Consider the following 56133-nt stretch of genomic DNA (forward strand, 5'->3'; position numbering starts at 1 on the left):
ACGGATACGGCTTTAGCTTTGATATAACAACAAGACTTGACCATCCGGCGCTGATCATCACAGGAAGGCAGGATCATATTACCGGCTACCGTGATACCTGGGAGCTGATAGAGGACTATCCGCGGGCCACTTTTGCAGTTCTTGATATGGCGGGTCACAATCTGCAGATTGAGCAGGCAGATGTGTTTAATGCTCTGGTTGAGGAATGGCTGAATAGGCTTGAGGAGAAGAGCTGAGGATAGCACAGGAGCAGGTTTCTTGAGCCCAAACGGACCGAGGGAACTGCCCCGTGGCTCGTATGCTCGAACCAAACGGAAGGGACATACGGTGTGATAAAGGAAATTGAAAGGGCAATATTGCGTCTTTAAGTAATCAGGAAGAACACAGGGCAGCTGCCCTTTCAAAATTGAGCCAAGGGATCTGTCCCTGTGGCTCTTTTTTCGTGATTTCCATCAGCAAGAAGGAAACCCGTTACCCGGCAGCGAAACAAGTCATATGCATATTTTGGAAAAACAGCAAAGGAAGCTGATCTTAATGAAATTGATAAGACCCGCAAAGATACATAAAGAACAAATGTTGGCATACCGAAAAGCATTTCTGGACTCGGGAGAACTTCTTTATGGAGGCTCTTCCCTGCAAAACTATGAACATTATGAGAAATGGCTCGAAAAAGTCATCAGCCAGGAAGAAGGGCAGCTGCCGCCAAACCGGGTTCCTGCGACACAATTCCTGAGCATGGTTGATGATAAAGTAGTCGGCCTGGTTAATATACGCCACCGGCTGACACCAGAACTGCTGGTGGAGAGCGGGCATATCGGCTACAGCATCCATCCGGCTGAACGCCGCAAAGGATATGCCGCTGAACAGCTGAAGATGAGCCTGGTCGAAGCAAAGAAACTGGGTTTGGAAAAAGTGCTGGTCACATGTGATAAAGCAAATATAGCTTCAGCCAGGACCATTCAGAAAGTTGGCGGGGTATTGGAGAATGAGGTCATTTCGCCAGACAGCGGTGAGGCGGTTCAGAGGTATTGGATACAGCTTTGACTTTTGTACCCGTCATTTTCTGCACTTAGAATGCCGGACTTAAGTTTTCTTTTTTATCTATATTTAGCAGGGAAGGAGGTAAGAGATGGATTGGCTAGAGCGATTGAATAGAGCAATGGATTATATTGAGGAGAATTTAGCGGGTGAAATAGATGGAAAAGAAATAGCGAGAAGAGCATGCTGTTCGGGTTACCATTTTCCAAGGATGTTCTCTTCCATGACCGGATTATCTTTATCAGACTATATCAGGCGGAGGCGCTTATCACAGGCGGCATTCGAGCTTCAAAACAACGCTGAAGTCCGGGTGATTGATCTGGCGTTTCAATATGGCTATGATTCCCCGGATGCCTTCAGCCGTGCTTTTAAAAACCTTCATGGAATTACTCCATCAGCGGCCAGGAATAAGGGAATCAAGCTAAAAGCCATCCCGAGGATTTCTTTTCAAATTTCGATTAAAGGAGACGAGGAAATGGATTACCGGATCGAAGTACTGGAAACTGATGTTGAAATAGCGGGAGTCAGGCGGAAGGTGGTTACGGAGGACGCTTTTAAAACAATACCGGGGCTGTGGAAAGAAGCAACTGAAACGGGCCTGCTGCAGCATTTTATCAATCTATCCTGGGAAAATCCCCCATGCAAGCTGGAAGGGATACTGGGTCTAGTCGGAAAGCAGGCTGCCATTACCGATGAAGAGTTCGATTATTTCATGGGCTGCCGTTATACGGGTGAATCTGCAAGCGAAATGGAGAAAATCGTGATTCCCGCAAGTACCTGGGCGGTATTCCCTGATATTCCTGATGCGTGGAAGCGCCTGTACACCGAATGGCTGCCTGCCTCAGGTTACGAACTGGCAGATTTGCCGTGCGTTGAGAACTACCTGGCGCCTAACAGGGTTCCAAACAGCGAGTTGTGGGTGCCGGTCATAGCTAAATAGCGGGAAGGAGTGACAGGTTTTTTGTGACAAGCTGTATGAGAGACCTGTTCCTTTGTTTTTGAAAATCTACCAAGGGGATGTTTCCTATCAAGCCAACTCTGTTAATCTTTGGAACGGACCATTTTGCAGGCATAGATAATGGAGATATGTATATGACAGACAAAATGGATATTTTATCAGGCACAAGGCAAGCAGAAATCCAGGAGGTTATCACTTGTTTAAAGAATTTTAACCCGACAAAGGTAGCCTTGGAAGTTCTGCAGGAAAAGGAAGAAGCTTTGAATAATGAATATGCTTCTTATTTGAGTGGAGGCTATGAATTAACCGTTAATGAAATCGATCAAGTCGGATTCCGGCTGGCAAAGGAATGCGGTTTGGGACATGTACATGCAGTCGATTGGAATCAGGATGAGGAGGGTGTGCCGGACCTCGGGGCTCTAAGTGAATGGGAAGATACGGAAGAGTATAGGGCGTTTACAGAGATAGGGCAGAAAATCACTTCTGAAGCAAATACATTTTTGCAGAATCATTCTATAAAGGACTATCTGCTTTGGCATAATGAACCGCGGAATATTGCCAGGGGACAGGAACTTTACATGAAAATGTCCCTGACAGGCAGCAATAGCAACCCGGCGGGCGCCATTTGGACAGCGAAGTATTGGTATTATCGCAATCTGTTGATTTTTAGAAATCTGGTAAACTTATTGGATTCCAATGAAGAACGGATTTTTGTTTTATATGGTGCGGCCCATCTCCATCTGCTATTGCAGTTTGCGAGGGAGAGCGGGTTATTTGATGTTGAGGCAGCCGGGGATTATTTGGGGTAGGGATTAACTTTTGATCTAGTGTGGGGCCGGGGGGTCTGTCCCCATGGCTCATATCACCAAAAAATTGAAACTAAATCGGTGTCTCTTCCGTATACAAATATTAACAGGAGGGATACCATGGAAGTTAAAGTGGCAGAGAAGAATGGGAGCCTGGAGATAAACTGGCTATTAAATAAGACTGAAATACCGTTATCGGCTATTACAGAAGTATCGAATGATGATACCTATGGCGGGCAGGAAAAGGAAGCCATAAGGATTGGGTTTCCATCCGGCAATACAGACAGAGTGGTCATTAAAACAGAGAAAGAAACTTATATACTTTTTACGAGTATTGGCGGCATAAAAGAAAAGATCTTAACTTTGATGAATAAGTCTGTGCGTTGATCTTAAGGAGGATTAGCGCTTTTTTTGTTGAAGTTCTTTGGTAAGCGGGCAGGCACTCATATGTGCATTCACAGCTGAAATTGAAGGGGGCATGGGCCAGGGGGTCTGTCCCTATGGCTCACAATATGAAAAGGAGGCTGAAATGTGGATTTACTATTCTGGGTTCTTCTCGGCTTTTTCATAGGCGGATTTGCGGTTCTCGTTTCCATGAAAAAGAATATGGAACGCAGGGTCGCTGCGCTAAAAAGAGACGGGGAAAGCAGCGGTATTTCATCCCGTCCTGTAGTCTGGTGGATCTTCGCGACGACAGTCTGGGGAATTGTGAGCATGGGGCTGGTTGTGTGGTGGTTTTCGGTTAGCTGACATAAGTTTTACCGATAAAAGTGAGGAGATCAATGATGGATAACTGTATTTTTTGCAGGCTGGAGCTTGAGCCGGATCAGAATGTTGTCATGAGCAATGAACATTGTCTTTTTTTACAGCTGGGGCAGAGTCAAATAAGGGGAAGCCAGCTGGAAGGCGCAGGGTTAATTGTTCCAATTCAGCACAGGGAAACTGCGTTTGATTTAACACACGAGGAGTGGGCGGCCACCTACAGTCTCCTTCAGGATGTGAAAAAGTACTTGGATGAAAAGCATGAGCCTCGAGGTTATAATTTAGGCTGGAACTGCGGCGAGGCTGGCGGACAGCATATTTTCCATGCACACTTTCATGTGATCCCGAGATATGAGGACGAACCTCTTGCGGGTAAAGGAATCCGGTATATGTTTAAAGGGAAAGAAAATCAGAGGGGGCTTAAACCTTCCCCTTTGGCCACTTGAAAGAGAGAGCTGATGGAAAATAACGTGTTTTCATGAAGCAGGATACCTCTATGTTTATTTCAGTCAGCACCAAGTAAGGAATTGGGAAATGTTCTCCAGATAGGGTGATTCCAATAGAAAAATTAATATTGGATAAGCGGCATGATTATAGTTCAAATTTAAACTTTGCCGGCGGCCAGATAGCTCAGGATGGAACACTGCTGCTGATTGAAACCGGCCAACAGGAACTCGATTTTTTTGAGCGGCCTGTGCCGAAATGCAGCTGGACCATCACGTTGAATAGAGATAACAGTATAGAGACTGTGGAATTAAAGAACATTCCTCTAATGCCGACTCACGCTGATCTGTTTTCCGATGGGACATTGCTTATAGTACAAAGCCGCTGTTTAAAGGATGGCACATACGTTGAACGGAACGCCAGGAGATATAACCAAAATGGGCAGTTAATCGAGGCATTCACGCTCGGTGATGGAATCAATGATGTGCAGATTGATGACTCAGATACCATTTGGGTCAGTTACTTTGATGAAGGCATCTTTGGGAATTTTGGATGGGATGAGCCCATGGGAAGTGCCGGTGTTGTGGCTTGCACAATGAATGGCAAGCGGCTGTGGGGAGCCGGTGATTATGGCATCATTGACTGCTACGCTTTGAATGTGGCTGGATCTAAGGAAGTCTACTTTTACTATTATGATGATTTTGATCTCGTTCATCTGGATGAGATGAGAGAAGCCGGGCGCTATCGTGTGAACGGCCGTTACCCTCTGATGGGGCAATTTTTGTTGGATAAAGAGGGCATGATTGGTCAAATCGATATGTCAACGCTCATGCGCTACCGGAAAAATCAACACAGCTATACAGCAAAACATAAGCTGCAGTTAATTGATGAAGATGGCAAACGCATCATTGGGCCGGTGTTCATGCGGGGCTCACATCTGTATGCATACGGCAAGGATGGAATATATATAAAGTCATAGGACAGGTTCCATGCCAAACGGGCCAGCGGACCTGTCCCCTTGGCTCATTGGGAGGACTTTCAAATGTATAATAAAAACCACGATCCTAAAGGAAATATTAAGGCAGAGATCCTGCTATCGGGGCAATCTCTATCTTTTAAATTGGATGTAAACGAAACAAAGGTGCTGCTCGACAATATGGAAAAAGCATCGCATGATTTTAAAAAAATGGACTCTATTAAGCTGTATCATCCTGACGGCAGGTTGAAATCAGTGATCAACCCATTGCAGATATCGAGGATTTGGTTTACATGAAAGAAAAGGGACAGGTTTCTTGGCCCGAGCGGACGGAAAACCTGTCTCTCTGTATTAGTGTGGAAGCATAATAGTCTTGAGATACCTGCTGCTTATGGTTAAAGGCTGTATTCTCATTAGTGGTTAAGCCTGTCCTTAAATGTTTCCATACAGCATTCGATGTTTATGAGCAGCGTAATAATCTTGAGAGTGAACTCAAAGTTATCTCTCTGGAAGGATATTAGTGTCAGGCAGAACCGGATCTGCCATTAATATCTTCTATAGAAATGCCTTATTCAAGTCCTTTCTTAATGATTTGGGAACGGTTTTCCATTTGCGGGGGTTCCTCGAACCAGCCATTTTTAATCTTAATATTAATCCCTTCCTGCGCGTAGAAATAGACATCTTTTGCGAGCAAAAGTGTTTTCATCGCCAAATCGTTTCTTAAACTGAAAAATCCCCCTGTGCCTGACCCAATTAGTCCAAACCCATTAAGAATATATATACAGTGCATCATCAGCTTGTCAGAAAAGGGAGGAACTGTTGATGTAGTTACCGTTGCCCCGGAAGTCGCGGAGAGATGGACATCCCCATCCAGAAGTAATTCCTCCATAACTTTGACCTGTTTCTTGGCAAGATCCTTCCCTTTTAAAAAATATTGCCTGGCTTCCTTGTTTTGAGCGCACTGAGCAAAGCCTGTAATTAACTGCATTCCAATATTATTAACTTCAAGATTATGATGAAGGATCCCAACCTCCAGGGCTGTTAGAGGCCTTTTTTCACCAATTAGTTTAAACCCCTCCATGTACTTTTTACTTTTAATAAATTCCGTCTTCTTCTGCATAGTCACTTTAGGAGGGAGAGATAGAATTCCATTTTCAAGTAAATAGCGGGTTGAAAGTTTATAGATTTTTTGAGTGACAGTTGTGAGTCCCTCATAAATAGCCATTACCTTTTTGTTGTAGGTCATATTCATGCCAAGGGTGTACAGCCCCATGCTAACTTCCTTTAATACACGGACAAACATGATATCAAATCCGTTATCATATAACTTGGGGGCCTCCAGGTTTACATCCTCTGATGTGAAACCCACAGGTTTAACCATTCCCTGTTCAGAAAATAGATTTTCCATCTCAGCTACATAAAAATTAAGCTCCTGCCATAATCCGCCCAAAATATTTCTTGCTTGCGGGTCATCTGCCTTTTCGATAAAGTATTCCAGAAACCGCATAATCAAGGTTTTTTCCTGATATGTCTGCCAAAGCGAACCTATTTCGGACACATTTAAAGGATTTGTCAGAACCATGCAGATACCTCCTAATCAAATATCCCTAAGTGCTATGTATGTTGTTTCTAGCGTTTCCAATTAAGGAAAAACCATACTGTATTTTGGGCCGTGGTATCTGTCCCTTTTGCATACTCCTTTTTATAAGAATATTTATCTTTAAAAGCAGGATAATGGAATAAATTGGTGAATATTAGTAAGAATCAATTTAGGACAGATGAAATTAGATTGGATAGGAACAAAGGCTAAATGTTTAAAACTTACTGAATTAGGCTTTAAAGTAAATTTAAGAATTGAGTATCGAAGGGAAAATATAAGAGTGAATGACTACCTGTTCCATGCAGAAAATAGAGATATTTCGGTGCTGACTTTAATAAATGACAGTGAGTATTATGAAGGGTTAGAGAGAATGAGGAACGATGTGAAAATAAATCCGGATATAAACATTGTGAATGATTTTGCGGAGCTGTTTTGTACTGCTGAAAAATTTTAGAAGAACAGAGGGACAGATACATGAGAAACCTGTCCTTCTGTCCTATAGGCAAGCCCGGCGCAGCTGCCTGTCTTCATCACGTGGGGAAAAGATAGCCATGAGCCCCTTATTGCTTACGTTAAGGGCTGCATTCTTATTAAGCGGTTTAAGCGATATCTATACGTATCAATAAAAAACTCCAGCTTAATAATTAAATGAAGGATCCTTTTAATCAAGCTAGTAAGTGTACTCACAATGTATCCCTCCACATTCATGATCGTGCACGGAAAAAGCTGCACTAGCATTAATATCCTCCAGAGCAGATTCCTTTATTCACTTCCATTCTTGATATCACATGCAAATCTACAGGGGGCGTTCATTTGATAGTGGTGCTATGGCAAATATCCTTCCTTCTTTGTGTCGTCACTCTCCTGTTTGGTCTATTTAAGAAATCATGGCTTTCCATGTTCATCAGTTTTATCACATCACTTCCGATAGCTTATTACTTCCTGGGAGCTGAAAATAGCTGGAGGCTGGTTGCTTTAGCTCCTATATTTTCGCTGCTTCTGACCTTTGTTTTTTGGAGGAATAAAGCACCCTGATTTGACTGTGGGAAAGGATCTGCACATTTTTTGCGGAAAGTTATTTAGAGCCGGCTGGCAAGCAAACTCAGAGCTCCGGAAATTTAGGAAAAGGAAACAAAACTGGATGGGGGGAGTATCGTGCTGCGGGCAGTCTGGAAAAACATATTGTATATACTGGAACATAAACTTAATGTCCTGATCGAGTGCTGGAAAGAGGGGCTATTCCTGCAGGGGATTGTCCACGATTGGTCAAAATTTTCCCCGCAGGAGTTTATGCCATATGCAAAGAAGTTCTTCTATAAGGGCCAAAAGGACTCCATTGATGAGTTAAAGTGGAAGTACGCATGGCTCCACCATCAGCACAAGAACAAGCACCACTGGGAACATTGGGTAGTTGACCCGAAAAATAAACAAGCCCTGCCGATGCCCAGAAAATATCTTCTTGAAATGGTTTGTGACTGGCGTTCGTTTTCGAGGAAGTGGGGAAGAAGGGTGAAAGCTTCCACTATGGACTTGAGCGGCAATATAATTTTGCATCCCGATACGAAAAAGGAACTGGAAGATATATTGGAGAAGAAAAAGGCAGAGGATGCTAGATGGAAAAATAGGGACGCGATTTAACTTGGAATAGGCTGCCTGCAAGGCGGCTTTTTTGCTGTTTCGGAATAAATGCAGGAAAAAAATGAGCCAAGGAACCTGACCCCCTGGCCCAAAAAATGGTTGCGTGGTTTTGGAAGTGTGTATATAATGTGTATATAGTATATATACAATAGTTGAAAAAGAGGGAATTCCATGCAAATCATTATCTCCAACAGTTCCAAGGAGCCGATTTATGAACAAATTACTAAACAGATTCAATCCTTGATTTTAGCGGGCGATCTGCAGGAGGGGTCAGCGCTGCCTTCCATACGCCAGCTCGCGAAGGATCTCCAGATCAGTGTAATTACGACGAAACGGGCTTACGAGGAATTGGAGAAGGCGGGTTTTATTTATTCTATTGTTGGCAAAGGGTCTTTTGTTGCCGAACAAAATTTAGAAGTTATTAGGGAAAAGAAGCTGAAGGTCATTGAGGAACAGCTGGGGGCGGTTATAATTAACGGCCGGGAAATTGGTCTCTCATTGGAAGAACTTCAGCAGCTATTGAAGATTTTATATGAGGAGTGACTGTATGGAGAATGTGGTCGAATTGAAAAATGTTGCCAAGGAATTCAAGGGTTTTTCCATTAAAGATATAAATTTTCAAGTGAAGCAGGGCTTTATTACAGGGTTCATCGGAGGGAATGGCGCCGGAAAGTCGACGACCATTAAAATGATGATGAATCTGCTGAAGCCGGATCAGGGCGAGATCAGGATCTTCGGGCTGGACTATAAGACACATGAGAAGGAGATCAAAGAGCGCATCGGGTTCGTTTATGACGGAAATGTATTTTATGAAGGGATGAATTTAAAAGATATAAAACGCATTGTTGGACCAGCGTATAAGCGCTGGGACGATCGTTTGTTTTATCAATATGTAGAGCAGTTCGAGCTGCCTCTTAATAAAGCGATCAAAACCTTTTCAAAAGGGATGCAGATGAAGGCATCACTGGCGATTGCCTTATCGCACCATGCAGAGCTGATTATCATGGATGAACCTACATCAGGACTGGATCCTATTTTCAGGCGGGAAATGCTCGATCTGCTGCAGGAATTGATGCTGGATGACCGGCGCACGATTTTCTTCTCTACACATATCACCACAGATTTGGACCGCATCGCTGATTATATTGCCTTTTTGCAAAATGGGAGACTGGTATTTAATCAGTCTGTCCACGAGGTGGGGGAAAATTATGCGCTCGTAAAAGGCGGGCTGGAACTTTTGGACCGGGATACAGAGAAGGCTTTTGTCCATATTCACCGGGCTCCTACAGGGTTTGAGGCCCTGACTGACAATATTGAACTTGTAAATAATACTTTTGGCCATTCTGTTGTAGTGGAACAGGCGGACCTGGAGGATATTATGTATTACATGAAGGGAAGGAAAAGCTATGTTTAACCTTATCAGGCGCGATGTGATACTGCAGAAAAAACTGATCTTGACCTTTATTCCTTTTATCCTGTTCTTTATTTTGATGGATTCGCATCCTGTGCTGATTTTCAGCGTTGCCAGCATTTTCATTCCTTTTAATGCCTATGCCTATGATGAAAAAGCAGAGGCGAACATTCTGCTGAACAGCCTGCCCTATACGCGTAATGAAATCATTGCTTCACGTTATCTCGGAGCAGTTATCTATATGATTTTAGCCATAGGCGGCACTTGTCTGGCATTGCTTGCATTCAATAAGGCATTTACCATCGAAGATATGGCTATGGGAGGCGGCATCTTCTTAGCATTCGCTGCATTCACATTTCCGCTGTTTTATATATTTAAACCAGGGCATATCACAACAGTCCTGATGATTACATTCGTTCTATTAACAGGGATGGGTCCGTATCTCCTAAACCTGATTGCTGAAGATCTTTCTTTAATCACCGGTTTTATTGCAAGTTTGTCCAACCCGGCGTTGTACACGGGGGCAGCAGTCATTATTTTGGCTCTGTATGGCATTTCCTGGGGAGTCACCACATTCATTTACCAGAGAAAGGCGTTTTAATGCGCCTTTGAGGAGGGCCGGAAATGGATGAAGTATTCAAGAGTCTAAAAAAAGCAGGGATCCATTACATAAAAAATGATCAAGAATTCATCTTAGAAATGTTTGAAGATCAAATAAACAATCCCCATGAAGCAGACACAGCCATAAAGAAACTTATTACTAATCTAACTGCCTTTAAAGAGAGGCGTATCTTGTTCGAATGCCCTAGAACTCTCCTTGATCAATTGATGTTCACAAAAAGGAAAATGGTAATGACTGGAGAAAGAGTCATTTACACCAGGGAATTTACTGAACCTATCAATCAACCTGCAGCCGGTTATGAAGTATGGTCCATTCAGCACGAGGAATCAATCGCTTTCCTGTCAGAGGTAATGGGCAGGAGTTTTAACGATACTAGAAGATTTTTAACGGGCATGCAAACAGAGTTGCCCTCACAGGTAAACAATATGTACACAGTACTGATGATTGCAGATGAACCGGCTGGCGTTGTTTTTCCCCACCTGGAGCCTGATACGGATAGACAAGGGCGCCTCTTTTGGATTGGCATGCACCCGAAATTTTTGGGGAAAGGGCTGGGGCAGAGGCTCCATCTGCTGGGGTTATATAGACTGAGAAATGATTTTAAAGCAGGATCGTATCTTGGTGCGACGAAAATTGATAACACGCCGATGAGAAAAATTATGATAGCGAATGGTTGTACTCAGAACAAAAATACGGTCCTATCATTGGAATATAATTTATAAGTAACAGGAATCTGTCACTTTGTTTCACTAAGAAATACCTCTTCCTCATATAAAAAAGAAAATAAACAGTTTCCTCTCATCGTTAAGAAAGGGGCAGTGCTATGATTACAGTAAATCCTATCGGGATTGCATATAATGAAAGACACGAAATAGAGGACGATTACTGGGGCGAAGTGGTCAGCAGGATCGTGCTGGACGATTCTCTGCCAGAAGACGGGCTCGACGGAATTGAATCCTTCTCCCACTTAGAAATCATTTATCATTTTCATCGGGTGGATCAAAGTAAAATAGTGCCTGGTGCAAGGCATCCCAGAAATGACAGCAGCCTCCCAAAAGTGGGGATCTTTGCTCAGCGCGGCAAAAATAGACCGAATCAACTAGGCCTGACAACTGTGAGGATAGTCAAAAGAGAAGGCAGGGAACTGACCGTCACTGGGCTTGATTGCATCAATGGGACGCCGATTCTTGATATCAAGCCGGTGATGGAGGAATTCCTGCCTAAAGAGCCTATCAGCCAGCCAGATTGGTCCCATGAGATTATGAAGAATTATTGGGACTGAAGTTCAAAGGGAAAAAAGAGAGATCAGCAGTTCCTGCTGATCTCTCTTTCATTCAGTTGGCGCGATTTACTATTAGAACCGGAGAAAGATCTCCATTCCCGCCTCCATAAAAAAGGACGGAGTTCTGATTAAAGCTAGCTGCCGTTGCTGCTTTTAGCCTGAACTGAGTCTTGCCGCTCCGGTTGATTTGAGCCAGTGCGCTGGCCGGGATATCTATATCAATGTAATTAGAAACGGCGGCCGGCTGAAAACTGGCTATATCGGTAAGTGTGGCTGCGGCGGAATAATCGTTTTGTTCGATTGGGGCAGATCCAAAAGTTCCGTTCTTCATGTCGATTTTTACATCAGTGACTGCCCCTGTGATCAATTTTGTATACAGGCGCAATTTTGCTGACCCAATCGCTGTCTGTCCGAGCGTGCTTGTGTCAAAGGATAAGATCCCTCTGAAGGTATCAGTATTGTACATTCCTTTATCGCCAGCCTTGATGTCCCCGGAGCCTTTGCCATCTGCTGTGAAGCGGCCGGCAAACCCGCTTTCCCCTGAGATGGCGCTGAATGTCAGCGAGTCCCCGGGAGGAGCATCTTCTTCGATGATATATACTTCTTCTTTGACAGACTCTCTTTGCCCGGAGCTGTCCTGGCTGAAAAACTTAAGGGTCGTATCGTCGTAAATGTAAATCGGTCCCGTGTAGAGTGTGGATTGTGCTGTAGGATTCGAACCGTCCACTGTGTAGTAAGTGGATGCTTCTTTATTGGTCTGGAGCTCTACATAGACAGGCTGATTATAGGTTCCGCCTTTAGGGCTTGCTGATGTAGCAGGGGCATCGCCGGCATCTCCTCCATCATCACCGCCTGCAAATGAATGGAAAAATTCCCACATCATCCGGCTGGCATCAGGGCCCTGTGGATCCGTATAGCTGCCTTGCACATTTCCCCCTGACCAGGCATGCCCCATGCTTTGGACAGTGACTTTTTTCATCCAGACTCTGCCGTCCCCAGCTTTATAATGGCTGACAGTGTAGCTTTTTCCGCCAGGAACGTTTAAGTTCTCGGTTTGGTCCGGCTGGTCGTCGATCCAGCCATCCACTTTGCCGTTCTGTGCTAAGTCGTTTGTCACTGCCCATTGGGTGATGACCTGGTTTCCATTTACCGGTGCGACTGTATAGTCCGAAGTTCCGTGAAACACTATGACTGGCATGGTGTCTGCCTGGCTTCCCATTGCCTGATAGGCAGCCCTCCCCTGGCGCACAGGGTCAGGGCCGCCGCTCGACATAGCCGTAAAAGCTCCGGTCATGCTGGTTGCAGCCTTGTATTCAAGACCCGCTCCCACCCCAATTCCAGAGAAAAGGTCAGGATATGCGGCCCCCATGATCACGCTCATCGCTGCACCTGCTGAGAGACCCGCCGCATACACCTGATCTCCTTGGACTGAGTAATTATTTTTAATAAGATTTACCATCCCGGCGATAGCAGCTGGTTCCCCGCTGCCGCGCGACTGGTGGGCTGCCTCGAACCAGTTCCAGCACTTATTGGAATTGGCGCTGCTGGTCTGTTCAGGATACAGTACCAAGAACCCTTTTTCATCAGCCAATGCATTCATCTTTGTCCCTGTCGCAAACTGGCTGGCATCCTGTGTGCACCCATGCAGCATGACATATAACGGATAAGACTGACTTTCATTGTACTGATCAGGAACATACAATTTATAAGGCTTCCCTGCATAGGTGCCTGTAATAAATTGTCCTGCAGCCTTTGAATTACCAGGAAGCAATGTGACCGAGCATACAAAAATCAAAACGATTAAACCAATCCAGGATTTTCTGCGAGCCATCAAAACCATTCCTCCTTTTCATTCTTCGGGTCTAGTGTAGGAGGGGGGAGTTACAATGAAGTTACAGTATCCAGGAAGGGATTGAGCATTTTTTGTTGAATTTTATATTGATTAATATATAGAGGCGGGTTTGAATTGAAAATAAAGTTAGGGTGCTTACACGCCCATTTTTCGAATATCGAATACATTGAGAAAGCCTTTGCCCCATATGATATGGAACTAATACATTTTGTTGATCCTGCATTAATATATCGAGTTACATCAGATAGGAGCTTCAAAACTGCAGACGCACGAAATAAAGTAAAGGAACAGATAGAATGGATAGCCCAATGTAATGTTGATGCCATACTGGTTACTTGCACAAACTATATTACTATTCTATCGGAAGAACAACTTTCAATTTCTGTGCCTATCATAAAGATTGATGAACCCTTCTTTGAGTCTGTCTGTAAAGTAAAGCGGGCACAGACAATCGTATTTACAAATCCTGCAACAGTCAAAGGAACTTTAGAGCGTCTGAATCAATATGCACACAATCATCAGAAATCGATTGATATAGAGGCAAAGGTAATCAACAATACTTTTGAATTGATAATGCAAGGGAGAAAGCACGAATATAACCAAGAAATTTCCAAGTTTTTGCAAGGGATTATTCTGGAAGATAAAATAATTTCTGTTGCTCAACTATCTATGGTCCAAGCATCCAAAGAAATTAAGCATAAGTCTAAAACTATAATTAATCCCTTGGATACATTAGTCTCTTCCGTGGTCAAAAAGTTGAAATTAGAATGAACCAGGGGGACAGGTCCCTTGGCTCTTTTTTGGCTGGGCCAGGGGGACCTGTCCCTGCATGGTTACATATTTATATCATTTTCTGGTGTTCATTTTTCGTCTGATTACCTATTTGCAGACCTAATTGAATTTGCAAACGACAACAGTATTTCAATAACTAAAACAAAAGATTATCGGGTGATTGAAAAATAATGCTGTTAGAAAGAGGGGCCTGCCCTTGAAGCCTTTTAAAGATAAGATCTATTGGACGCTGATGCCTGTAGCATTAATTATTAGTTTTGTAATCATATTTTTTCTCCCAATAAAGAATATCTACGCATATATGACCCCATTAGTATTTTGGATTGTTTATTATATCTGGACTTATTTTGATGAAAAACGCAATAACAAACAATAAGGTTTCTTATCGGCCTATTTGATCCGGCACTTTTGCCCAGCAAAAAACAAAGGGATGGAATACTCCATCCCTCTATCCATTATTCTCAATAATATCCTCAACAATCTCAAACGCCTTCTCCTTAGTCATTCCCTCTCTCAATGAAAACTCAATATGATAAGAACCTTTCTCGAGATTGAAGAATGCTATTAGCATATCTGTGTCAGCCGCAATCTCTCTATAATGGACATCCACACCGTTCATCGTTTTAATCTTGCTGTCAATTTCACCATCAATGATCTCGAAATTGCTGTAGGTGATGATGAAAAGCCAGGGTTCTCCATCATAAAGTCCATATAGAACCTTCGAATCCATTGTATTCTCATATTTTTCGATATACTCTTTGTCTCTTAACTTACCCTTTTCTTTTGAATAGACCACAACCAGGTCCTTCTTGTCACCTGTTGGCGGATATTTAACCTCAGCCGATGTGATGGAATACTGTTCATATTCAGGAATAAATACATCAGTCTCAAATTCATCGCCAGCCTGCTCTTGAAAAGAATTGGCTCCTCCGTCCGTTTGAGAGGAACAGGCACTGGCAATTAACATTAATCCAAGCAGCAAAAGACTCATTCTCCGCTTCAATTTCTCAGCTCCCTGTTTTTTTGGATGCTGTTATATATTAACATATTATTCCAAATAATTTAAAGGAAGAACAGTTTATACCTCTTAAGAAGGTCAAACCTTTCATGATATAGAATAGGTAATATAAGGAAAAACATGAATACGGAGGATTAGAATGGAACAGATCTTCAGAGACATTGTTGAAATAATGCATCACGACTATGCGGGGTGCATCGATAAAAAAGGATATGATCATCCGGAGGCTTATCTTGAAAAACTACAGCTTTTAAAAGAAACCAATAAGCTGACCAGGGAGCAGTTTGCAGATATAGTAAGAGACTATTTATTGGACTTTCAAGACCACCATATTTACTTTGCTGACAGCTCGGCGGAAAAAAGAAAGCCGGTGGACAGAGGATTCCAGGTCAGGCGATATAAGGACTGCCTTTATGTTACCGGGGCGAAAAATGAACAAAAATTAAATGCCGGCATGGCGATTATTTCGCTTGGGGGCTTCACCATCCCGGAACTGAAAGAAAAGCACAGCCGGCTCTTGAAGGCTAACCATCCCGAACGGGAAGACTGGATGCCGATCCTTTCGCTGTATGAATATGGCGACATACAGGATGAGCAGGGGAATGTTCGTAAAATTACTTTCAGTACTTATGAAAAACCAGGATATACGCCAGCCTATACTGTGGAAAAGGTGAATCAGGATACATTGCTATTCACCATTACTGATTTTGCGGATCCAGATGCCATTGTAAAACTGGTCAAAGATAATAGGGATATTATTGAATCAGCAGACCAATGGATAATAGATGTTCGGGTCAATTATGGCGGAAGCGACTCCAGCTATTATCCTCTCATGCCGTATATCATGCCTGAAGAAGGTGTGGAGCTCGCTGACAGAAAGGACACGATGCTGTTTAACTGCACCCATTTGAACGCCGGCAGATTCTTGGCGGAAACGCTCCCGGTACTGGAAGGCATCCAGGGGGAAGAGGCACAGCAATTCCTTAAGGTCTTTATTCGGGAGTGGCAGAGGAATAAAGGAAAAGGGTTCGTTGAGTTTAATTTTAAAGACATTGTGCCTGACACCTTTGTGAAAGGCACCAAAAATCCTAAATTAGTTGCTGTATTGTCAGATTACATGTGCGGCAGTTCTGGTGACTCCTTTGTTGAGCTTTGCAAAAAGTCCAGCAAAGTCCGGGTCATCGGCAGGCCGACAAAAGGATTAAATGATTATGCCAACCTCATAAGCAAGCACTGGGATGAAGGGTTCCAATTCATGTATCCCACCTCAAGGCTGTCCCGGATTGATAGAGGCATGGGGATGACAGGCAAAGGGATAGCGCCGGATTTGTATGTCCCGTGGACACCTGAGCACTTGAAGCGGGATGTTGACCTGGAGAAGGCGATAGAATGGCTGTCATTGGAAAAAAGTACATTCAGGTAGGGCAGATTTTACAAGAGAAAAAGACAGACCTAAATCTGCCTTTAAAGATTACTTCGCCCAATCCACAGGCGGCTTAGTAAGCTGTGCCGGCACACCTAGTTCCTCTGCGGCCGCCAGAATGAATTCTTTACGGAAAAAATAGCTTACATGCCTGACAATTTTTCCGTTTTCGGTTTCCTGGTACTGAATGTCATGGATGAACGGGCCTTGTCCTTCGTCGGCAAAAACAATAATAACCGGCTTGCCCCAAAGTATGCGGGACTCGGCCCTGTATCCAGGCAACCCATAGCGCAGCGAGCCATTCCGCATTTCTTCTTTGCTAAATTCTGCGAAGCCTAAAGGTGCTTCATTTTGTGCCTGGTCACTGATCAGATCCAGGACTGCTTCGACATCGCCTTCGTTTAAGGCCTTTAAATAGGCTTTGATGACCGGCTCATTTTCATGGACGAAGCGGTGATCCTGAGTTTCCGGATTGTTATGCTGCTTCAATTTTTCCTTCATCCTTCTCGTTGTGGCATAAACGGCTCCCGGCGTGGTCCTGGCCATGCCAGCCACTTCCTCTGCCTTGAACTGAAAGACTTCAAACAGCAGGAATACGGCAATCTGCCTTGGTTTGAAAAGCTCAACAAGGCAGCCGAGTGCCTGCTGAAGCTCCAGCGTCTCCGTAAATTCAACCGCTGGGATATCTCCTTCGTCTAATGTGCCAAGATTTCTTTTCTCCCTGCGGCAGTGGTCGATCCATATGTTGGTGGCCATCCTGTACAAATAGGATTTTGTATTTGTCGGATGCCATCTCTGAAATAATCCGCCCAATGCCTTCAGCATCGTTTCCTGAAACAAATCCTCGCCATCCCACGGGGATCCGGTCAGATAACGGCAATAATTCCATAGCTGCCCTGAATGGGCCTGTGCCATTTCAGAAAACATTTCCTTCAGTTCGCGTGCTTTGCCTGCTAATTCTTGTTCTGTCACCATATAATCAGCTCCTTTATTGGTAGGACGAATAGGTAGGGCGAAATTGTACGGTAAAAATGAAATTTTATCAAAGCTCATTTTAAGTCTACATCGCCTGCTCATTGATGCCCAGTATTCTTTTGTATCGCCAAAAAAGTTGAAACCTTTCTCATGAAAATCCCTTCTAATATTTAAAGAAGCCAAAAGGAGAGGTTAAGTGAATAAATATTTGATCTTAGCTGTTTTTCTGCTGTTCACTATTCTAACGGCAGGCTGTCAATCGTCCCATTCTGTCGATAACAGAGACTTAGAAAAATATGAAGTTTCTCAGACCAGCGATGAAAACGTTCAAGGTGACTTTATCTTCCGGATTAAAAGTGAAAAGGGAGAGTACGAAGTAGGTGAGGACATAGAGTTATATGGGGAAATTGAATATATAGGGGAAAAAGAAGAGGTCACAATCTATCATTCTTCCTCAGCTGTCTTGTTCCCGATGCGGGAAAAGATACGGGGGTATGAAATAGGAAGTGCAGTTAATGACATCGGATTATCAACAACCATTAAAAAAGGAAAGCCTTATCGGGAAGAGTACGGAAAAAGCGGCAGCTATAGTGAGGATCAGGATCCTCAAGACTATGTTAACTTTATGAAGGAGTTCCTGAATGCCTCCGGCTTTCCCGCCGGTTATTATGTGGTTCAAGGCTCTACTGATTTTAGTGTTGAATCCGGAGAACATGTCAGGGTAAAGGGGACCGTCGACTTTAAGGTAATGAAAAAATAAAGGGCTATCCAGCCGCAATGATTCAGCCTTGATCTTTCTCCTTTCCAGCTATGTACCATTGAGCTTAGCTGCCAGCCCTTGAACCCGCATAAGCCAAACAGCGCTCCACAAACTCCAGCACCTCTTCTGAAACAGGATAGAGCCCAGTTTCCTCGGCAGGCATTTTCCTGACTTCCCAAAATTGGTCCATCAGTTCTGTATCTCCCTGGAAGCTTTTATTTGATAGATGGATTAATTCAGAAGCAATTTCAAAGCCTTCCTCGGACTCGGCTGGAATGTGGTTTTCCACGCACCATTCAATCCTTCGCAGCAGAGAAATATACTGCTGGGTGGTCTCATCATTGCTGCCCAGGCTTGGGATTGTTTTTTCCAGGAACGCTTTTTCCTCTTCCTGAAAATAGTCGGTCCATTTCTTAGCGCGCTTTTGTGAATTTTGTATAAGCTCGGCAACATGATCCCAGGATAGTGACTCCTCCAAATCGGTCATATTGATCAGGGATGCTGTGTTGGAGATGCTGGCTTGGAGCTCTGAGAGCTGCTCCTGCAGGTGATTATAGTGGGATACTAAGATTTGTTTATAAGAAAGCTGTTTCAGTACCTCACGGATCTCCTCTAACGGAAGTGAAAGGGACTTAAGAATCAATATTTTCTCCAATGTGAATAAGTCTTCCTCTGAATAATACCGCTTTCCATTCTCATCTTTAAATCCCGGGGCCAGAAGGCCGATCTGATCATAATAGCGGAGTGTGCGAACGGAAATATTGCGCTGCTTCGCTGCTTCTCCGGTTGTCCAAAGTTTCATCGGAACTCCTCCTAAAAAAAGCTTGCAGGTTACGTTGCGTCACCCAATATAGTTAGATTATACCATTTGAAAAAAGAAAGAGGGACGGAGAATGGGAGAGGATCAATTGAACTGGAAAAAGCAGGACCCCTGGGGCTGGAGAGAATTCATTTTATTAATGCTGCTTGAATTTATTATTGTAATTGGAGTCGTGAAGCTTATTGTACAGCCTCTTTATGCCGAGTGGCTTAAAGACGATTTATATGCCGGGACATTAACCGGATTAACCATAGCTGTTATTTTAATGGCAGGGGTATACTTTATAGCCCTCCGTCCAAAAAGACTTTCCTGGAGAGAAGCAGGGGTAAAAGCATTCAGCTCCAAGGACTGGAAGCTTATAGGCCTATATTCAGTGGGTTTGCTGATTGGCGCCGTCATCATTGTCGTGCTTACCAGTTTCATAGGAAACTCGTGGGAAAACAGCAAAACTGAGGCCATGCAGCAGAACGTCACTTTTTTCACAGTACTCATTGCCTTCATTTCTGCTGCTGTCATTTCGCCCATATATGAGGAAATCTTCTACCGGGGCTTCTTGTATCGCTGGCTGCGGACACGGATGGGGCTGACGGGGGCGCTGCTGCTCAGCTCGCTGATCTTTACCATCATTCATATCCCGACCTATAACGTCATGCCCGTCAATTTCTTCAGCGGCATTCTTTTCGCCCTGGCTTACGAGCGGACAGGCTCCATCTGGCCTCCGGTATTAATTCACGGGCTGACGAATGGATTTATGGTGTTGCTGACTAGTCTTGGATAATGGGTGGGATTTTTGAATTTAAAAAAGAAGGGGACTGGATTGAGAATGTGGAAATATACTCCATGTAGAAAGGAAATGGAGGAGACTATGGGGTATATAGAAGATTTACGCAGTGTTGTAGGCAATGAGCCGCTCATATTGGTTGGCGTTGCAGTAGCGGTCATCAATGATATGGGAGAATTTTTGCTGCAAAAAAGGATTGACGGCCGCTGGGGCGTTCCCGGGGGATTCATTGAATTAGGCGAATCCACTGAAGAAGCAGGAAGAAGGGAAGTCCTGGAGGAAACCGGCATTGAAATAGGCAGGCTTGATTTGGCCGGCGTGATTTCAGGAAAAGAGCATTATGTGAAATTACCGAACGGGGATGAATTTTATCCCGTGACAATCGCCTATATCTCGAGGGATATGAAAGGCGGCGTTCTTAAAGCAGACGGTTTGGAAACGACTGAGGCAAAATTTTTCAGAGCAGATGAGCTGCCTGAAGGGCTGAATCCTATGATAAAGAATCTTATAAAGCAATATGCACAATCTTTATCGCAATAAAAAAGAAGCCGCCAAACCATGGCGGCTTTCTTCTGCCTTCCTACTCAAGAACATCCTTCCAAGTAACCCTAAACGCCAGCTTCCAAAAAACCGCCAGATATATAAGGGCAACTGCCATATACAGATAGATTCCATACGGCAGCAATGTGCTTAAGTAGTGCAGTCCGGCAAATAATCCGGCAAACAGCATCAGTCCGAATATAATCACACCATTGCCGTTCTGATTATACTGGTCAAAAGACTCCGAAAACGGAATCGCTGTTTTCAGGAACATGAAGCAAAGGACCGCATAGGTACAGGCATTGATAAACACGACAACCAGATCCAGCACAACCCTTGCCCCGAAAAGCAGGACAAACAGGACACTCAATATAGAGTAGATCGGCAGATGCAATTTAAGGATAAATGCCTTTATCGTTCCGCTGAACATGGGGCCAAGCTGGTCTAAAGGCGCGGCTCTGAAAATCCAGCTCCCTTTATATTTACCTGAATACTTCAGGAGGAGCATGATGGTCGGGATGATGATCATGCTGAAATAGATAGATAAATATGATTTGCTGCCTTCCAGGCGGCTTAGGTCTGTATCAAAACTGCTGAATATCATTAGAAACGGAACGACGATGGAAAACCCTAATGAAGGGTACACCTTCAGCTTGAAATCCCGTTCATTTTTCATCATGCTGCTGGCAAATTTAAAGAATGCTCTTTCTTCCTTTGAGCGGCAAAGCACCTTAAGGAGGAATCGGCCGGTTTTGCTCCGCTTCTTTTGCTTAGCACTGCCGTGATAGGCAAGCTTCTGCAGGTTTTGCTCAAAAGACGAATTGAATTTCGTATAAATCCAAATGCTCAGGAACGGAACCACGATACTTAAAGCTGTAAAGATGATATAGAACGGCTGGAAGCGGCCGTTCAGCACCAATTCCATATTGGCTCCAAACCACATCGGGAAGATGAATACCTGCCACCATTCAGGCTCCAGTGAGACGGTGAAATCAATGATAGCAAAGGAGCGGATCAGCAATTGATAGCCGACCATGATCATCAGGGAAAGCCCGATCTGGACATAGTTAATAAGATCTTTTAATTTCTCCCCATCAAAGAATTTCAGGAATGCGAGATAGATAAGCGCAGTCAATCCAACGATAAACAGGTCAATCAGGATGATATTGATGACTGCGGTCAGGAAGAATAAAGGCCCAATGTTAAAAAGCCCGACAAACAATGGTATTGTGGCAAGTGCGATGGTAAGAAATGATAGATAGATGACAACATGAACCATTTTCGCTGTATTGATCGTTTTGCGGTCAACAGGCTTCGGAAACAGGATATTCCGATCGCGTATGTCCAGCAGGACCGTCGAAAAATCGGAAATCATCGCTGTCATGACAAAAAAGGTGAAAATCCCATAAAAAAGGCTCATTTGAAAAAGATAATTCTCACCCATCAGCAGAAAGGGAATCATGAACAGCCCGAATAAAACATAAATCCATAGTGATTTTATATACTGATTGCTCTTTTCCTTGTCTTCTGCCTTCCTCGCATTCTGCGCAAAAACGGTCGGCACACGGCGCCCATCCATCGTCAGCTTTACTTGCAGGATCATTCTCATAACCTTGTAGTCTACGCCAAAGCGGCTGAACATCCATTCAAAACGGTCTAATATTTTGAGAGTCTGAAAGTCCTGCATCCTTACATCTCCCCTACAATCGAAACAAATCTCGCACCCAGTTCCTTATGCTCGCTGAACCCAGTCAGCTGGTTGAAGATCTGCTCAAGCGAGCCTTCCGTCTTTTGCTGCAGTTCTTCAAAGGTGCCATCAGCAGCAATCCGCCCATCATGAAGGAGGATGATGCGGCTGCTGATCTTTTCGACCACATCCATAATGTGAGAAGAATAGAAGATCGTTTTGCCCTGCACAGCCAGCTGGGCCATAATCTCTTTAAAAATCATGACACTGTTCGCATCCAGGCCATTGATGGGCTCATCAAAAAACAGGAGGTCCGGATTATGCAATAAGCTTGAAATGATGAGCAGCTTCTGCCGCATGCCCTTTGAATAAGAAGCAATCCTGGAATAATAGACCTCCCCAATGCCAAACAGCTCCATCAAGGCCTTAGCTTTATAGCTGGCAAGGTCAGAATCAATGCCGTACAGCTCGCCGATAAACGTTAAATACTCATGGCCCGTTAAATTGTCATAAACCTCAGCAATTTCAGGCACATAGCCGATTTTCCTTTTATAATCAATCTTCCCATCCGATATATCCTGGCCGAAGATCTTTACCCCGCCTGAATACCCGTCCTCAATCCCCAGCATAATTTTCACAGTCGTACTCTTTCCGGCACCATTCGGTCCGATATAGCCAATGATCTCCCCGCGCTTCACCTGTAAAGAAACACCTTTCAGCACAGGCTTCGATCCATAGCTCTTTTTTAGGTCTTCAATCTCTAATATGATGTCTTCCATACCACTAACCCCATTTCAAAATAATTCCATTTAGTATTAGTGTAACATTAGGTGCTGGGGGGCTAAAGGGTGGATTGGGAATTGTTTCATTTTTTCAGTTGTTTACGATCTTTGGAAGGATGCCATTGAACGAGTTGAGCAAGGGGACTTTAGGTTGGAAAGTGCGGGAGGAAGTCCTGTAAGAGGCATTTAAAAGAGGACTTTACTGACCCAGAGTGATTCGGGGAATTGTCATGAGTCACTCATGAGAGAGATTTCCGCCCCAGAGTGCCTCGATGAACCGGAATGAGTCACTCAAGAGAGGGAAACCTGCCCCAGAGTGCCTAAGAGAACCGATATGAGTCACTCAAGAGAGAGAACCCCCACCCCAGAGTGCCTCAAAGAACCGGTATGAGTCACTCAAGAGAGTGAATGCCCACTCCAGAGTGCCTCAGAGAACCGATATGAGTCACTCAAGAGAGAGACCCCCTGCCTCAGAGAACCGATATGAGTCACTCAAGAGAGAGACCCCCTGCCCCAGAGTACCTCAAAGAACCGGTATGAGGGATCTCAAAAAAACAAAAAAGGCATTGCTCAGCGCAATGCCTTAGGATACTTCCTTTTTTCAGTTTATCAGCAATCCCGCCAAGGAAGAATCAGTTCATATAATTTTCGACCAGTTCATAGCATCTTTCTTCTGTGAGATCGGCCAGGACAGCGACATATTCTAAATGTTCCTGCGTGCCTCCTTCATACTTGAGGGATGCCTCCAATGCGCGGGCGTCACGTTCCTTTAGCCAGTCGCGCTGTTCTTCTCTTAAGGATTCCATCTCTTCTGCCGGAAGCCGCTCTTGTAGAACTCCATAAATCTCATTCAGCCTTTCATCCCAGATTTCCCAACGGTCATTTTCTACTTTTTTCAAAGCGTATGTTGATGAATCTGCCGCTTCTAATGCGTCTGCTTCTTTTTTGCTGTTATTCAGTTTTTGGAGATACTCTTCCTTCAAGCTATCTTCGGTTTCATTGGCGGGAGGGTCTTCTTCTTTTTCAGATGCTGTGTCATCTGTATTCGTGCTGCCGGTATTTGTGTCATCTTCTGCAGAGTCTGCACCAGAAGATTCATGCTCTGCATCTTGAGACGAATCATTATTCTGCTGCTTCTCGGACTCATCGTTTGATACACCAGCTGAGCTTTCACAAGCCGCTAATAGCAGTACTAATAAAACAGCAAATATGGCTATGTAATGTTTGCCTTTGTTTTCCATGTTAAAAAACCCCCTCTTTTAATTCATAACGCATTCTGGCGCCCAGTTAATAGATTTGGCTTCCTATTATACTGTAACATTATCTCTTTTATCTGGGAAAGCGGTGGGGGGAATAACGAAAACTCCTTGTCCGGATGGATCTATCAGTCCTGCTGCCAGTGTGTTCCGAAATCAGGAGAGCAATCTTTCATTTTTTTTATCCTGCGTCATAGCTATTTAGCATATAAATAGATACAATCATTAATAAGTTGTAGGAAAGGCTTTATATCTCGAAATAAAAGCGCTTTCAATTTAATATCAGGAGGTTATCAAATGTACCAAAAGATATTATTAGCAACAGATGGTTCAGAGCACAGTAAAAGGGCTGCTGAAAATGCCATCCATATCGCCAAATGCAGTTCAGGTTCCAGGATTGAAATCGTCTATGTCGCCGATCCTGATAAAGCCAAGTCGGAAACGCTGAGCCACTGGAATTCTGCCAATCTTGGCGAGGGGAAAAAGAGGCGGCTGGCTGAAGTTGAAAAGCTTGCAAAGGAATCCGGAGTACAGTATGAGATCATTGTTCTGGATGGAGACCCGGGCCCATGCATTGTCGACTATGCCAATAAAAATAAAGCTGATATCGTAATCATCGGCAGCAGGGGGCTGAATGTCCTGCAGGAATTCGTTCTGGGAAGTGTGAGCCATAAGGTTGCCAAGCGGGCGGCCTGTCCGGTGCTGATTGTGAAGTGAGCTGCGGCTTTGCATATAAAAAAAACCTGCCTTCCAAATGGATAAGCAGGCTTTCTTTAAATATGGAACAGCCACACAATAACCGGACCAAACACGGATCCAAGAAGGGCGCACAGGGTCATCGAAACAGAGCTCATGGAGACGCTGACTTCGCCGTACTCGGACGCTTTTGAGGTGCCGAGTCCGTGTGAGGCGCTGCCGAGTGCGATGCCGCGGCCAAGCGAGGAGCGGATCCGGACCCACTTGATGATGGAAGGGCCTAATAGGACACCTGAGAAGCCGGCGAGTGTGACAAAGATGACGGTCATGGAAGGAATGCCTCCAATACCGTCTGCAATCTGCATGGCAACGGGCGTGGTGATCGATTTAGGGATGAGCGACAGGATGAGCTCGTGGTTCATCCCGAGCAGCATAGCAAACAGCATGCCGGTGATCATCCCGGTGAAAAGACCCGTGAACACGCCGCCAAGTACTGGCAGACTGTATTTTTTCAAAACTTCGCGCTGAGTATAAAGCGGATAGGCAAGGGCAGTCACAGCAGGGCCAAGCAAAAAGTGGATCCATTTCCCGCCTGTCATATACTCTTTATACGGCACATGAAGTCCTGCAAGCAGGGCGACAATAATGATGGTAGAAGTCAGGACTGGAATGAATACAGGATAAGAATATCGCTTATATACGGAAGCCATCACCATATAGATGGTGATGGTCGAGAAAATCATCAGGATTGCGATAATAAGGCTTTGCACGCTTTTTTCTCCTTTCGTTTATCGGCACGGTTTTCTAAAAACTGGCTCATCAGGCCTGCAGCGGCAATCGTGGCTATCGTGCTCACGACAACGATGGCAGCCAGTACTGCTCCGGTAGCGGAAAGCAGGCTCGGATAATTGACGACACCTGCCATCGACGGGATGAACAGGAGAGGCAGGATCGACAGCAGGAAGCTTGCTCCGTCTTTCACAAAGATGACCGGCACAATATGAAGCAGCAAACAGGCAAGCAGCAGTAAGAGTCCTATGATGCTGCCTGGTATTGGTATATGGAAAGCCCGCTGGATCACATCACCCGTAAAGGTGAAGGCGTATAGTACACAGATTTGGAGGACAATATGCAGCCATTTCATGATAGTCATAGCCGTCCTGGAAAATAAGAACAGCGTTCCTCCTTTCAAAATCACTTTACTTTTCAGATAAATGTTTGTATAGTACAAGTATATATTTGTATTATACAAGCATTTTAATCTTTGTCAATCTATGTGCCACTCATACTAGGAGATGAAAGCATGTCAAAAGAGAAACAAAACGACGTTGAACTAATAGAATACGAATTGGCGACCTTCATCCGCAAGGCAGTCTATCTTGAGCAGTCGGAAAAGAAGATCGGCCAGCTGGAGCGCTCAGCCTATCTGCTGCTCAGACAGCTTGATGAATTCGGCCCAGCCCGCGTTAAAGAGCTTGCTGAAGCATTTAAGCTTGATATCTCGACATTGTCCAGACAGGCTGCGTCACTTGAATCAAAGGACCTTATCAAGCGCTGTTCCGATCCAAAGGATGGCAGAGTAAGCGTATTTTCGATTACAGACCTGGGAAAAGAAAAACTGGCAGCAGATATCGCAAACCGAAGGGCCCATTATTTCAAAGTTCTAAAGGACTGGACAGAAGAAGAAAAGGAGATGTTCGGAAAGCTGGTTGTCCGACTCAATACTTCGTTCTTTGAGTAGCTTTTAAGAATTGAAAAAAAGTAAGCGCATCCATACCCGGAGCCGACAGGGAATTTTCATCTGCTTTCCCTTTGATATAATAAGAGAAAAAGAGTGAAAAAAGAGGGAATCTTATGCTTCTTTATAAAATATCAGCATACCTGATGCTTGCCGGCCTGATGTGCCTGCTTGGCGATGGTATATGGATCATCAGCAGCTATGAAGACCCTGCTCCTTATCCGTTCGCCGCCTATCTATGGCTCTTTGCCGGAGTTCTTCTTATGCTCATATCTTTTACTTTTATGGAAGTGCTGAAGGGGAAGGCCGGCGGAAGCGATTCAGGCTTCCCTGGTTCTAAAAGAAAAGATATGAGGGAATATATCCAGCCTTTAGCGGCAAAGGCACAAAACGGTGATAAGCGTATTTGGGCTTTGCTGATTGCCGTGACAATCATCCTGGCTGCGGTCTTTTTTGCCTTTCCGGGTTTTCCGCTGCTCGATGTAGTTTTCACAGTGATCCCGGCAGCTGTTGGAGCCGGCTTCGTTCTATATATGGCGAAAGCCGAGCCGGAGGAAGACGATGAACCAGGCAAAGCTTACCGCTGGCTGCGTTTCATTGATTACCGCAGGCATCCGTTGAGCCTCGCCCTCCTGGTATTCATTCTGATGAACTTGTCATTGCTTTTATCCAAAAAATACGGAATCAGCCTTGTGATTGATCAGGAAGGCTACAGCCCTTATGCCACCTCGCTCAGGACAGAATTCCATCTCAATGCCGCTCTCCTGGTGTCCTGTGCCTGCCTGTATATCAACCAGCACGCCCCATTTCTCGGCTTTCATCAAAAAAACACCAGCCATATGGTCGTAGTCGGAATTCATTTTTTTGAGATTCTGGTCTGCGGTGTTGGATTGTTTGTGCTGATTTTGAGCTGGTTTTAGGAGGTTATACTGATGGAAGTCAAAGCTTACTTGGAGAGGACTTTCCCTAATCTTATATTAAAGCCGAGCCTTTACTCCCAATGGAATATTGGCATCCACTTTGAACTCGGGAACGGAATCTATCAGTTCAAGGAAGATGGGGAATTGAACCTGGATCTGTTCGAGACTGTATACAGCCAGGCATGCTCCATTTTTATGTCACTTTTTTCGGAAGAAGATGAAATGGCTGTTGCTTTAAATATCTATCATCCCGAAACGGACAGAACGACAAAAAGGCCAACAAAGGTGTTTGGTCATTACTTAATAAATAAGAAGCTTAAATATAAAATCATACATGAAACTCTTAAGCATCTGCTTAATGATGAAGAGGCCGGGTATACTTCCCGATATTATCTGAAAGGCAGAAAAAGTGATTTTCATTGCCGCAAGCTTATTGAAGCAGCCTGCAATGAAGACTTCCTCCTGAAGCCAAGGTTCGGCAGTGCGGAGGTTTCCTATTATCCTGATATTTTTTTCATTAACATGACGAGGGATATTATCTTTTTCATCTATGATGACCGCGGATGTGAGGTTATTGCAGCCCGGACTGATAGCTTAAGGCAGCTGTATGGTGAATATAGCGAATGGGTTGATGAATATCATATGTGACTGCAAAGAGTGCTTAATTGCGCCTCTCTTTGCAGTTTTTTTTATGTTGACTTTCCCAAAAAGATACAATAAACTAACAAAGTACTCAAATTAAAGTACTTTTAATAAAGTATATTAGTAAAAGTAATATAAATTTCACAGAAGGAAGGAAAGCAATAATGAAATTTACGCAGTTTCTAAAAACACGAGGGGCGATCGCATCGATTTTTATGGGGATTTTTTATGCAGCTGCGATGCTTGGCATCTTTCTCCCAGGCTATTCTGCGATTCCAGGGAATGTCGATCAAATGCCGATTGCGATAGTGAACGAAGATGCCGGCACTTATGGTGCCCAGATTGCCGGGCAGCTCCAGGAGAATCTGCCTTTTAAAGAAATTGAAACAGATATAAGCAATAAGCAGGCCATTAAAGACCTGAATCATAATGACCTGGCTTTAGTTGTGCGAATTCCGGAAACCTTCTCTGCGGATCTGCAAAAAGGTGAGGGATCGACAGGGATTGATTTTACAATTAATGAAGCCTCGGCCACTACCGTTTCTTCTACTATGAAATCTGTCGTCGGTGAAATTAACAACCAGCTGCGCAGCCAATTCTCACAGCAAACCGCACAGGGTGTGCTGATGAACTTTAATCTGCCGGAAGACCAGGCAGCAGAGATGGCTAAAAAAATTGAAACAGCGTATAGCGGGAATGTCATTTCAATCAATAAGATTCCAGCTGGCATGAATAATAATATGCTGCCGATGTTCTTGACAATGGCCGGCTATGTTGGTGCGATGATTGGTGCGATGCAGCTGGTCGCCGCTTTCAGGGAAAGCCGCGGCAAAGCAAGTAAAACCAGGCTGTTTCTTTATGTGCAATTAACAGCTCTTCTGATCGCTGTTGTATCATCGGCTGTAGCCGTCGGAGTGGCTTATCTGGTCAATGAGCCAAGCGGCGATCTGTTCTTCGGCATCGCCGGCCAGCAGATTTTGAACTATATGGTCTGCTTCAACTTCACAGCAGTTCTGGTTTTCCTGATCGGAGAGGGCGGCATGGTGTTGAACCTGCCAATCCTGCTGATGCAGACATTGGCCAATGGCGCTACGATCTCAAGGGAAATGATGTATGCTCCATTCCAATGGATGAGCCATATTTCTCCTATGTACTACTCTGTGCAGGCATATATGGCCAATATGTACAGCAGCATCAGTCCGAGCCCGTACCTCTGGTCCATGGCTGCAGTCGGAGGTGCTGCCATGCTGATCAATATCGCCATTGTTGCGTTCCTTCACAAACCGGCGCCGGTCGTGATTCCAGAGCTTGACGCAAGTGATTCCCTCAAGGCTGCAGGTGAAGTCACCGCCTAGTTTTGCTATGATATGAAGAGAGTCTTCTTCCAGGAGGATATAGTATGTCCATACAAATTTTCATATTGAGCAAACTGATGGAGGATAATAATTATCCGTATAAATTAAAAAAACAGCTTTCCGAACCGATCCCGCTCGATCAGCTGAGCGGGCTGACGGAAAGCAAGCTGTACTACCACTTCGATACACTGGCGAAGCAGGGCCTCATTGAGACAGTCGAAATCATCAAAGAGGAACATCGCCCTGATAAGCAGGTGTTCGGTATCACAGCAAAAGGCCGTGAAGAATTGCCGAAGAAAATCTACAAGGAATTCGAGAAATCCACTGGGATCGGGGAGATGGTCGTCGCGATCGCCAATATTAAATATGTGGACCGCGGCAAGGTCATCACCATCCTGGAAAAAAAGCTGGACGCCATCAAGGCCCGCTGGGAGCAGATCAGCAGCATAGACGCCGAGAAGCATGTCGGCGAGGCACAGCAGAATATCAGAGAATTCATGGAAGGCTATGTTTCCACCAGGATGGAGCATACGATTCACTGGCTGGAAGAGCTGATCAGGCGGGTGGAGCGAAAGGAAATTTAGCGTTCCAGGAGAGAGCTGGAGCCACTATTTCAGAGACAAGCCGGAATAGTGGTTCCAGGTAAGAGAGCTGGAGCCACTATTTCAGAGACAAGCCGGAATAGTGGTTCCAGCTAAGAAAAAAAATTGATAAATGCCCCTAAAGATGCCGCACTTCAGGCTGCCGACTAAGTCGGCAGCCGTTTTTATATTGTTAGCTCATACGTTTCCAGCCGATTCCTCCCGGGAAAGTCTATAATAAAGTAAATTCTTATAATTGACGAGGTGTTAAGAATGGGAGAAGCGGAATTAGTCCTGGACGCAAAAGCCACATTGGGAGAAGGCCCATGCTGGGACGCAGAAAAGCAGTTACTATACTGGGTGGATATCAAGGAGAAAAAGGTGAATATCTTTAACCCGGCTTCAGGAGAAAACCGGGAGATCCAGCTGGATCAGAATATAGGCACGATTGTTCCGAGAAATGCGGAGGAAGCGGCAGTTGCGTTGGAGGATGGCCTTTATCTTCTTAACTTAGAGACAGAGAAGCTCACTTTAATAAAAGAATTAGAGAGCGATATTCCTTCTAATCGTTTTAATGACGGCAAGTGTGATCCTGCCGGCCGGTTCTGGGCAGGGACGATGGACCAGCAGGGGGCAGGTGCTGAAGGGGCGCTGTACTGTCTGGATACCGATCAGCAAGTTGAGAAAAAGTTAGATCAGCTTGGCATTTCGAATGGCCTAGCGTGGTCACCGGATAACAGATTCATGTATTTCATCGATACACCAACCAAAAAGATCAGCCGCTTTGATTTTGACCTCGGAACGGGGGCAATTGAAAACCGCACTGAAGTCATCAGCTTTCCAGAAGGAGACGGTGCACCGGACGGGATGACGATTGATGGAGAGGGAATGCTGTGGATTGCCCACTATGGCGGCGGCAAGGTATCGAGATGGAATCCTCATACAGGCAAGAAGCTGTCAGAAATAAAGGTCCCTGCCAAGAATGTGACCTGCTGTACATTTGGGGGCGAGGACTTAAAGGACTTGTACATCACCACTGCAAGAGATGGGCTGAACGAAGAGCAGCAGAAAGAGTATCCATTGTCAGGCGGGCTGTTCAGGGTAAAAACGGATGTGAAGGGAAGTCCGGCTTATTCTTATAAAGGTTAAAATCTGAGCTGCCATTAAGGCAGCTTTTTTAGTTTTCCAGCCCATACTACTATATAAGCATCTTAATAATTCTTAATAAATTCCCCAAGAAATTCTTCAGGTTTTGAATTTATGCTAAAGGTATAAATTCGACAGATGGAGTGAAGCGAAATGAAAGGGCATGTATTTCTGCAGCAATATTTAAAGCATCCAAGAAAAGTTGGGGCACTCTTGCCAAGCTCCGGCTATCTGGCTGAAAAGATGGTCAGTGATCCTGCATTCGGGAGCGCTAAATTGATTGTTGAGTATGGCCCTGGAACAGGCGTGTTCACCAAAAAGATCCTGGAATACAGAAACTCCGATGCCACCGTCCTATTGATCGAAAACAACTTGGAATTTTATTCTTTGCTGAAGGAAAAATATCAGAATGAAGATAATGTGATTATTGTTAACGGGTCGGCAGAGAAGATAGATTTTTATATTGAAAGCTTCGGACTTGGAAAGATTGATTTTGTCATCTCCGGACTGCCCTTTGCAAGTTTGCCTGAGCCTGTGTCCCATGCTATCTTAAATAACACCAGAAGGCTGCTGGGACCTGAAGGGCGTTTCATCACCTTTCAATATACAATGCTGAAAAAAGCATATATAGAGCAATTCTTTAAGAATATTGACATTAAACGGGAGTACCGCAATTTTCCGCCGGCTTATGTACTGAGCTGCAGCAACGATAAACTAGAAGTATGATGGGATGTGTTACGGGTGGATGGCAATATTTTAATTGTGGACGACGATAAAGAAATCAGGCATTTGATTTCGGTATATCTGGAAAACGAAGGACTGAAGACAAGTCAGGCGGAGAACGCGCTGGACGCTTTAGGCAAGCTGGAAGAGCAGGCATTCGATTTGATTATCCTGGATATCATGATGCCGGAAATGGATGGCATAGAAGCATGCATGAAAATCAGGGAAGAGCAGCATATGCCGATCATCATGCTCTCGGCGAAATCGGAAGATATGGACAAGATCCAGGGATTGACCTCAGGGGCAGACGATTATATATCAAAGCCGTTCAACCCTCTTGAGCTGATCGCAAGGGTCAAATCCCATTTGAGAAGATACAAGAAATACAATACAGAATCAGAAGCAGATAAAAATGTGATTGTAATTGGCAGCCTGGAGATCAATACAGATACAAGGCTGGTGTATGCAGGCGGAAAAGAGATCAGACTTACCCCGAAGGAATTTGATATCCTCGAGCTGCTTGCGAGAAACAAAGGGATTGTCATGAGCGTCAGCAAGATTTACGAGTCCGTCTGGAAAGAGGACCTGCTGAAATCGGACAACACAGTCATGGTCCATATTACAAAAATCAGGGAGAAAATCGAGGAAGACCCTAAGCATCCGATTTATATCAAAACCATCTGGGGCGTGGGATACAAGATATGATGCTGAAAAACAGGCTGTTTTTTAAACTTCTCGGGTCTATCGCCATCAGCTTTGTAGCATCTTTCCTGGTGATGGTTCTGCTATCTCAAATGATTTTCAGAGTGTACGATGTGAAATTTCTGACAGAACTGAGTGTGCCGATTTACAATGTCACCATGTTCCTGTTTTTTACAATCATTATTTTAAGCTTCATTCTGGTGTTCCTTTTGCTGGTACGCAAGAAAATCTTCTATTTGAAGATGATCAGCGATCGTGTCCAGGAAATAGCCGGAGGACAGCTGGGCCTGACCATCCATATCAAAGGGAAGGATGAACTATCCCAGCTCGCCGGTAATATCAATTTTATGTCCAAGGAGCTTGAGAGCAGATTTGAGCATGAAAGAAGCCTTGAAAACGCCAAGAATGAACTGATCACCAATGTTTCCCATGATTTAAGGACTCCGTTAACCTCGATTATCGGCTATCTGGATCTCTTGAGAAAAGGGCAATACCAGGACAGCACAGAATTAAAGGAGTATCTGGAAACAACCTATTCGAAATCACAAAGGCTGAAATCACTGATGAATGAGTTATTGGAATACACACGGCTGGCCAGTCCTGATGTTCTCTTGAATATGGATAAGGTTGACCTCTCAGCTTTATTAAGGCAGATGGCCGGCGAGTATATGCCCATCATGGAACGGGAGCAGCTCACCGTTCATTCTTCTATTACAGGAGAGCCTGTCCGGATTTTAATGGACGTGGAAATGATGGTGCGGGTTTATGAAAATCTTTTCTCGAATAGCATAAAATACAGCACGAAACCCTCTTCAATAGAACTCTCTCTAAATGCTGAAGGCTCCATGGCCGTACTGAAAATTTCCAATAGGACGGATAAGCCTCCTGTTGCCGACTTGAATCAATTATTCGACCGGTTTGTCGTAGGCGAAAAAGCGAGAACAGAAAACCAGGGAACAGGTCTGGGACTGGCTATTTCCAAAAGGATCGTTGAGCTGCATGGCGGGAAGATCTACGCGGAATACGCAGAGGGCTGGATGACAGTTGTGGTGGAGCACCAGATATAGCTTTGGGGCTGGAAGAGTCAGTAAGGATTTTTCTCGGAGAAGGAGCGGGCCAATCCTTTGGCGGTGCAGCAATTTTTCGTATTAAAAGCCCGTTCAGCTCCAGGCTCATTCCCAATACTTCTTCGTCAAGAAAATCCAGGATTTTGCCAGAAGCAGCCCGAATCATTTCTTTTCGGATTTTATCTATGTTCTATAAATTTTCTTCTTCTGAATCTTCTCGTTCTGTTTTACCTGAAAAGGAAAAATCAGCCTGCCAGGCTGATTTTTTAAATTATTCCTCATCTTTAATATCCTCAATAAGCTGCTTCATTTCATCGATTTCCCTAACCTGCGCTTTAATGATCTCATCTGCAAGCTTCCTTACTCTTGGATCCGATATTTGTGCACGCTCGCTAGTCAATATTGCGATGGAATGGTGGGGGATCATACCTTCCATATAATCGACATCATCCACAAGCGCCTGGCTCCGGATCAGGAACAGCGATAAAAAGAATAAGAGGATGCTGCCAGTCAGGATGCCTATGTTGGCTTTCTTGTTTTTCAGCATATTTCTCATGAAGAGAAGCATGATCACAGCCATGGTTGCCCCCATCAGCAAAGCCATGTATGCGCGCATCTCGCTGAAGAAGATATGATCCGCCTTAAAGGTGCTCCAATATTTAAAAAGGAACATAATAATGGTAGAGGTCACGACCATTCCGGCAAATTTCCAGTATGGTTTCAATTCTGCTCACTCCTTTTCTTCAATTGGGGTTATAGGTTAAATCCCCTTTAAGTTTGCAGAATGTGTGCATACTTTCCTTTTATTTTATTTTCCATTGATAGCCAATGCCCCATACGGTTGCCAAATGCTCTTCTATTGGAAAGGAAGCCCCCTTTAATTTTTCGCGCAGATTCCTTACATGAGAGTCTACCGTCCTGATTTCTGTGCTGGCATTAATATCCCATGCGACTGCCAGCAGCTGATCCCGTGTATATACGCGTTCAGGATGTTTCATTAGTGTTTCGAGCAGCAGGAATTCTTTTAAGGTCAGCGAAACGGCTTTCCCTTTATACTTTAATGTATAAGAATCCATATCCAGTTTGAAATCCCCGCGGATCACTTCTTTTGCCCCATGCTGGATTTGCTGCCTCCTGAATAAAGCATTTACCCGGGCGAGCAGCACCCTCTCATCGAAAGGCTTGGTCACATAGTCGTCGGCTCCGCAATCAAATCCTTTGATCATATCCAAATTGTCGGTCCTGGCTGTGAGCATAATTATGGGGACATTCGAAAATTCTCTGATTTTCCGGCATGTCTCCAGACCGTCCAGCTCTGGCATCATAATGTCGAGCAGCAGCATGTCAACATGTGTACGTTTAACCAGCTGGATTGCCTCATATCCGTCATTCGCCCTCAGGCATTTGTAACCATGCGGTTCCAGGAACAGGGCCAGCAAATTCTTCATCCGTTCCTCGTCATCAACAAGCAAAATGGTTTTCAAAAAGCGTCACCTCTTAAATTTCAATCTCAACGATTGTTCCTTTAGTCTCCTGGCTGGAAATATGGATGGTGCCCCCGTGGGCCTCCACTAATTCCTTTACAATCGAAAGTCCGAGGCCGGAGCCGCCGTTCTCGCGCGATCTTGACTTATCCACTCTGTACAGCCTGTCAAATACATATTTAAGATCTGCTTGCGGGATTCCCTTACCTTGATCCTCAATCAGGATCTTTACTGTCCCTTTTGCAGTTTGTTCAGCATGTACAGCTGTTTTCGTATGTTCATCAGAGTATTTTAAAGCATTATCAAGCAGGTTATAGATTATTTGCTCGAACCTTAATGGGTCAGCTGACAGCGTAAGCCCTTCTTTACAGCAAGTCTGAAGCTCTATGTTTTTCCCGTTGAACGCCGGCTTGACTTTTGCTGTAAGTTCCCCCAGTATCCTGCACAGGTCGATTTCCTGCTTCTGGATTGTAAAATTGGTCTGGTCAATCTTGGCCAGCTGGAAAAGGTTGTCAATCAAGTTACCGAGCTTTGCGGATTCATCCTGGATGATCTCTAGGTATTCCCGCCGTTCACTGTCTGGCAGGCCTTCCCGCAGGGCGATTGCTGTATAGCCCTGCATATAAGTCAGGGGAGTACGCAATTCATGTGAGATGCTGGCCAGGAAATCAAGGCGGCTTTTCTGGATAATCTTCAGGTCGCTGGCAAGCTTCTGGATGGAAGTGGACAGCTCTCCTAATTCATCTTTGCCGGCGGGAGGAAGTTTTACCTGAAAATGGCCTTTGCTTAGTTGCTCAGTTGCTTCCTTCATTTTGATCAAAGGGCGTGTCAGGAACTTGGATAAAATAAAATAGATAAAGGCAATCGCCAATAGGCTAAGAACACTTGCAAGAAAAAAGTGGCGGTTTAATTTTTCAATCAGCTGCCTCATTGGAGCGGTATCCTTAAACATATACACATAGCCTTCTTGGCCGGAGCTGCTGAACCGGGTCACTGTCGCAAGATAGCGCATTTCCCTCCAGTTGGATTCAATAACAGTCCCATTTCTTGAAACATCAGAAGAATGCCTTGTCATAATTTCTTTCATTCTTTTAGAAACGCTTCTCGAACTTACAATAATCTGTTTATCTAAATCAGTAATGACGACCTCTGTTTCCGTCTTTGATTCCATTAGCGCGATATGGCTGAGGGTGCCTTCAGTATAACTGTCCTCCAGCACATCCCGGTGGCTGTTGCCTCTTGAGAGAATGGAATTGAACTCCTCCTCCACCCGCGAATCGATGATATTGTTGTATAAATAAAACATTAAAAAAGATTCCAGGACTAAAACAGCAAGTAGAAACCAGGCAGCCAGCTTTGTCGATATTTTATTCATAAAGTCCCTCCGTTTCCAGGCCAGGCGCTAAGCAGATGAGAGCCGGCATTACCTAATATATCATTAACATTTGCAAAAAATTTGAAGATAACTATTCTAAAGGGACGCTTTTGGAGAACAAAAATCATCAGGTAGGGGAAATATAAATGTAAAGCTATCTACATAAATTCTGCATTTTTATCTGAAATAATAAAACATGTTAAAAGAAGGAGGAAGAAAATGATGAAAAAAACACTCGCTATTTTGATTTTTACGCTGACCCTGATCCTGGCGGCATGCAGTTCTAACAATCCGGACAACACAAGTGAAGACAATGGAGGAAACAGTACAGAGCATCATCAGAATGGCCAATCAGCAGGAGAGCAAGAGGATCATGCGGGAATGGACCATTCAGAAATGGATCATTCAGGCAGCGGGGAAATCCCTCAAGGCATGAAGGAAGCGGAGAATCCGAAATATAAAGTGGGAAGCAAAGTGATCATTGAAGAAGGACATATGCCGGGGATGCAGGGAGCCGAAGCAACCGTTGCTGCTGTATACGACACGACGGTTTATACAGTTTCCTATGACCCTGTAACAGGGGGCGACCGGATAGAAAACCATAAGTGGGTTGTTCACGAAGAGCTTCAAGATGCAGGAGAGGAGCCCTTTGAACCGGGCAGTGAGGCCATCATTGAGGCGGAGCACATGGAAGGGATGAAAGGGGCGGCTGCTATCATTGATACAGCAGAGCAGAAGACTGTCTACGTCATCAATTTCACTCCTAAAGATGGGGGTGCGGAAGTGAAGAATCATTTATGGGTCACTGAAGAGGAACTTTCTTCTGCGGAATAAGGTACTGAAGCATCTGCTTAAGCGGCAGGTGCTTTTTTGTTTTAGAAGCGGGGCGGAAATCCCTCCGAACGCTCACTATATAATTTGCCTAAGCGGGTGAATAAATTGTATTGACAAACTTGTATATATAAGTTAAATTTTAAGAGAGCTCAGTATTTGTATATACAAGTTAATGAAAGCGCTATTATATATTTATGCTGATTATAAAATATGGGGGAATACCTATGACGAAATATACAGGCCCTGCAAATGAGCTGCTGGAGCATATCGGCGGCCGGGACAATATTGCAGCGGTGACACATTGTGTGACACGCATGCGCTTTGTCCTGAATGATCCATCTAAGGCTGATATTGAGAAAATCGAAAACATTAAGCTTGTAAAAGGAACCTTCACACAAGCCGGCCAGTTCCAGGTAGTCATCGGCAATGAAGTTTCCAGCTTTTATAATGAATTCACTAAGATTGCCGGTGTAGAAGGCACTTCAAAAGAGGAAGCCAAAACAGCGGCCAAGCAGAACCAGAATTTGCTTCAGCGGATGATGGGGCATATGGCAGAAATTTTTACACCATTGATTCCCGCCCTTGTAGTCGGCGGTTTGATTCTCGGCTTCAGAAATGTAATCGGTGACATTAAGCTCGTGGAAGATGGCACCAAAACGATTGTTGAGATTTCCCAATTCTGGGCTGGCGTCCATGCTTTCCTGTGGCTGATTGGGGAAGCGATATTCCACTTCCTTCCTGTCGGGATCACCTGGTCTGTTGCCAAGAAAATGGGTGCATCCCAGATTCTCGGAATCGTCCTTGGTATCACATTAGTATCGCCGCAGCTGCTGAATGCCTATGGCGTTGCCGGGGCAGGGGCAGGAGATATCCCGCAATGGGACTTCGGGTTTGCCCAGATTGATATGATCGGCTACCAGGCACAGGTCATCCCTGCAATCCTGGCTGGTCTGACGTTAGGCTTCCTGGAAACAAGATTGCGCAAAGTTGTTCCAAACTCTATCTCAATGATTGTTGTTCCTTTCCTTGCCCTAGTGCCGACTGTTTTGATAGCGCATACAGTGCTCGGCCCTATCGGCTGGCAGATCGGTTCAGTGATATCGGATGTCGTATACTCAAGCCTGACGTCTTCATTCGGATGGCTGTTTGCGGCAGTGTTTGGCTTCGTTTATGCACCGCTAGTCATCACCGGCCTGCATCATATGACAAATGCCATTGACCTTCAGCTGATGAGTGAGCTTGGCGGAACAAACCTTTGGCCAATGATCGCCATCTCAAATATTGCTCAGGGCTCAGCAGTATTAGCCATGATCTTCATCAACCGCAAAAATGAGGAAGAAAAGCAGGTTTCCATCCCTGCGGCCATCTCCTGCTACCTTGGCGTAACCGAGCCTGCGATGTTCGGGATCAACCTGAAATACGGGTTCCCATTCCTGGCTGCCATGATTGGATCGATGATTGCAGCTGTTGTTTCTGTAGCGAGCGGAGTCATGGCCAACTCAATCGGTGTTGGCGGACTGCCTGGAATTCTTTCCATCCAGGCGCAGTATATCGGAACATTTGCCATCTGCATGATCATTGCGATTGTCGTTCCATTCGTCCTGACAACCATCTTTGCTAAAACAGGCGTAAAGAATTTTACTTTTAAAAAGCAAAAGAAACAGAGTGCAGCTGTCTAACTGCATACAGGAAGGGGGACGGGTGATTCTCCCTTCTTTTTTTCTTTGCTTGATAAAATTGAGAATGGAGATTTGTCCAATGAAAAAGAAGTATCTCGATATCTGCCAAAGCATCACAGAGCAAATCAGGAGCGGAAGGATTAAACCGGAAACCTATCTTCCATCTGAGAATGAAATGGTAAAAGAATATCAGGCTTCAAGGGAAACCATTCGCAAAGCTTTGAATCTCCTTGCTCAAAATGGCTATATTCAAAAAATCAGGGGAAAAGGATCCATGGTCCTCAATACTTCTAAATTCGACTTCCCAGTATCCGGGCTGGTCAGCTTCAAGGAGCTGGCAGGCAAGATGAGCGAACCTCCCCAGACTATTCTTAACGGATTGAGCCTTGGAGAAGCCGGGGGTTTTATCAAAAAAGAGCTGCAGCTGGAGGAAGGCGATCTGGTCTGGGACGTCCTGCGGACAAGAAAGATGGGAGGAGAAAGAATCATTCTTGACCGCGACTTTCTGGCTGAGAAGCATGTTCCCCATCTGACTGGTGATATTTGCAGGGATTCCATCTATCAGTACCTTGAAAAAGAATTGAACCTGAACATCAGCTTTGCCAAAAAAGAAATCATCGTAGAGGAACCAACCGATGAGGACCGCTCCCTGCTGGACCTTGATGGCTTCCAGAATGTAGTGGTCATCAGGAGCCATGTATACTTGAACGATGCCAGCCTATTCCAGTTCACAGAGTCCAGGCACCGTCCGGACAAATTCCGTTTCACCGACTTTGCGAGAAGAGCTCTCCATTGAATAAAACTATCAAATGCCGGCCATTGCCCCGGCATTTTTTTTTGTTCTTTTATAACCTCTTCTGTTTCAATAGTCATATTTTAGGGAATACCTTCAGGAAATCATACAACAATGCTTACATAACCTGGAGGGGGATTTATGAAGAATTTTAAGGTGTTTGGCATTATCCTTCTGCTCATGGCAGGAATACTGGCCGGCTGTACAGCGCAGGCTGCCGAGGAGGAAGGGACAGTCACATTGAGGCTTGCCCATAATCAGGGCACAACACATCCGATACATACTTCGCTGACAGAGTTTGCAAGATTGGTAGAGGAAAAGACAGATGGCAGTATGAAGGTCAAAATTTACCCGAGCGGACAGCTTGGCGGGGAACGAGAGGCACTTGAGCTGACTCAGACCGGTGCGATTGACTTTGCCAAGGTGAGCGCAGGCTCGCTTGAGAACTTTTCAGAAGTCTATTCATTGTTCAGCCTTCCTTATTTATTCGACGATAAAGACCATTTTTATAAAGCGATGAACAGCAGCACCGCAAAAGAGGTTTACCAGACTACGACTGATATCGGTCTGAGGGGACTGACGTTCTATGAGTCAGGCACAAGGAACTTTTATACAAAAAACAAGCCGATTATGCATCCTGATGATCTGAAGGGGCTGAAAATACGGGTCCAGCCGAGCCCGACAAACCTCAAGATGCTTGAGCTGATGGGCGGGTCGCCGACGCCGATGTCCTTCGGTGAAGTCTATACGGCTATGCAGCAGGGTGTCATCGACGGCTCGGAAAATAATGAAACAGCACTGACGGATAATAATCACGGAGAAGTGGCAAAGCAGTACAGCTACAGCGAACATGCCATCATCCCGGATATCCTGATTATCAATGAAAGCAAATGGAAGCAATTTACTGCTGAACAGAAGAAAGCTATAACAGAAGCGGCAGAAGAGTCTTCTTTTTACCATAAAGAGGTTTGGCGGAAAGCGACAGAGAAGGCGATAAAAGACGCCAAGGATATGAATGTCACATTCAGCAGGCCGGATAAAGAGCCTTTCATGGAAGCTGTACAGCCGCTGCATAAGGAGTTTGCAGAAAAGAAATCGACCGGAAAATACTATAAAGAAATCCGGGACATGGCTGAAGGCAATTAAAAGGGGGAGCTATCATGCAGACTATGAAAAAATGGATCGATCTGAGCATTGCCTTTGTGACCTGCACCCTCTTGGGTGTGATGGTCCTGATGGCCATCTGGCAAGTGTTCACAAGATATGCGCTGGATTCGCCAAGTACGATTTCAGAGGAGTTTCTCCGGTATTCGCTGATATGGGTTTCCATGCTCGGCGGAGCCTATGCCTTCGGAAACAAGAAGCATATCGCAATCGAGTTCATCGTAGAAAAGCTGGAAAACAGGAAGAGGCTTGCCGCAGCTATCCTGATTGAGCTGATTGTCCTGGCATTTGCTGTATTTGTCATGATTGTCGGCGGGTCTAAAACAGTTGGGATCTCTATGGAGCAGTATTCTGCCGCACTTGGCCTCCCGATGGCCTATATTTATCTGTCCCTGCCAGTCAGCGGCGTCTTGATTGCCGCTTATACGATCATCTCCATCAGGGAAATCTCCGCAAATAGAAAAGCGGACTTATATTCAGAAGAAGTAGAGACTCCAGAGCCCATACATATTAATAAGGATAGAAAGGAGGGGCTGGGATGACAATCACAGCAGGACTTCTATTGCTTTTTGTATTCTTTCTGCTCTTATTTCTGGGCGTTCCCATTGCCATCAGCATAGCCGGTGCCTCTCTTGTCACCATGCTGGTTTTGTTTCCTTTTGATATTGCCGTATTCACAGCAGCGCAGAAGATGGTGGCGGGGCTCGACAGCTTTTCCCTGCTCGCCATCCCGTTCTTCATCCTGTCAGGGGTTATCATGAATAATGGCGGAATCGCGATCCGCCTGATCAATTTTGCGAAGGTCCTTTCCGGGAGGATGCCCGGATCGCTCGCCCATACGAATGTAGTCGGGAATATGCTGTTCGGTTCAATTTCCGGTTCCTCCGTTGCGGCTGCAGCAGCAATCGGCGGAGTCATGTCTCCGCTTCAGAAGAAGGAAGGCTATAACCCGGCGTATTCTGCTGCGGTTAATATCGCATCGGCACCGACAGGGCTGCTGATTCCGCCAAGCGGCCTGCTGATTGTCTATTCCCTTGTCAGCGGCGGGACGTCGATTGCCGCGCTCTTCATCGCCGGTTATATTCCCGGCATCCTTTGGGGACTTGCTACCATGGTTGTAGCATATGTGATTGCGAAGAAAAAGAATTATCCGATTGCACCGAAAATTACGTTCAGCCAGGTGATGAAAGTATTCCTCGATGCGATTCCGAGCCTGCTGCTCGTGTTCATAGTAATCGGCGGAATCATTGCCGGGGTGTTCACGGCAACAGAAGGCGCTGCCATTGCGGTTGCCTATTCTCTCATTCTCTCGATGTTTTATCGGACATTTAAAATAAAGGATGTTCCGAAGATGCTGATGGAAACAGTGGAGATGACAGCCATCATCATGCTTCTGATTGCCGCATCGACCATTCTTTCCCTTGTCATGGCATTTACCGGCATTCCTGAGGCCATCAGCAGCGGCATCCTCAGCCTGACCGATAATCCGATCCTGATCCTGCTGCTGATGAACGTCATCCTGCTGATTATTGGGACTTTCATGGATATCACGCCTGCAGTCCTGATATTCACGCCGATATTCCTGCCGATTGCCACGAATATCGGGATGGATCCGGTGCACTTTGGCATCATGATGTGCCTCAACCTTTGCATCGGAAGCATCACACCGCCGGTAGGAAGCGCCTTGTTCGTCGGATCCAGCGTCGGCAAGGTGAAGATCGAGCAGCTTGTAAAGCCATTGCTTCCATTCTACGCTGCCATCATCGTTGTGCTGCTCCTTGTTACTTATATCCCGCAGGTCAGCATGGTGCTGCCGGGACTGTTTGGACTATAAAATGAAGAAGGGCTGCCTTTAGCCATAAGCTGTTCAGATATAGTGGGAAAAATCACAGACTAAACAGCATACGTTTTAGTAGAATATGTAGTACAGTACTTAACTAACCAAAAAAGCTTGGGATATCCCAGGCTTTTTACCTTTGGATGTTGGTATTTATTAAACGCACTCAATGGCTGAACAGTTGAATAGGCGATTCTCCTTTAACTTTAACATTTTTAAACAAGGAAACTAGATTATCTGCTAATGAAAAATTTATAGACGGAAAAATCTCCTTTATTTTAAAAATAGTGCTGAAAACAGCTTAAATAAAGGGAGAAATTCCCCTTATATGACTCGAAACCATAAAAAAAGATAATTTTTCTTTGCATAAAGGGAAAAACTCCTCTTATTTTCTCAAAAAACACGACTGATTTACATTTAACAGTAAAAACTCCCCTTAATTCACTGGCAGCCCACTCTTCAGCTGCAAGGAGCAGAAAACTAACTGTGGCCAGGCAGCCCTTTTGATTTTTCCGTATAATTCCAGCTATCCTCCGATAAACTAAAGTCATCATCTGCCAGGAGGAAAGATTATGGAAGATCTGCTGCATAACTGTCTTCTGATTTTCGGAAGGATCATCACCATTCTGCCTTTATTGCTCTTTATTACTCTTTTTATGGGGAGGCGCTCGATTGGCGAGCTTCCTGTTTTTGATTATCTGGTTATCATTACACTGGGGGCGGTGGCCGGGGCGGATATAGCTGATCCCTCCATCAGGCATCTGGAAACAGGCTTTGCCATTATTGCCATTGGCCTTCTCCAGCGGCTGATTGGGAGATTGAAGATTTCAAAGCGGAAATTCGGAAAACTCATCACTTTTGAGCCGGTCATTGTGATACATAAAGGCAAATTCCTTAGTGCCAATTTAAAAAAGTACCATTACAGTATTGATAACATCCTGCAAATGCTGAGGGATAAGCAGGTCTTTGACGTTCAATATGTGGAATTAGGGATACTGGAGGGAAACGGAATGCTGAGTGTCCAGCTCAAGCCTGCACAGTTGCCTGCCACTAAGGGAGACCTGAATATTTCCGGAGGCTCTTCACAAATTGCCTTTCCTGTCATCGTTGAAGGAACGGTATACCGGGAGGTTTTGGAACGGTTTGACGTAGATCAGGACTGGCTTGATTCGGAGCTGTCCCGGCTGGGCATCTCCCGGCTGCAGGAAATATTCTTTGCTTCTATCAGCCCTGAAAAAGAACTGCATATCTCCCTGAAAAATGAACAGGCACAATCCATACCATCTTTGTATCATTAGCCCATTATACTTGCGGCGGTCCTTAAAACAGCAGCACCAGCTCCTACTTATTATCGGGAACTGGTGCCTTACTGGCCTTTCGTATAATGGCTATAAAAGCCCTGGAAATCAAAAAGGTCAGGGTAAGAGAAAAGAAACTGGTAGCCGAACTCCATCCTTTTTTAAATCTAATAAGTCTTGTTCTCTTTTCAAAAAAGTGTTCAACTATAGCCATTGGGCCGCTGAAGCAGACTGACTTAATCAAAATGCCCATAGGGCTCGATGATTTTGTAACCTGATTAAAATAGACACAGGTAACCGGGTAGAGAAGATAGTCGAAAATAAAGCTGACGTCAAATGATTTCACCAGCTTAACTGGGTAGGTTATATAACCTTTTCTGACAAGCAGCTTGTCGAGGATGGAAGAAAGGTATCCTTTAAAGAGAAAGATCAGCATCCAGTCTTTTACCGGAGGCTTTCTCATCAAATTGATAAAAGATATCAATCCAAAGACAAGAAGAAATTTCAATGTGTTTTTCTCAAATTTATCCATGCTGTATCCTTCCCGGCTGTGTAATTATTACTGTTACTATCCCAAGGAAGAGGGGGATGTATTCATCCTGGTTTGTTTTGAACAAGGCAGCCTCTGGGAAGGGGGTGGCCCCCTTTTAGAATAAATACATTGGCATCCAGGTCACTGTGAAGGTACTTGTGGTGATTATTGCTTCTCTCTGCTGAAAAGAGAATGGGAATCTAATTTAAATTTATTATTCTGTATTGACAAACTTTTCCCGGAAATATAATATAAGAAGTCCTGCCAACTAAAAATTGGCGTTAGGGGACTGTGAAAGGTTCATTCTTATGTGAGGGGATGGATTGTGATGGATAAAGAAAAATTAATGGAAAGTGCACGCGCTGTAAAACAGGCTGCGTATGCACCGTATTCCAATTTTCCTGTAGGAGCAGCTTTGCTGCTGAAAGATGGAACCGTTATCAGCGGAGTGAACGTAGAGAATGTTTCCCTTGGGGCGACGAATTGCGCTGAAAGGACAGCCATTTTCACTGCTATTGCAAATGGCTATAAAAAAGGAGACTTCCAGGCAATCGCGGTTTCCGGGAACACGGCTGACTTCCTTCCGCCTTGCAGCATCTGCAGGCAGGTGCTGGCAGAATTCTGCTCACCGGATATGCCTGTTTACTTAACGAACGAAAAGAAAGATATACTGGAACTGCCTCTGAAAGAGCTATTGCCTTACGCTTTTACTGATCTGGAAATGTAAGATCAATTATATGAGCCTGCTTCGATACACTCGAAGCAGGCTTTTTCTATGCATATATACAGAGAATACCTTTCAGCCGGGAGGATGATACTAATACAATAAAGCGGATGAAGGAGATCAATCATGAATACGATCAAGCCGATTAAAGCAGGAACAAATAAAACCCGCCCGAAGGAGCCATTAACATCAGCAGAGATGGGAAAGCTCTGGGCTACCTATATGGGAAACAGCATGTCAAAATGCATCCTGGCATACTATTTGCACCATGTGGATGATCATGATATTAAAGCCTTATTGGAGAATGCCTCTAAATTATGTACGGAATTCCTGACTGCAACAGAGGGACTCTTAAAAGAAGCTAATTTCCCTATACCAGATGGCTTTAATGAAAATGATGTCAATTTAGAAGCGCCCCGTTTATTCCACGATGATTTTTACGTCCATTACTTAAAATATGCAGCGAAAGCGGGAATAAGCATATACAGTGTAGGCTATCCGATTGTCTTCCGGAAGGATATTGTAGAATTTTTCAGGTATTGCACGCAAGCAACATTGGATTTAATGGATCAGATCAAAGAGATTCTGATGAAAAAAGGCTTGATCATCAAGCCTCCATTCATCCCGGTGCCCAAAAAAGTGGACTATGCCCAAAAGGATTTCCTAAACGGCTTCCTTGGGCGGGTCAGGCCGCTTCACGCCCTGGAAATTGCCCATTTATACGACAATATTGAAAACAATGTCACAAGCAAAGCCTTTATTATGGCCTTTGCCCAGACAGCGAAAAACGAGAAGATCCGGCAGCTTTTTCAAAAAGGGGCCAGCATGACGCATAGCAACCTGGTGCGGTATATGCAAAAGCTGCATGATGAAAACTTGCCTTCGCCAACCTTCCTGGACGACCTGGTCACAGACTCTACCTTTGCGCCATTTTCTGATAAACTCATGCTTTTCCATAAGATGGACATGTTTTCCATGAAGATCAGGGCATTCGGCAATTCACTGGCTGTAAATGGCAGGCATGATATCGGACTCTTATATTCAAAATCCCTAATGAATATCACTCAATTTGTCACTGAAGCATCGGATATTATGATGGAGAATGGCTGGATGGAAAAACCCCCCGAAGCAGCGGAGAGGCAGAACCTGGCTTCCAAATAGTTAAATCAGTCAGCTTCTATACGGGAGGCACTAGAAAACAGCCGCAGCTAAGCTCGGCTGTTTTCTAATCTTGCTATACAACTCTATCCACATTCGTTTCTTGAGGCACTGCCAGTTTATGCTGTCTTCTTAAGCCAAATACAACTCTCAGTCCATTGTACCTGCGTATTGCTGCATGATGAAAAATCATAATTACTGCAAATGCAGCCGTTGCAAGAAAAACAAACTTAAAAGGAATACTCCAATCTAAATGAGCAATCCAGAAGCCTGAAACGATTATGACAGGCTGATGAAGAATGTAAAAAGGCATGGCCGCTTCACTCGCATAAGATAGTGCTGGAGTGGAAGTATTCAAATGCCTATCCCCCAGGAAAAAAATGAACAGCAGGACATTCCATACTAAAAGAACGCGAATAACAGTGAAGATATAAAAGGCAGCAGTCCCATAAGCGGGAAAGCCTGACATGAATACCCATAAAATATAGGCTGCTAAGCTGACTGCACTGATTGTACCTGTAAGCTTGCCGCTATTTCGTGCAAAACTTCTGAATGACTCCCGGGCAAAAAAATAATAGCCATAAGCGTACAGCAGCAAGTAAAACAAAATCCCCCAGCTAGCCAAATTTAAGATATCATTCGCCCATAGAGCTGCCACTGTTAAAGGCAGGGGCAAAAACAAGTAATGGGAAATGGCAAAGGAACCATTTTGAATATGCTGTCTCTGCCTCTCATTTAGGAAGAAAGGCAGAGTTAGGGCTGAAAAAATCAGGAGCATCAATAGGTACCACAGATGATGGCCGAAAAAGGCAAAGTTTCCACTTCCGCCGATTTCCAAATACAGACCATCAAAATAATGGGGGAAGAATTGAAAGAAAGAGCCTTCAAACTGTTTGCCGGTCAGCCTCTCTATATAAACTTGAGGAGGTGAGAGGATAAAAATGCCCAAAAGCAGCGGAATGCCAAGGCGGGCCGCCCTTTCCTTCAAAAATGCTCCGGAGTGGCGCTTTTTCAAAGCGTGATAGGTGCTGATTCCGGAAATGGCAAAAAAGACAGGCATGATCCAATTGCCGACAGCCAAGGAAAACAGTTCTATGTAGGTTCTATTGATTTCGTCGTTCTTTACATGCCATTCAAATGAGTTAAAGAACATCGAACAATGGTAGAGAAATACAGCCAGCATCGCTAATACCTTAATCCAATCTAAATCATAATGTCTGCTTTTCTCCTGCCCCGGCAGTACCATATAGTTCCCCCCAAGATATGTTCAGTGCGGCTATGTATCTCACAGCCGGTTCTATATCAATATTTCAATAGATTACTTGCCTTTATTCAGTGTATATTAATATTTACAAATATAGTATATTATTACAAAAAATACGGAGGTTTGCAGATGATTTATGACCATGTCAATAAAACCATATCCACAGACCGGCTGCTGCTTAGATTGTTCCAGGTTTCCGATGCAGAAACAGTCGCCAGGCTCTGCGACAACTATAATCTTTATAAAAGTACTTTGTACCTGCCCTATCCCTATGTAGTAAATGACGCCCTTTCCTGGATGGAGAATCATCTTAATAATTTCAGCAGTGACCGATCCTATGAACTGGCAGTGACGGATAGGGAAACCGGTAAGCTGTACGGTGCGATTGCCCTATCCAACAACCAAAATTTCCGCCATGGCGAGCTGGCTTACTGGATAGGTGAGGAATATTGGGGAAAAGGCTATGCCACCGAGGCAGCAGAGGCAGTCATCAGATTTGCATTTGAAGAAAAGAAGTACCACAAAGTGTTCGCCCGCTATTTCCAGTCCAACCCGGCTTCAGGGCGGGTCATGGAGAAGCTCGGCATGAAGGAAGAAGGAATTCTCGCTGACCATGTACGGAAGGAAGGCCGGTATGAGAGCCTCGTGTGTTATGGACTTATAAACCCAGCAGATAAATAGGAACCTTTATAAGGGCTGTCCGTACTAGTATTGAGGTGATCAGATGATAGAAATGCTCCTGCTTTTTGTATTAATGCTGCTTGCAGTGCTTGCCCGCTGGCTGGTTTACGGCGCCTTTGAACCGATGCAGTTTACACTCATTTTTCTGCTTCCTGCAGCAGCTCTTGCTGTTTATATCATCAGCAGGAAGCTGGCGGAGAAAGAACGGACTTATCAGCCTAAAAATATTCACGGGTGGTCCTACTATAATATCCAAAAAACGCTCCTCATCCGGAAGCCGCTTTTTAAAGGAGATGAGCTTCGGGGTTATGTGAGGCGCTATTTTCCGCACAAATGGCAATATGCCTTTGGCGATATTATTGGATTTAACTGGTATCTATGCCTCGAGATCCAGATTGGCCAGGATCTCTATGATGTGCGGTGGCACCGCAAGAAATGGCTGACCAGCCAGGAACATTGGAGCATCTTTAAAAATGGGGAAAGGATTGGCGAAGCCCGTACACTCATTAATATGAAAAATACGGCATCCTTAAAAGAAGCCATCCAGTATACGATCAATGATGACACCTATCTTTCCTCTGCAGCAACGATATCGTCCGCAATCTCGCTGACGCGGGAAGGAGAACAGTGCGGAACTTTGAAGCGGCATCATCTTTTAAGCAGCGTCTTTGTGATTGCTCCCCATGAAGGCAGCAGCCCAGAAGCCATTGTGGCTTTAATCCTTCATTCATACTTTTTTAAAAATAAATAATGGAGTTGGTTGTTTTGTTATTAGTCAGTTCGTGCCTGGCGGGGCTGGAAGTAAGATACAACGGCACTCATTGCCTGCATGAGAAGATCAGGCAATTGATTGATCAGAATAAAGCCGTATCCATCTGCCCCGAACTGCTTGGGGGATTTCCCGTGCCACGGGAGCCTGCAGAAATTACAGGCGGCGATGGAGGCGATGTCCTGGACGGCACGGCAAGGGTCATCGAAAAATCAGGCAGGGATGTAACTGAATTATACATAAATGGCGCCTATGCGGCCCTTAAAAAAGCGGAAGAGCTGCAGGTAAGTACAGTCGTGTTAAAAGAATTCAGCCCCTCATGCGGCAGCAGTGTCATTTACAACGGAGAATTTACAGGAGGGAAAGTGGCAGGGGAAGGGGTGACATCTGCCCTGCTGAAAAGGAATGGCATAAGAGTAGTTTCAGAAAAAGAGCTGGAAGAGCTGCTTGAAGCTTTTCAGCTATAAATCAATAGACTGTAATTTTATGTGGTATCCCTGTTATTGTAAAGGGAAACAAATAGTGTTAACCTTGTACAGACATAGTGTCCTTCCTATGTAAAAAGGAGCGATTCACTATGCTTAGTAAGGCGGAACACTTACTAATCAGCAGAGAGCTTGGACGTTTAAGAGATGAACTTATGCTATGCAGCGATGACCAAGTAAGGAAAAGCATTCACCAGGACATACTTTTACTCCGCAGGGCGTTAACAATTACTGCTAGAAAATAGCAGTTTTTTTATGCAGTTTTTCCTGCCATTGATGCAAGAAAAGTGAAGAGGGCCCGGCACTGAGCCCTCCATTGAGATATTAAGCGGGAAAAGACCTATTCGATAGTGTGTTTCATAGCCTGGTACATCTTCGCAGTATGTGCATCCAGTTCATCCCGGGACATACGCAGACGTTCGACAGAAGAGCCATAGCCGATTTCTTCTTTGCCCTCCGCCAGTCCTTTAAAAATTCCATCTGCGAATTCATTCAAAGGTTCGCCCTGGGTATGGAGTCCGGCACCGCCTAAGTCCGTGTTGACTGCAGGAGGAGCGATTTCAATCACTTCCACTGGTGTTCCGGAAAGCTGGTGGCGCAGGCTGACGGTAAAGGAATGGAACGCTGCTTTCGTAGCGGAATAGATTGGCGCAATGACGAGCGGCGTAAACGCCAGCCCGGAAGTCACGTTGATGATGGCCGCTTCCGTTTTCTTTGCCAGGAATGGAGCGAACAGCATTGAAAGGTGGAAAGGCGCCTCAATATTTGTAGTGATTTCTTTGTTAAAATAGCCCCAGTCCTTCTTCGCATCTGCTTTCAGCACATTAAAGCGCTGCTGAATCCCGGCATTGTTCACCAGTACATTTACCTCAGGATGATTTTCCTCCACCCAGTCAAACAAGGCCGATCGCTCTGATTCCACAGCCAAATCACAAACTCTTATAATCAGTCCAGGGAATTTCTCCTTAGCTTCCTGCAGGACACTTTCCCGCCGGCCGCAGACAATGACAGTATTGCCGGCAGCAATAAAGCGCTCAGTAAAAGCCAGCCCGATTCCTGCGCCGCCGCCTGTGATCAGTATGGTATTTCCTGTAAGTTTCATTCTTGCACCTCTTCTCATTCGATTGATGATACCCGCTATCCACATAAAACTGGCGATATCCCCACTATGATTGTTGATAATTAAGATATCCACAACCCGATTTCTGGAATTTGCCCGCAATAAAGCGATATCCACAATTACTGTATACCCCTTCGAAGAAAGGTTCAGCAGGCTTCTGCAAGATCATCATAAGGCTCTGGAAGCAGTACAAGCCAGCAAACTGTTTTACCCGGCAGGAATTTGCCGGAAAGAATCGAAACTATAATAGTATAAACAATGGGAGGGTCATTTATGAAATTAGCAGAGGCCTTGATTTTACGTTCGGATTACCAGAAGAGGGTCGAGCAATTAAGGAACCGGCTGAGCCAGAATGCGAGAGTCCAGGAGGGGGATCTTCCGAATGAGGAGCCTCAGGTGTTAATGGAAGAATTGACAGAGATCCTGGTAAAACTAAAAAGCCTGATTCAAAACATTAACCGCACCAATATCCATACCCTTTATGATCAGTCGCAGTCGCTCGCTGACGCACTCACAAGCAGGGATCTGATCGGGCAGGAACGAACGATTTACAGCGACCTGCTGGGGCAGGCAACCATCCGGCATGACCGCTATTCACGGTCGGAAATCAAATATGTTTCAATGATTGATGTGAAAGAAACCCAAAAGTTTGTGGATGAATTATCCCAGAGATACAGGACCCTGGATGTAAGGATTCAGGAATTGAACTGGAAAACAGAATTGATGGAACGCTGATTATTGCTATGGAAGTTGGTAGCGTACGGGAAGGCGAATGCCAAACCCTGCAGCAGGGTCAAGCTGCACTTAATGGTCGGGGTTCGGGGTGGCCCTGAGGTTCAACTCCTCATTCACAGCTCATACCCAGTATTGTAACCTCAGAACCATTTACAGATAACACCTAACAACCGGGCATTGATTCTCGTTTCGTGAGGGCGGATAGGGGAAAATAGCAAAATTTCGCATGGGCGCTGATCTGAAAGGATCGGTGCCCTTTTTATTTTTACAGAGCGGTCTGGATAAAAGAAGTAATGGGAGGAAGGATAATACAATAGATACAGTTAAGGTGGAAGGCTATGAATAACTATACGAATGACAATACAGCCCGAAGGTACAGAGCGCATGTGAGCATCCTGGGAACCACACAGATCCATCTGCAAAATCCCTATATCATTGCCTGGTGGAGCGCTGCCTTTCCGGGTTTTGGCCATCTTCTTTTATCAAAATATCTTCGGGGATTTGTGCTATTCATTTGGGAAGTAGTCGTAAATATTAAATCGAAGCTCAATTTAGCAATGGTATATTCTTTTCAAGGAGAAATTGAAAGGGCAAAAGAAATTTTGGAAGTAAGGTGGCTGCTGATATATATCCCCGTCTATACCATCTTATCAAGACTAAATTTAAAAAAACTTAATAATAACTAGGTGTTAAATATATTGGTCATGAATAATATGTTGAACAGTTTAACGTCGCTCACTTAAATGAAAAAGTAATAATAAAAAAGCTCCTAAAAAGGAGCTTTAACCAGCACAACAAGATAATTTTGACACATCTTTATCAAACGTAAGGGCAGCCAGCTTCAATCCTTCGGCCATTGTTAAATATGGAGCCATCGTTTCACGGAGATCCTCTACAGTTAAACCGAATTTGACAGCCAGTGTTGCCGCATAAATCACGTCTCCTGCGTTTTCAGCTACAACATGAGCCCCTAACACTTTTAGTGTTTTCGCATCCGCCACCAGTTTAAACACGCCTGTTGTTTCCCGATTAACCAAGGCTCTTGGAACGGCATCTAACGGTAAGACGGATGTTTTCACTTCATATCCTTTTTCTTTTGCCTGTTGCTCCGTCAAACCAACCGTTGCTATTGCTGGAGCAGTGAACGTAACCCCAGGAACAACCTCTAAATTCAGCTTTTTGTTCAGTCCTCCGATGGCATTTTTCGCAGCCATTCCACCTTCATAAGCTGCCACATAAACAAATTGAGGACCAAGCGTCACATCTCCTGCTGCATAAATGCGTGCATTCGTCGTTCTAGAATACTCATCAATCACGATTTCGCCACGAGAGCCTACTGTTACACCTGCTGCCTGTAAATTCAAAGTTGCGGTGTTCGGTGTTCTTCCTGTGGCTACCAGCAATTGATCTGCTTCAATGATTCGCTTCTTTCCATTAACCTCGACATGAACCTTTTTAACGTCCCCATCTTGTTCGATTCGTTCAAAGGATGCTCCTTTCACTAAATTGACCCCTTGTTCTGTTAAGGCTTGTGTAATGGCTTCTGAGATTTCAGGATCGTATTCCTTTAACAGACGCGGGCTTCTTTGCATCAATGTGACTTCTGAGCCAAGATTGTGGAATAGTTGCCCTAATTCCATGCCGATATAGCCGGAGCCGATGACGGTAAGACGCTTTGGAACCTTCTTTAATTCAAGCAGCGTGGTGCTTGTTAAATAATCGACCTCATCTAGTCCGGAAATATTTGGCATGGCTGGGGAAGCACCTGTCGCGATTAAGAATCGTTTGGCAGATAACTTCATGCCATTCACTTCAACGGTTTTTTCGTCCACGAATTTCGCTTCGCCTTTGATTAACTCAAATCCATAGTCATCAATTAAATCCACATACTTTGCATTTCGAAGATTCGTCACCAGCTCGTTTTTCTGCTTTATCAATGGTGCCAAATCCACATTATCGGCTGAAGTGTGCAATCCCACAAATGGATTGTTTCTTGCTATATGATTGATTTCACCAGCTCTTAACAGTGTTTTTGACGGAACACAGCCGATGTTCACGCAAGTTCCACCTACTGTTCCACGTTCGATGATCGCCACTTTTGCGTCATATTTTACGGCTTCAATGGCAGAAGAAAAGGAAGCCCCACCTGAGCCAATAATGATGTAGTCATAGTCGTAATTACCTTCATCACCTAAGCTTACATCTGGCTTTTCTTGCGATTGTGCTTGTATTTCTTCTGCTTCTCCTGGTTGATATTTTGCATCAGCAATTGCTTTTTTGGCTGTTTCCAGCTTTACATCATTCGGCAATTCAAATACAGCTTCTCCACGGCCAAAATCGGTGTTAATTCCCTTTGCACCAATATTTTCAAGAGCGACAGCTACATGTTGTTCACAACCAGTGCAGGTCATTCCTTGAACATTCATCCGATACTTCCTCATTAAATTACTGGTCATTTCAGGTTTTTGAACTTCTTCTGCTTGTCCCGGTTGATAGTTTGCGTCAGCAATCGCCTTTTTTGCTGATTCAACCTCCACATCATTAGGAAGCTCAAATATAGCTTCACCACGACGAAAATCGACTTCAACCCCCGTAGCACCGGTGTTCTTAAGCGCTATTGCTACATGCTCTTCACAACCGGTACATGTCATTCCTTGAACGTTTACTCGATATCTTTTCATATCAAATTCCTCCTTTACTCGATTCCAAGCCCGAAATCTGAAACTGCTGTCTTGATTGCCTGTAAATCCGTCTTCTTATCATCAAAGGAAACCGTTACTTCTGCCGTGCTTCCACTGACTTTAATGGTCGATTTACCAACGCCCTCTACCTGTTCCATTACATCTTTTACAACAGAAGGTGGACAACAATCCATTCCCAAAACGGTGAATGTCCCTGTTTTATTTGTTACAACTGTAGTTTTTTCTTCCTTCTGAGGATCTATAGTATTTTGTGCTTCTTTTTCATTGCTACACGCAGTAACCAGTAACAGAAGGGATAATAGCATCATAATCCTGATTATTTGTACCCTCATATAAAGCACCTCATTTTTAAATTCCACCTTCAACTAGAAATAAAAAAAGAAACATGCCGAAAACGAAAACCGTCGTGATCCATAAGCCAAGGACAGAACTTTTTCTTTTTCCCTTTCTCCCATAAACCATATAAAAGGAGTAAGCAAGAAGAATGATGGTAACAATGCTGAACATTAACCGATATTTTAGTGAGTAAAAAGCTAATGCTCCAGCAAACCCAGTTAGTCCTAGAGGTATGAAAATAACTGGACCCAGGCAGCATGCAGCCATAGCAAAAGCTGAAAATACAGTAGCTAACTGTGATACTTTTTCCTTCATGATTTAAACCTCTCCATACTGCAACAATCATGCATTGCTGTTTCTTTCTTTGCCTCATTTTTTGTTTCTGGATCAGCTTTTCTCCAAACCTTGAACAGGGCAAAAACAAATAACAGGCCCATCACTATGAAAATTACATCTTTAAATTCCATGAAATAGGATCCCAGAGCTGTACCTGCGAACAACGGAAGGAGTAAAAAGAGGTGACACGGGCATGTAATTAGTGCAACAAGTAACCAAGCTGTACTTTTAATTGTTTTTTTCATCTTGTTTCACCTCTTTATTTATTCATCAACGTTTCAATAATGGGACATTCGTAAATGTCTTTGTTTTCAGGACATCTTTCTTTGAGGTCCATCAGCATTTGTTCAATTCTTTTGAGGTCTTCAATTTTATGCTGAATGTCCTCTATCTTAAGAACAGTGAAATCATACATATCACTGCACTTTGCTTCATCACGATCGACAACTCCTAATAATTTGTCAATTTCATTTAAGGTAAAGCCCAGTTCCTGCATCCTTTTTATGAAATTCACTCGATCTACCGTTTGTTGAGAATACGTACGGTAGCCATTTTCGGTTCGAACAGGCTCTGGAATTAAGCCTAAACGCTCATAATATCTAATTGTCTCCTTGTTAACGCCGCACTTGTCAGCCAGTTCTCCAATACGAAATTGCATATATTTCACCTCAGATAGAGTATACACCCTGTACTTAGGTACAGGGTCAATATATATTGTACTTCATTGCATGAAGTTCTACTCAGCATTAGATCCAGATAACGTGCCGCCAAATATAGCAGCACCAACCTCATAGGCTTCCATAAGAGTCAGCTTGACCTTCGCCATCGTTGAATTTTTTGCATTCGCTTTTTGCCAATGTTCCTCAGAGCAATAAAATTGTATGGCTGGACAACAGCTGGCAGAAATGGACATTGGCTCACTCGGTCCACAAGAAGAATCGCAGCATGCGTTGGCAGTATCCATTGTTCCCAAGCCTACTACAACGGTGCCAAGATTGGTAACGGGAACGTTGTCTTTCACATGGATGGTGATC

General features: G+C 44.4%; 66 protein-coding genes and 1 pseudogene (2 of these 67 running past the window's edge). 45 read left to right on the forward strand and 22 right to left on the reverse strand.

Features of this window, described 5'->3' with window-relative positions:
• The 9 genes from RBB45_RS14095 to RBB45_RS14135 all read left to right on the forward strand — a co-directional run.
• A protein-coding gene (locus RBB45_RS14095) for an alpha/beta fold hydrolase (RefSeq protein ID WP_101548683.1) crosses the window boundary here: on the forward strand, positions 1-236 show its end. Its footprint begins 556 nt before the window's first position; only the last 236 of its 792 coding nucleotides appear in the window; the start codon falls outside the window, past its left edge; it ends in the stop codon at positions 234-236.
• Between the two features lie 298 nt (positions 237-534).
• Entirely contained in the window at positions 535-1044 is a 510-nt protein-coding gene (locus RBB45_RS14100) for a GNAT family N-acetyltransferase (protein ID WP_205651831.1), read from the forward strand.
• 85 nt (positions 1045-1129) lie between these two features.
• Positions 1130-1978, forward strand: coding sequence for an AraC family transcriptional regulator (locus tag RBB45_RS14105; protein WP_306009762.1), 849 nt, complete (start codon positions 1130-1132; stop codon positions 1976-1978).
• Positions 1979-2130: 152 nt separating this feature from the next.
• Complete coding sequence (locus RBB45_RS14110) at positions 2131-2805, forward strand: DUF5694 domain-containing protein (RefSeq protein WP_142385233.1); 675 nt, start codon at positions 2131-2133, stop codon at positions 2803-2805.
• Positions 2806-2922: 117 nt separating this feature from the next.
• Positions 2923-3189: a SunI/YnzG family protein gene (locus RBB45_RS14115; protein WP_009794530.1), complete on the forward strand. Its 267-nt coding sequence runs from the start codon at positions 2923-2925 to the stop codon at positions 3187-3189.
• A 144-nt stretch (positions 3190-3333) separates the two neighbouring features.
• Positions 3334-3552 carry a hypothetical protein gene (locus RBB45_RS14120; protein ID WP_306009763.1) on the forward strand — a complete coding sequence of 73 codons (219 nt, stop codon included), beginning with the start codon at positions 3334-3336 and terminating at the stop codon, positions 3550-3552.
• A 35-nt stretch (positions 3553-3587) separates the two neighbouring features.
• The gene (locus RBB45_RS14125) at positions 3588-4010 is read left to right on the forward strand and encodes an HIT family protein (protein WP_224949778.1); all 423 of its coding nucleotides are present in this window, start codon (positions 3588-3590) and stop codon (positions 4008-4010) included.
• Positions 4011-4138: 128 nt separating this feature from the next.
• Positions 4139-4987, forward strand: coding sequence for a hypothetical protein (locus RBB45_RS14130; RefSeq protein ID WP_306009764.1), 849 nt, complete (start codon positions 4139-4141; stop codon positions 4985-4987).
• A gap of 63 nt (positions 4988-5050) precedes the next feature.
• Positions 5051-5281 (forward strand): hypothetical protein, encoded by a 231-nt coding sequence (locus tag RBB45_RS14135; RefSeq protein ID WP_009794525.1) that lies wholly within the window; start codon positions 5051-5053, stop codon positions 5279-5281.
• A gap of 271 nt (positions 5282-5552) precedes the next feature.
• On the opposite strand, the gene RBB45_RS14140 is transcribed toward RBB45_RS14135, so the two are convergent.
• The gene (locus tag RBB45_RS14140; RefSeq protein ID WP_224948681.1) at positions 5553-6566 is read right to left on the reverse strand and encodes a DUF3231 family protein; all 1014 of its coding nucleotides are present in this window, start codon (positions 6564-6566) and stop codon (positions 5553-5555) included.
• Between the two features lie 196 nt (positions 6567-6762).
• Here RBB45_RS14140 and RBB45_RS14145 point away from each other — a divergent pair, with 196 nt between their 5' ends.
• The 7 genes from RBB45_RS14145 to RBB45_RS14175 all read left to right on the forward strand — a co-directional run bounded on the left by RBB45_RS14145 (position 6763) and on the right by RBB45_RS14175 (position 11537).
• Positions 6763-7038 carry a hypothetical protein gene (locus RBB45_RS14145; RefSeq protein ID WP_306009765.1) on the forward strand — a complete coding sequence of 92 codons (276 nt, stop codon included), beginning with the start codon at positions 6763-6765 and terminating at the stop codon, positions 7036-7038.
• A gap of 701 nt (positions 7039-7739) precedes the next feature.
• Entirely contained in the window at positions 7740-8222 is a 483-nt protein-coding gene (locus RBB45_RS14150) for a DUF5662 family protein (RefSeq protein ID WP_009794520.1), read from the forward strand.
• Positions 8223-8393: 171 nt separating this feature from the next.
• The gene (locus RBB45_RS14155) at positions 8394-8765 is read left to right on the forward strand and encodes a GntR family transcriptional regulator (protein ID WP_306009766.1); all 372 of its coding nucleotides are present in this window, start codon (positions 8394-8396) and stop codon (positions 8763-8765) included.
• A 4-nt stretch (positions 8766-8769) separates the two neighbouring features.
• Positions 8770-9636, forward strand: coding sequence for an ABC transporter ATP-binding protein (locus RBB45_RS14160; protein WP_306009767.1), 867 nt, complete (start codon positions 8770-8772; stop codon positions 9634-9636).
• Positions 9629-10234 (forward strand): ABC-2 transporter permease, encoded by a 606-nt coding sequence (locus tag RBB45_RS14165; protein WP_306009768.1) that lies wholly within the window; start codon positions 9629-9631, stop codon positions 10232-10234. The genes RBB45_RS14160 and RBB45_RS14165 overlap by 8 nt, the downstream gene beginning before the upstream one ends.
• Positions 10235-10257: 23 nt before the next feature.
• Complete coding sequence (locus RBB45_RS14170; RefSeq protein ID WP_306009769.1) at positions 10258-10977, forward strand: GNAT family N-acetyltransferase; 720 nt, start codon at positions 10258-10260, stop codon at positions 10975-10977.
• 101 nt (positions 10978-11078) lie between these two features.
• Positions 11079-11537, forward strand: a complete 459-nt coding sequence (locus RBB45_RS14175; RefSeq protein ID WP_009794514.1) for an SAM-dependent methyltransferase — start codon at positions 11079-11081, stop codon at positions 11535-11537.
• 52 nt (positions 11538-11589) lie between these two features.
• Here RBB45_RS14175 and RBB45_RS14180 read toward each other — a convergent pair whose 3' ends face one another.
• A complete protein-coding gene (locus RBB45_RS14180) occupies positions 11590-13368 on the reverse strand; it encodes an extracellular catalytic domain type 1 short-chain-length polyhydroxyalkanoate depolymerase (protein ID WP_371931593.1) in 1779 nt (592 codons plus the stop codon).
• Between the two features lie 135 nt (positions 13369-13503).
• Between RBB45_RS14180 and RBB45_RS14185 the strand changes: the two genes are divergently transcribed.
• Complete coding sequence (locus RBB45_RS14185) at positions 13504-14160, forward strand: hypothetical protein (RefSeq protein ID WP_009794512.1); 657 nt, start codon at positions 13504-13506, stop codon at positions 14158-14160.
• A gap of 469 nt (positions 14161-14629) precedes the next feature.
• Here RBB45_RS14185 and RBB45_RS14190 read toward each other — a convergent pair whose 3' ends face one another.
• On the reverse strand, positions 14630-15184 hold the full coding sequence (locus RBB45_RS14190; protein WP_022544563.1) for a hypothetical protein: 555 nt from the start codon (positions 15182-15184) through the stop codon (positions 14630-14632).
• Positions 15185-15338: 154 nt separating this feature from the next.
• Here RBB45_RS14190 and RBB45_RS14195 point away from each other — a divergent pair, with 154 nt between their 5' ends.
• Positions 15339-16622 carry a S41 family peptidase gene (locus tag RBB45_RS14195; protein ID WP_306009771.1) on the forward strand — a complete coding sequence of 428 codons (1284 nt, stop codon included), beginning with the start codon at positions 15339-15341 and terminating at the stop codon, positions 16620-16622.
• A 48-nt stretch (positions 16623-16670) separates the two neighbouring features.
• On the opposite strand, the gene RBB45_RS14200 is transcribed toward RBB45_RS14195, so the two are convergent.
• Positions 16671-17597, reverse strand: coding sequence for an RNA polymerase sigma factor (locus RBB45_RS14200; RefSeq protein ID WP_306009772.1), 927 nt, complete (start codon positions 17595-17597; stop codon positions 16671-16673).
• 196 nt (positions 17598-17793) lie between these two features.
• On the opposite strand from RBB45_RS14200, the gene RBB45_RS14205 reads away from it, so the two are divergent.
• Complete coding sequence (locus RBB45_RS14205; RefSeq protein WP_101548707.1) at positions 17794-18357, forward strand: hypothetical protein; 564 nt, start codon at positions 17794-17796, stop codon at positions 18355-18357.
• A 64-nt stretch (positions 18358-18421) separates the two neighbouring features.
• On the opposite strand, the gene RBB45_RS14210 is transcribed toward RBB45_RS14205, so the two are convergent.
• Positions 18422-19159 (reverse strand): MerR family transcriptional regulator, encoded by a 738-nt coding sequence (locus RBB45_RS14210; protein ID WP_148949957.1) that lies wholly within the window; start codon positions 19157-19159, stop codon positions 18422-18424.
• A 91-nt stretch (positions 19160-19250) separates the two neighbouring features.
• On the opposite strand from RBB45_RS14210, the gene RBB45_RS14215 reads away from it, so the two are divergent.
• The gene (locus RBB45_RS14215) at positions 19251-19955 is read left to right on the forward strand and encodes a CPBP family intramembrane glutamic endopeptidase (RefSeq protein WP_148949956.1); all 705 of its coding nucleotides are present in this window, start codon (positions 19251-19253) and stop codon (positions 19953-19955) included.
• An 87-nt stretch (positions 19956-20042) separates the two neighbouring features.
• Positions 20043-20498: an NUDIX hydrolase gene (locus RBB45_RS14220; RefSeq protein WP_306009773.1), complete on the forward strand. Its 456-nt coding sequence runs from the start codon at positions 20043-20045 to the stop codon at positions 20496-20498.
• Positions 20499-20538: 40 nt separating this feature from the next.
• Here RBB45_RS14220 and RBB45_RS14225 read toward each other — a convergent pair whose 3' ends face one another.
• From RBB45_RS14225 to RBB45_RS14235, 3 genes are all read right to left on the reverse strand, one after another.
• Positions 20539-22185, reverse strand: coding sequence for a hypothetical protein (locus RBB45_RS14225; RefSeq protein ID WP_306009774.1), 1647 nt, complete (start codon positions 22183-22185; stop codon positions 20539-20541).
• A gap of 2 nt (positions 22186-22187) precedes the next feature.
• Positions 22188-22964: an ABC transporter ATP-binding protein gene (locus RBB45_RS14230; RefSeq protein ID WP_306009775.1), complete on the reverse strand. Its 777-nt coding sequence runs from the start codon at positions 22962-22964 to the stop codon at positions 22188-22190.
• Between the two features lie 635 nt (positions 22965-23599).
• Positions 23600-24208 carry a lysozyme inhibitor LprI family protein gene (locus tag RBB45_RS14235; RefSeq protein ID WP_306009776.1) on the reverse strand — a complete coding sequence of 203 codons (609 nt, stop codon included), beginning with the start codon at positions 24206-24208 and terminating at the stop codon, positions 23600-23602.
• Between the two features lie 312 nt (positions 24209-24520).
• Between RBB45_RS14235 and RBB45_RS14240 the strand changes: the two genes are divergently transcribed.
• Complete coding sequence (locus RBB45_RS14240; protein WP_009794492.1) at positions 24521-24940, forward strand: universal stress protein; 420 nt, start codon at positions 24521-24523, stop codon at positions 24938-24940.
• A gap of 56 nt (positions 24941-24996) precedes the next feature.
• Here the strand turns inward: RBB45_RS14240 and RBB45_RS14245 are convergent, their stop codons facing one another.
• Positions 24997-25689, reverse strand: coding sequence for an LrgB family protein (locus RBB45_RS14245; RefSeq protein WP_165352629.1), 693 nt, complete (start codon positions 25687-25689; stop codon positions 24997-24999).
• Positions 25662-26063 carry a CidA/LrgA family holin-like protein gene (locus RBB45_RS14250; RefSeq protein ID WP_306009780.1) on the reverse strand — a complete coding sequence of 134 codons (402 nt, stop codon included), beginning with the start codon at positions 26061-26063 and terminating at the stop codon, positions 25662-25664. The genes RBB45_RS14245 and RBB45_RS14250 overlap by 28 nt, the downstream gene beginning before the upstream one ends.
• Before the next feature lie 159 nt (positions 26064-26222).
• Here RBB45_RS14250 and RBB45_RS14255 point away from each other — a divergent pair, with 159 nt between their 5' ends.
• The 9 genes from RBB45_RS14255 (at position 26223) to RBB45_RS14295 (ending at position 33793) form a co-directional block, all read left to right on the forward strand.
• Positions 26223-26660, forward strand: coding sequence for a MarR family winged helix-turn-helix transcriptional regulator (locus RBB45_RS14255; RefSeq protein WP_306009777.1), 438 nt, complete (start codon positions 26223-26225; stop codon positions 26658-26660).
• Between the two features lie 113 nt (positions 26661-26773).
• Positions 26774-27577, forward strand: a complete 804-nt coding sequence (locus RBB45_RS14260; protein WP_306009778.1) for a hypothetical protein — start codon at positions 26774-26776, stop codon at positions 27575-27577.
• Positions 27578-27589: 12 nt separating this feature from the next.
• Complete coding sequence (locus tag RBB45_RS14265; protein WP_009794487.1) at positions 27590-28225, forward strand: DUF3885 domain-containing protein; 636 nt, start codon at positions 27590-27592, stop codon at positions 28223-28225.
• Positions 28226-28383: 158 nt separating this feature from the next.
• Positions 28384-29574 carry a YhgE/Pip domain-containing protein gene (locus tag RBB45_RS14270; protein WP_022544556.1) on the forward strand — a complete coding sequence of 397 codons (1191 nt, stop codon included), beginning with the start codon at positions 28384-28386 and terminating at the stop codon, positions 29572-29574.
• 44 nt (positions 29575-29618) lie between these two features.
• A complete protein-coding gene (locus RBB45_RS14275; protein WP_009794485.1) occupies positions 29619-30158 on the forward strand; it encodes a PadR family transcriptional regulator in 540 nt (179 codons plus the stop codon).
• A gap of 270 nt (positions 30159-30428) precedes the next feature.
• Positions 30429-31304: an SMP-30/gluconolactonase/LRE family protein gene (locus tag RBB45_RS14280; RefSeq protein ID WP_009794484.1), complete on the forward strand. Its 876-nt coding sequence runs from the start codon at positions 30429-30431 to the stop codon at positions 31302-31304.
• A gap of 150 nt (positions 31305-31454) precedes the next feature.
• On the forward strand, positions 31455-32027 hold the full coding sequence (locus RBB45_RS14285) for a class I SAM-dependent methyltransferase (protein ID WP_009794483.1): 573 nt from the start codon (positions 31455-31457) through the stop codon (positions 32025-32027).
• Positions 32028-32042: 15 nt separating this feature from the next.
• Positions 32043-32729, forward strand: coding sequence for a response regulator transcription factor (locus RBB45_RS14290; RefSeq protein ID WP_101548729.1), 687 nt, complete (start codon positions 32043-32045; stop codon positions 32727-32729).
• On the forward strand, positions 32726-33793 hold the full coding sequence (locus tag RBB45_RS14295) for a sensor histidine kinase (protein ID WP_483861646.1): 1068 nt from the start codon (positions 32726-32728) through the stop codon (positions 33791-33793). The genes RBB45_RS14290 and RBB45_RS14295 overlap by 4 nt, the downstream gene beginning before the upstream one ends.
• Positions 33794-34064: 271 nt before the next feature.
• Here RBB45_RS14295 and RBB45_RS14300 read toward each other — a convergent pair whose 3' ends face one another.
• From RBB45_RS14300 to RBB45_RS14310, 3 genes are all read right to left on the reverse strand, one after another.
• A complete protein-coding gene (locus RBB45_RS14300) occupies positions 34065-34517 on the reverse strand; it encodes a DUF305 domain-containing protein (RefSeq protein ID WP_306009779.1) in 453 nt (150 codons plus the stop codon).
• A gap of 79 nt (positions 34518-34596) precedes the next feature.
• Entirely contained in the window at positions 34597-35277 is a 681-nt protein-coding gene (locus tag RBB45_RS14305) for a response regulator transcription factor (protein ID WP_253618858.1), read from the reverse strand.
• 13 nt (positions 35278-35290) lie between these two features.
• Entirely contained in the window at positions 35291-36652 is a 1362-nt protein-coding gene (locus tag RBB45_RS14310) for a sensor histidine kinase (RefSeq protein WP_148949945.1), read from the reverse strand.
• Between the two features lie 219 nt (positions 36653-36871).
• On the opposite strand from RBB45_RS14310, the gene RBB45_RS14315 reads away from it, so the two are divergent.
• From RBB45_RS14315 to RBB45_RS14345, 7 genes are all read left to right on the forward strand, one after another.
• A complete protein-coding gene (locus tag RBB45_RS14315) occupies positions 36872-37486 on the forward strand; it encodes a YdhK family protein (RefSeq protein ID WP_009794475.1) in 615 nt (204 codons plus the stop codon).
• A gap of 224 nt (positions 37487-37710) precedes the next feature.
• Positions 37711-39165, forward strand: a complete 1455-nt coding sequence (gene treP, locus RBB45_RS14320; RefSeq protein ID WP_094767933.1) for a PTS system trehalose-specific EIIBC component — start codon at positions 37711-37713, stop codon at positions 39163-39165.
• Between the two features lie 79 nt (positions 39166-39244).
• Positions 39245-39961, forward strand: coding sequence for a trehalose operon repressor (gene treR / locus RBB45_RS14325; protein ID WP_009794473.1), 717 nt, complete (start codon positions 39245-39247; stop codon positions 39959-39961).
• 138 nt (positions 39962-40099) lie between these two features.
• The gene (locus RBB45_RS14330) at positions 40100-41104 is read left to right on the forward strand and encodes a TRAP transporter substrate-binding protein (RefSeq protein ID WP_009794472.1); all 1005 of its coding nucleotides are present in this window, start codon (positions 40100-40102) and stop codon (positions 41102-41104) included.
• Positions 41105-41118: 14 nt separating this feature from the next.
• The gene (locus RBB45_RS14335; protein WP_148949943.1) at positions 41119-41664 is read left to right on the forward strand and encodes a TRAP transporter small permease; all 546 of its coding nucleotides are present in this window, start codon (positions 41119-41121) and stop codon (positions 41662-41664) included.
• Positions 41661-42956: a TRAP transporter large permease gene (locus tag RBB45_RS14340; RefSeq protein ID WP_009794470.1), complete on the forward strand. Its 1296-nt coding sequence runs from the start codon at positions 41661-41663 to the stop codon at positions 42954-42956. The genes RBB45_RS14335 and RBB45_RS14340 overlap by 4 nt, the downstream gene beginning before the upstream one ends.
• Positions 42957-43531: 575 nt before the next feature.
• Positions 43532-44257 carry a DUF421 domain-containing protein gene (locus RBB45_RS14345; protein ID WP_101548746.1) on the forward strand — a complete coding sequence of 242 codons (726 nt, stop codon included), beginning with the start codon at positions 43532-43534 and terminating at the stop codon, positions 44255-44257.
• Positions 44258-44300: 43 nt separating this feature from the next.
• Here RBB45_RS14345 and RBB45_RS14350 read toward each other — a convergent pair whose 3' ends face one another.
• The gene (locus RBB45_RS14350; RefSeq protein ID WP_101548748.1) at positions 44301-44789 is read right to left on the reverse strand and encodes a CBO0543 family protein; all 489 of its coding nucleotides are present in this window, start codon (positions 44787-44789) and stop codon (positions 44301-44303) included.
• A gap of 328 nt (positions 44790-45117) precedes the next feature.
• On the opposite strand from RBB45_RS14350, the gene RBB45_RS14355 reads away from it, so the two are divergent.
• Together RBB45_RS14355 and RBB45_RS14360 are read left to right on the forward strand one after the other, a co-directional pair.
• The gene (locus RBB45_RS14355; protein ID WP_009794465.1) at positions 45118-45516 is read left to right on the forward strand and encodes a cytidine deaminase; all 399 of its coding nucleotides are present in this window, start codon (positions 45118-45120) and stop codon (positions 45514-45516) included.
• Positions 45517-45639: 123 nt separating this feature from the next.
• On the forward strand, positions 45640-46674 hold the full coding sequence (locus RBB45_RS14360; protein ID WP_101548750.1) for a DUF3231 family protein: 1035 nt from the start codon (positions 45640-45642) through the stop codon (positions 46672-46674).
• Between the two features lie 73 nt (positions 46675-46747).
• Here RBB45_RS14360 and RBB45_RS14365 read toward each other — a convergent pair whose 3' ends face one another.
• Positions 46748-47917 carry an acyltransferase family protein gene (locus RBB45_RS14365; RefSeq protein ID WP_129613171.1) on the reverse strand — a complete coding sequence of 390 codons (1170 nt, stop codon included), beginning with the start codon at positions 47915-47917 and terminating at the stop codon, positions 46748-46750.
• 147 nt (positions 47918-48064) lie between these two features.
• Here RBB45_RS14365 and RBB45_RS14370 point away from each other — a divergent pair, with 147 nt between their 5' ends.
• Genes RBB45_RS14370 through RBB45_RS14380 form a run of 3 tightly spaced genes read left to right on the forward strand, consistent with a single transcriptional unit; the run spans position 48065 to position 49852 of the window.
• Positions 48065-48616, forward strand: coding sequence for a GNAT family N-acetyltransferase (locus RBB45_RS14370; protein ID WP_148949939.1), 552 nt, complete (start codon positions 48065-48067; stop codon positions 48614-48616).
• Between the two features lie 43 nt (positions 48617-48659).
• Positions 48660-49367, forward strand: coding sequence for a hypothetical protein (locus RBB45_RS14375; RefSeq protein WP_101548755.1), 708 nt, complete (start codon positions 48660-48662; stop codon positions 49365-49367).
• Positions 49368-49381: 14 nt separating this feature from the next.
• Positions 49382-49852, forward strand: a complete 471-nt coding sequence (locus RBB45_RS14380; protein WP_129613172.1) for a 2-thiouracil desulfurase family protein — start codon at positions 49382-49384, stop codon at positions 49850-49852.
• Positions 49853-50210: 358 nt separating this feature from the next.
• Here RBB45_RS14380 and RBB45_RS14385 read toward each other — a convergent pair whose 3' ends face one another.
• A complete protein-coding gene (locus RBB45_RS14385) occupies positions 50211-50972 on the reverse strand; it encodes an SDR family oxidoreductase (RefSeq protein WP_148949937.1) in 762 nt (253 codons plus the stop codon).
• Positions 50973-51263: 291 nt separating this feature from the next.
• Between RBB45_RS14385 and RBB45_RS14390 the strand changes: the two genes are divergently transcribed.
• Complete coding sequence (locus RBB45_RS14390) at positions 51264-51725, forward strand: DIP1984 family protein (protein ID WP_148949936.1); 462 nt, start codon at positions 51264-51266, stop codon at positions 51723-51725.
• A gap of 338 nt (positions 51726-52063) precedes the next feature.
• A pseudogene (locus RBB45_RS14395) lies at positions 52064-52366 on the forward strand (hypothetical protein); the annotation flags it as partial.
• A 141-nt stretch (positions 52367-52507) separates the two neighbouring features.
• Here RBB45_RS14395 and merA read toward each other — a convergent pair.
• The 6 genes from merA to RBB45_RS14425 form a co-directional block, all read right to left on the reverse strand.
• Entirely contained in the window at positions 52508-54166 is a 1659-nt protein-coding gene (gene merA, locus RBB45_RS14400) for a mercury(II) reductase (RefSeq protein WP_353056667.1), read from the reverse strand.
• A 254-nt stretch (positions 54167-54420) separates the two neighbouring features.
• The gene (gene merP, locus RBB45_RS14405) at positions 54421-54759 is read right to left on the reverse strand and encodes a mercury resistance system substrate-binding protein MerP (RefSeq protein ID WP_061794232.1); all 339 of its coding nucleotides are present in this window, start codon (positions 54757-54759) and stop codon (positions 54421-54423) included.
• 16 nt (positions 54760-54775) lie between these two features.
• Positions 54776-55078, reverse strand: a complete 303-nt coding sequence (gene merT, locus RBB45_RS14410) for a mercuric transport protein MerT (protein WP_061794231.1) — start codon at positions 55076-55078, stop codon at positions 54776-54778.
• Positions 55075-55344 (reverse strand): hypothetical protein, encoded by a 270-nt coding sequence (locus tag RBB45_RS14415; RefSeq protein WP_061794230.1) that lies wholly within the window; start codon positions 55342-55344, stop codon positions 55075-55077. Before RBB45_RS14415 ends, merT begins: the two co-directional genes overlap by 4 nt.
• 14 nt (positions 55345-55358) lie before the next feature.
• Entirely contained in the window at positions 55359-55757 is a 399-nt protein-coding gene (gene merR1 / locus RBB45_RS14420; protein WP_061794229.1) for a mercury resistance transcriptional regulator MerR1, read from the reverse strand.
• Between the two features lie 78 nt (positions 55758-55835).
• Positions 55836-56133, reverse strand: the end of a protein-coding gene (locus tag RBB45_RS14425; RefSeq protein ID WP_061794228.1) for an alkylmercury lyase family protein. It continues 431 nt past the right edge of the window; the window shows 298 of its 729 coding nt (coding positions 432-729); its start codon lies off the right edge, out of view; the stop codon is at positions 55836-55838.

The organism is Bacillus sp. MMSF_3328, assembly GCF_030733525.1.
Taxonomy (GTDB): Bacteria; Bacillota; Bacilli; order Bacillales; family Cytobacillaceae; genus Bacillus_AB; species Bacillus_AB infantis.

Coding starts and splice junctions, on each gene's coding strand:
- RBB45_RS14100 (WP_205651831.1), top strand. CDS start 535: ATGAAATTGATAAGACCCGCAAAGATACATAAAGAACAAATGTTGGCA.
- RBB45_RS14105 (WP_306009762.1), top strand. CDS start 1,130: ATGGATTGGCTAGAGCGATTGAATAGAGCAATGGATTATATTGAGGAG.
- RBB45_RS14110 (WP_142385233.1), top strand. CDS start 2,131: ATGACAGACAAAATGGATATTTTATCAGGCACAAGGCAAGCAGAAATC.
- RBB45_RS14115 (WP_009794530.1), top strand. CDS start 2,923: ATGGAAGTTAAAGTGGCAGAGAAGAATGGGAGCCTGGAGATAAACTGG.
- RBB45_RS14125 (WP_224949778.1), top strand. CDS start 3,588: ATGGATAACTGTATTTTTTGCAGGCTGGAGCTTGAGCCGGATCAGAAT.
- RBB45_RS14135 (WP_009794525.1), top strand. CDS start 5,051: ATGTATAATAAAAACCACGATCCTAAAGGAAATATTAAGGCAGAGATC.
- RBB45_RS14140 (WP_224948681.1), bottom strand. CDS start 6,566: ATGGTTCTGACAAATCCTTTAAATGTGTCCGAAATAGGTTCGCTTTGG.
- RBB45_RS14145 (WP_306009765.1), top strand. CDS start 6,763: ATGAAATTAGATTGGATAGGAACAAAGGCTAAATGTTTAAAACTTACT.
- RBB45_RS14155 (WP_306009766.1), top strand. CDS start 8,394: ATGCAAATCATTATCTCCAACAGTTCCAAGGAGCCGATTTATGAACAA.
- RBB45_RS14160 (WP_306009767.1), top strand. CDS start 8,770: ATGGAGAATGTGGTCGAATTGAAAAATGTTGCCAAGGAATTCAAGGGT.
- RBB45_RS14165 (WP_306009768.1), top strand. CDS start 9,629: ATGTTTAACCTTATCAGGCGCGATGTGATACTGCAGAAAAAACTGATC.
- RBB45_RS14170 (WP_306009769.1), top strand. CDS start 10,258: ATGGATGAAGTATTCAAGAGTCTAAAAAAAGCAGGGATCCATTACATA.
- RBB45_RS14175 (WP_009794514.1), top strand. CDS start 11,079: ATGATTACAGTAAATCCTATCGGGATTGCATATAATGAAAGACACGAA.
- RBB45_RS14180 (WP_371931593.1), bottom strand. CDS start 13,368: ATGGCTCGCAGAAAATCCTGGATTGGTTTAATCGTTTTGATTTTTGTA.
- RBB45_RS14195 (WP_306009771.1), top strand. CDS start 15,339: ATGGAACAGATCTTCAGAGACATTGTTGAAATAATGCATCACGACTAT.
- RBB45_RS14200 (WP_306009772.1), bottom strand. CDS start 17,597: ATGGTGACAGAACAAGAATTAGCAGGCAAAGCACGCGAACTGAAGGAA.
- RBB45_RS14210 (WP_148949957.1), bottom strand. CDS start 19,159: ATGAAACTTTGGACAACCGGAGAAGCAGCGAAGCAGCGCAATATTTCC.
- RBB45_RS14215 (WP_148949956.1), top strand. CDS start 19,251: ATGGGAGAGGATCAATTGAACTGGAAAAAGCAGGACCCCTGGGGCTGG.
- RBB45_RS14220 (WP_306009773.1), top strand. CDS start 20,043: ATGGGGTATATAGAAGATTTACGCAGTGTTGTAGGCAATGAGCCGCTC.
- RBB45_RS14225 (WP_306009774.1), bottom strand. CDS start 22,185: ATGCAGGACTTTCAGACTCTCAAAATATTAGACCGTTTTGAATGGATG.
- RBB45_RS14230 (WP_306009775.1), bottom strand. CDS start 22,964: ATGGAAGACATCATATTAGAGATTGAAGACCTAAAAAAGAGCTATGGA.
- RBB45_RS14235 (WP_306009776.1), bottom strand. CDS start 24,208: ATGGAAAACAAAGGCAAACATTACATAGCCATATTTGCTGTTTTATTA.
- RBB45_RS14240 (WP_009794492.1), top strand. CDS start 24,521: ATGTACCAAAAGATATTATTAGCAACAGATGGTTCAGAGCACAGTAAA.
- RBB45_RS14250 (WP_306009780.1), bottom strand. CDS start 26,063: ATGAAATGGCTGCATATTGTCCTCCAAATCTGTGTACTATACGCCTTC.
- RBB45_RS14255 (WP_306009777.1), top strand. CDS start 26,223: ATGTCAAAAGAGAAACAAAACGACGTTGAACTAATAGAATACGAATTG.
- RBB45_RS14260 (WP_306009778.1), top strand. CDS start 26,774: ATGCTTCTTTATAAAATATCAGCATACCTGATGCTTGCCGGCCTGATG.
- RBB45_RS14265 (WP_009794487.1), top strand. CDS start 27,590: ATGGAAGTCAAAGCTTACTTGGAGAGGACTTTCCCTAATCTTATATTA.
- RBB45_RS14270 (WP_022544556.1), top strand. CDS start 28,384: ATGAAATTTACGCAGTTTCTAAAAACACGAGGGGCGATCGCATCGATT.
- RBB45_RS14275 (WP_009794485.1), top strand. CDS start 29,619: ATGTCCATACAAATTTTCATATTGAGCAAACTGATGGAGGATAATAAT.
- RBB45_RS14280 (WP_009794484.1), top strand. CDS start 30,429: ATGGGAGAAGCGGAATTAGTCCTGGACGCAAAAGCCACATTGGGAGAA.
- RBB45_RS14285 (WP_009794483.1), top strand. CDS start 31,455: ATGAAAGGGCATGTATTTCTGCAGCAATATTTAAAGCATCCAAGAAAA.
- RBB45_RS14295 (WP_483861646.1), top strand. CDS start 32,726: ATGATGCTGAAAAACAGGCTGTTTTTTAAACTTCTCGGGTCTATCGCC.
- RBB45_RS14310 (WP_148949945.1), bottom strand. CDS start 36,652: ATGAATAAAATATCGACAAAGCTGGCTGCCTGGTTTCTACTTGCTGTT.
- RBB45_RS14315 (WP_009794475.1), top strand. CDS start 36,872: ATGATGAAAAAAACACTCGCTATTTTGATTTTTACGCTGACCCTGATC.
- treP (WP_094767933.1), top strand. CDS start 37,711: ATGACGAAATATACAGGCCCTGCAAATGAGCTGCTGGAGCATATCGGC.
- treR (WP_009794473.1), top strand. CDS start 39,245: ATGAAAAAGAAGTATCTCGATATCTGCCAAAGCATCACAGAGCAAATC.
- RBB45_RS14330 (WP_009794472.1), top strand. CDS start 40,100: ATGAAGAATTTTAAGGTGTTTGGCATTATCCTTCTGCTCATGGCAGGA.
- RBB45_RS14335 (WP_148949943.1), top strand. CDS start 41,119: ATGCAGACTATGAAAAAATGGATCGATCTGAGCATTGCCTTTGTGACC.
- RBB45_RS14340 (WP_009794470.1), top strand. CDS start 41,661: ATGACAATCACAGCAGGACTTCTATTGCTTTTTGTATTCTTTCTGCTC.
- RBB45_RS14345 (WP_101548746.1), top strand. CDS start 43,532: ATGGAAGATCTGCTGCATAACTGTCTTCTGATTTTCGGAAGGATCATC.
- RBB45_RS14350 (WP_101548748.1), bottom strand. CDS start 44,789: ATGGATAAATTTGAGAAAAACACATTGAAATTTCTTCTTGTCTTTGGA.
- RBB45_RS14355 (WP_009794465.1), top strand. CDS start 45,118: ATGGATAAAGAAAAATTAATGGAAAGTGCACGCGCTGTAAAACAGGCT.
- RBB45_RS14360 (WP_101548750.1), top strand. CDS start 45,640: ATGAATACGATCAAGCCGATTAAAGCAGGAACAAATAAAACCCGCCCG.
- RBB45_RS14365 (WP_129613171.1), bottom strand. CDS start 47,917: ATGGTACTGCCGGGGCAGGAGAAAAGCAGACATTATGATTTAGATTGG.
- RBB45_RS14370 (WP_148949939.1), top strand. CDS start 48,065: ATGATTTATGACCATGTCAATAAAACCATATCCACAGACCGGCTGCTG.
- RBB45_RS14375 (WP_101548755.1), top strand. CDS start 48,660: ATGATAGAAATGCTCCTGCTTTTTGTATTAATGCTGCTTGCAGTGCTT.
- RBB45_RS14385 (WP_148949937.1), bottom strand. CDS start 50,972: ATGAAACTTACAGGAAATACCATACTGATCACAGGCGGCGGCGCAGGA.
- RBB45_RS14390 (WP_148949936.1), top strand. CDS start 51,264: ATGAAATTAGCAGAGGCCTTGATTTTACGTTCGGATTACCAGAAGAGG.
- merA (WP_353056667.1), bottom strand. CDS start 54,166: ATGAGGAAGTATCGGATGAATGTTCAAGGAATGACCTGCACTGGTTGT.
- merP (WP_061794232.1), bottom strand. CDS start 54,759: ATGAGGGTACAAATAATCAGGATTATGATGCTATTATCCCTTCTGTTA.
- merT (WP_061794231.1), bottom strand. CDS start 55,078: ATGAAGGAAAAAGTATCACAGTTAGCTACTGTATTTTCAGCTTTTGCT.
- RBB45_RS14415 (WP_061794230.1), bottom strand. CDS start 55,344: ATGAAAAAAACAATTAAAAGTACAGCTTGGTTACTTGTTGCACTAATT.
- merR1 (WP_061794229.1), bottom strand. CDS start 55,757: ATGCAATTTCGTATTGGAGAACTGGCTGACAAGTGCGGCGTTAACAAG.